This window comes from Rhizobium sp. LC145 (assembly GCF_001005825.1).
Taxonomy (GTDB): Bacteria; Pseudomonadota; Alphaproteobacteria; order Rhizobiales; family Rhizobiaceae; genus Neorhizobium.
Genome location: NZ_LBHV01000001.1, coordinates 667296 through 723951 on the forward strand (window position 1 = coordinate 667296; position 56656 = coordinate 723951).

Annotated in this window: 55 protein-coding genes (2 of these 55 only partly in view); 25 read left to right on the plus strand and 30 right to left on the minus strand. The window is 61.6% G+C overall.

Annotation, left to right across the window (positions count from 1 at the left end; all coding sequences use genetic code 11):
• Window positions 1-133: the 5' end (the start) of a penicillin-binding protein 1A gene (locus YH62_RS03440; protein ID WP_046792717.1), read on the minus strand. 2342 nt of this gene lie to the left of the window's left edge; the window shows 133 of its 2475 coding nt (coding positions 1-133); it begins with the start codon at window positions 131-133; the stop codon falls past the left edge of the window.
• A gap of 248 nt (window positions 134-381) precedes the next feature.
• Window positions 382-1578, minus strand: a complete 1197-nt coding sequence (locus YH62_RS03445) for an N-acetylmuramoyl-L-alanine amidase (protein ID WP_046793022.1) — start codon at window positions 1576-1578, stop codon at window positions 382-384.
• Between the two features lie 669 nt (window positions 1579-2247).
• On the opposite strand from YH62_RS03445, the gene YH62_RS03450 reads away from it, so the two are divergent.
• The 6 genes from YH62_RS03450 (at window position 2248) to aat (ending at window position 9199) form a co-directional block, all read left to right on the plus strand.
• Window positions 2248-5055: a ribonuclease E/G gene (locus YH62_RS03450; protein WP_046792718.1), complete on the plus strand. Its 2808-nt coding sequence runs from the start codon at window positions 2248-2250 to the stop codon at window positions 5053-5055.
• Between the two features lie 293 nt (window positions 5056-5348).
• The gene (locus tag YH62_RS03455; protein WP_046792719.1) at window positions 5349-6107 is read left to right on the plus strand and encodes a DsbA family protein; all 759 of its coding nucleotides are present in this window, start codon (window positions 5349-5351) and stop codon (window positions 6105-6107) included.
• Window positions 6108-6263: 156 nt separating this feature from the next.
• Window positions 6264-6701: a type II 3-dehydroquinate dehydratase gene (gene aroQ / locus YH62_RS03460; protein WP_046792720.1), complete on the plus strand. Its 438-nt coding sequence runs from the start codon at window positions 6264-6266 to the stop codon at window positions 6699-6701.
• A 31-nt stretch (window positions 6702-6732) separates the two neighbouring features.
• On the plus strand, window positions 6733-7203 hold the full coding sequence (accB, locus tag YH62_RS03465) for an acetyl-CoA carboxylase biotin carboxyl carrier protein (protein ID WP_046792721.1): 471 nt from the start codon (window positions 6733-6735) through the stop codon (window positions 7201-7203).
• Between the two features lie 10 nt (window positions 7204-7213).
• On the plus strand, window positions 7214-8560 hold the full coding sequence (gene accC, locus YH62_RS03470; RefSeq protein ID WP_046792722.1) for an acetyl-CoA carboxylase biotin carboxylase subunit: 1347 nt from the start codon (window positions 7214-7216) through the stop codon (window positions 8558-8560).
• Between the two features lie 21 nt (window positions 8561-8581).
• A complete protein-coding gene (gene aat, locus YH62_RS03475) occupies window positions 8582-9199 on the plus strand; it encodes a leucyl/phenylalanyl-tRNA--protein transferase (RefSeq protein WP_046792723.1) in 618 nt (205 codons plus the stop codon).
• A gap of 4 nt (window positions 9200-9203) precedes the next feature.
• On the opposite strand, the gene YH62_RS03480 is transcribed toward aat, so the two are convergent.
• From YH62_RS03480 to gatB, 5 genes are all read right to left on the minus strand, one after another.
• On the minus strand, window positions 9204-9632 hold the full coding sequence (locus tag YH62_RS03480; protein ID WP_046792724.1) for a DUF2155 domain-containing protein: 429 nt from the start codon (window positions 9630-9632) through the stop codon (window positions 9204-9206).
• Between the two features lie 73 nt (window positions 9633-9705).
• Window positions 9706-10104, minus strand: a complete 399-nt coding sequence (locus tag YH62_RS03485) for an NADH:ubiquinone oxidoreductase subunit NDUFA12 (RefSeq protein ID WP_046792725.1) — start codon at window positions 10102-10104, stop codon at window positions 9706-9708.
• Window positions 10105-10214: 110 nt separating this feature from the next.
• Entirely contained in the window at window positions 10215-10676 is a 462-nt protein-coding gene (locus YH62_RS03490) for a GNAT family N-acetyltransferase (RefSeq protein ID WP_046792726.1), read from the minus strand.
• Entirely contained in the window at window positions 10677-11183 is a 507-nt protein-coding gene (locus YH62_RS03495) for a GNAT family N-acetyltransferase (protein ID WP_046792727.1), read from the minus strand. It abuts the gene before it with no gap.
• A 35-nt stretch (window positions 11184-11218) separates the two neighbouring features.
• A complete protein-coding gene (gatB, locus tag YH62_RS03500; RefSeq protein ID WP_046792728.1) occupies window positions 11219-12721 on the minus strand; it encodes an Asp-tRNA(Asn)/Glu-tRNA(Gln) amidotransferase subunit GatB in 1503 nt (500 codons plus the stop codon).
• A 225-nt stretch (window positions 12722-12946) separates the two neighbouring features.
• On the opposite strand from gatB, the gene mprF reads away from it, so the two are divergent.
• The gene (gene mprF / locus YH62_RS03505; protein ID WP_046793023.1) at window positions 12947-15544 is read left to right on the plus strand and encodes a bifunctional lysylphosphatidylglycerol flippase/synthetase MprF; all 2598 of its coding nucleotides are present in this window, start codon (window positions 12947-12949) and stop codon (window positions 15542-15544) included.
• Window positions 15545-15576: 32 nt separating this feature from the next.
• Window positions 15577-16911: an AcvB/VirJ family lysyl-phosphatidylglycerol hydrolase gene (locus tag YH62_RS03510; RefSeq protein ID WP_280950037.1), complete on the plus strand. Its 1335-nt coding sequence runs from the start codon at window positions 15577-15579 to the stop codon at window positions 16909-16911.
• A 9-nt stretch (window positions 16912-16920) separates the two neighbouring features.
• Here the strand turns inward: YH62_RS03510 and YH62_RS03515 are convergent, their stop codons facing one another.
• Window positions 16921-17433, minus strand: a complete 513-nt coding sequence (locus tag YH62_RS03515) for a GNAT family N-acetyltransferase (RefSeq protein WP_046792729.1) — start codon at window positions 17431-17433, stop codon at window positions 16921-16923.
• A gap of 289 nt (window positions 17434-17722) precedes the next feature.
• Between YH62_RS03515 and YH62_RS03520 the strand changes: the two genes are divergently transcribed.
• Window positions 17723-17980 (plus strand): YjhX family toxin, encoded by a 258-nt coding sequence (locus YH62_RS03520; protein WP_046792730.1) that lies wholly within the window; start codon window positions 17723-17725, stop codon window positions 17978-17980.
• A 45-nt stretch (window positions 17981-18025) separates the two neighbouring features.
• On the opposite strand, the gene YH62_RS03525 is transcribed toward YH62_RS03520, so the two are convergent.
• The 5 genes from YH62_RS03525 to YH62_RS03545 all read right to left on the minus strand — a co-directional run bounded on the left by YH62_RS03525 (window position 18026) and on the right by YH62_RS03545 (window position 21547).
• Window positions 18026-18346 carry a hypothetical protein gene (locus YH62_RS03525; protein ID WP_137326895.1) on the minus strand — a complete coding sequence of 107 codons (321 nt, stop codon included), beginning with the start codon at window positions 18344-18346 and terminating at the stop codon, window positions 18026-18028.
• Window positions 18347-18446: 100 nt separating this feature from the next.
• Entirely contained in the window at window positions 18447-18914 is a 468-nt protein-coding gene (locus YH62_RS03530) for a GNAT family N-acetyltransferase (protein ID WP_046792732.1), read from the minus strand.
• 20 nt (window positions 18915-18934) lie between these two features.
• Window positions 18935-20416: an Asp-tRNA(Asn)/Glu-tRNA(Gln) amidotransferase subunit GatA gene (gene gatA, locus YH62_RS03535; RefSeq protein WP_046792733.1), complete on the minus strand. Its 1482-nt coding sequence runs from the start codon at window positions 20414-20416 to the stop codon at window positions 18935-18937.
• Window positions 20417-20477: 61 nt separating this feature from the next.
• Window positions 20478-20765 (minus strand): Asp-tRNA(Asn)/Glu-tRNA(Gln) amidotransferase subunit GatC, encoded by a 288-nt coding sequence (gene gatC / locus YH62_RS03540; protein WP_046792734.1) that lies wholly within the window; start codon window positions 20763-20765, stop codon window positions 20478-20480.
• 77 nt (window positions 20766-20842) lie between these two features.
• Window positions 20843-21547, minus strand: a complete 705-nt coding sequence (locus YH62_RS03545; RefSeq protein WP_046792735.1) for a metal-dependent hydrolase — start codon at window positions 21545-21547, stop codon at window positions 20843-20845.
• Between the two features lie 224 nt (window positions 21548-21771).
• Here YH62_RS03545 and YH62_RS03550 point away from each other — a divergent pair, with 224 nt between their 5' ends.
• Both YH62_RS03550 and ruvX read left to right on the plus strand, forming a co-directional pair.
• Window positions 21772-22077 carry an alkylphosphonate utilization protein gene (locus YH62_RS03550; RefSeq protein ID WP_046792736.1) on the plus strand — a complete coding sequence of 102 codons (306 nt, stop codon included), beginning with the start codon at window positions 21772-21774 and terminating at the stop codon, window positions 22075-22077.
• Window positions 22078-22100: 23 nt separating this feature from the next.
• Window positions 22101-22598, plus strand: coding sequence for a Holliday junction resolvase RuvX (ruvX, locus tag YH62_RS03555; protein WP_046792737.1), 498 nt, complete (start codon window positions 22101-22103; stop codon window positions 22596-22598).
• On the opposite strand, the gene YH62_RS03560 is transcribed toward ruvX, so the two are convergent.
• From YH62_RS03560 to YH62_RS03575, 4 genes are all read right to left on the minus strand, one after another.
• Window positions 22532-22867 (minus strand): DUF6105 family protein, encoded by a 336-nt coding sequence (locus YH62_RS03560; protein ID WP_046792738.1) that lies wholly within the window; start codon window positions 22865-22867, stop codon window positions 22532-22534. The two genes, ruvX and YH62_RS03560, sit on opposite strands and share 67 nt — an antisense overlap.
• Entirely contained in the window at window positions 22864-23034 is a 171-nt protein-coding gene (locus tag YH62_RS30425) for a hypothetical protein (RefSeq protein WP_046792739.1), read from the minus strand. The genes YH62_RS03560 and YH62_RS30425 overlap by 4 nt, the downstream gene beginning before the upstream one ends.
• Window positions 23035-23167: 133 nt before the next feature.
• Window positions 23168-23812 carry a TetR/AcrR family transcriptional regulator gene (locus tag YH62_RS03570; protein WP_046792740.1) on the minus strand — a complete coding sequence of 215 codons (645 nt, stop codon included), beginning with the start codon at window positions 23810-23812 and terminating at the stop codon, window positions 23168-23170.
• Between the two features lie 94 nt (window positions 23813-23906).
• A complete protein-coding gene (locus tag YH62_RS03575; RefSeq protein ID WP_046792741.1) occupies window positions 23907-25559 on the minus strand; it encodes an acyl-CoA dehydrogenase family protein in 1653 nt (550 codons plus the stop codon).
• Window positions 25560-25680: 121 nt separating this feature from the next.
• Here YH62_RS03575 and YH62_RS03580 point away from each other — a divergent pair, with 121 nt between their 5' ends.
• From YH62_RS03580 to YH62_RS03600, 5 genes are all read left to right on the plus strand, one after another.
• Complete coding sequence (locus YH62_RS03580) at window positions 25681-26622, plus strand: aspartate carbamoyltransferase catalytic subunit (protein ID WP_046792742.1); 942 nt, start codon at window positions 25681-25683, stop codon at window positions 26620-26622.
• Window positions 26619-27908: a dihydroorotase gene (locus YH62_RS03585; protein WP_046792743.1), complete on the plus strand. Its 1290-nt coding sequence runs from the start codon at window positions 26619-26621 to the stop codon at window positions 27906-27908. The genes YH62_RS03580 and YH62_RS03585 overlap by 4 nt, the downstream gene beginning before the upstream one ends.
• A 12-nt stretch (window positions 27909-27920) precedes the next feature.
• Window positions 27921-28538, plus strand: coding sequence for a glycerol-3-phosphate 1-O-acyltransferase PlsY (plsY, locus tag YH62_RS03590; protein ID WP_046792744.1), 618 nt, complete (start codon window positions 27921-27923; stop codon window positions 28536-28538).
• A gap of 3 nt (window positions 28539-28541) precedes the next feature.
• Window positions 28542-29690 (plus strand): DNA-processing protein DprA, encoded by a 1149-nt coding sequence (gene dprA, locus YH62_RS03595; RefSeq protein ID WP_046792745.1) that lies wholly within the window; start codon window positions 28542-28544, stop codon window positions 29688-29690.
• A 67-nt stretch (window positions 29691-29757) separates the two neighbouring features.
• Window positions 29758-30348 carry an SCO family protein gene (locus YH62_RS03600; protein ID WP_052760335.1) on the plus strand — a complete coding sequence of 197 codons (591 nt, stop codon included), beginning with the start codon at window positions 29758-29760 and terminating at the stop codon, window positions 30346-30348.
• Between the two features lie 48 nt (window positions 30349-30396).
• Here YH62_RS03600 and YH62_RS03605 read toward each other — a convergent pair whose 3' ends face one another.
• A complete protein-coding gene (locus YH62_RS03605) occupies window positions 30397-30627 on the minus strand; it encodes a hypothetical protein (RefSeq protein ID WP_046792746.1) in 231 nt (76 codons plus the stop codon).
• 244 nt (window positions 30628-30871) lie between these two features.
• Here YH62_RS03605 and topA point away from each other — a divergent pair, with 244 nt between their 5' ends.
• The 6 genes from topA to rpmG all read left to right on the plus strand — a co-directional run bounded on the left by topA (window position 30872) and on the right by rpmG (window position 38465).
• Window positions 30872-33523, plus strand: coding sequence for a type I DNA topoisomerase (gene topA / locus YH62_RS03610; protein ID WP_046792747.1), 2652 nt, complete (start codon window positions 30872-30874; stop codon window positions 33521-33523).
• 71 nt (window positions 33524-33594) lie between these two features.
• Window positions 33595-35868 carry a ribonuclease R gene (gene rnr / locus YH62_RS03615; RefSeq protein WP_245282044.1) on the plus strand — a complete coding sequence of 758 codons (2274 nt, stop codon included), beginning with the start codon at window positions 33595-33597 and terminating at the stop codon, window positions 35866-35868.
• 2 nt (window positions 35869-35870) lie between these two features.
• Window positions 35871-36320, plus strand: a complete 450-nt coding sequence (locus tag YH62_RS03620; RefSeq protein WP_046792749.1) for a DUF983 domain-containing protein — start codon at window positions 35871-35873, stop codon at window positions 36318-36320.
• Window positions 36317-37009: an NUDIX domain-containing protein gene (locus YH62_RS03625; RefSeq protein WP_082118220.1), complete on the plus strand. Its 693-nt coding sequence runs from the start codon at window positions 36317-36319 to the stop codon at window positions 37007-37009. The genes YH62_RS03620 and YH62_RS03625 overlap by 4 nt, the downstream gene beginning before the upstream one ends.
• A gap of 10 nt (window positions 37010-37019) precedes the next feature.
• Window positions 37020-38204, plus strand: a complete 1185-nt coding sequence (locus tag YH62_RS03630) for an MFS transporter (protein ID WP_046792750.1) — start codon at window positions 37020-37022, stop codon at window positions 38202-38204.
• Window positions 38205-38297: 93 nt separating this feature from the next.
• A complete protein-coding gene (gene rpmG / locus YH62_RS03635) occupies window positions 38298-38465 on the plus strand; it encodes a 50S ribosomal protein L33 (protein ID WP_046792751.1) in 168 nt (55 codons plus the stop codon).
• A 730-nt stretch (window positions 38466-39195) separates the two neighbouring features.
• Here the strand turns inward: rpmG and YH62_RS03640 are convergent.
• Together YH62_RS03640 and YH62_RS03645 are read right to left on the minus strand one after the other, a co-directional pair.
• Window positions 39196-40566 carry a PleD family two-component system response regulator gene (locus YH62_RS03640; protein ID WP_046792752.1) on the minus strand — a complete coding sequence of 457 codons (1371 nt, stop codon included), beginning with the start codon at window positions 40564-40566 and terminating at the stop codon, window positions 39196-39198.
• 16 nt (window positions 40567-40582) lie between these two features.
• Window positions 40583-40954 carry a response regulator gene (locus YH62_RS03645; RefSeq protein WP_046792753.1) on the minus strand — a complete coding sequence of 124 codons (372 nt, stop codon included), beginning with the start codon at window positions 40952-40954 and terminating at the stop codon, window positions 40583-40585.
• A gap of 133 nt (window positions 40955-41087) precedes the next feature.
• Between YH62_RS03645 and YH62_RS03650 the strand changes: the two genes are divergently transcribed.
• The 3 genes from YH62_RS03650 to YH62_RS03660 all read left to right on the plus strand — a co-directional run bounded on the left by YH62_RS03650 (window position 41088) and on the right by YH62_RS03660 (window position 44223).
• A complete protein-coding gene (locus tag YH62_RS03650) occupies window positions 41088-41396 on the plus strand; it encodes a DUF3572 domain-containing protein (protein ID WP_046792754.1) in 309 nt (102 codons plus the stop codon).
• A 126-nt stretch (window positions 41397-41522) separates the two neighbouring features.
• Entirely contained in the window at window positions 41523-42815 is a 1293-nt protein-coding gene (locus YH62_RS03655) for a DNA polymerase IV (RefSeq protein WP_046792755.1), read from the plus strand.
• Between the two features lie 109 nt (window positions 42816-42924).
• Window positions 42925-44223 carry a L,D-transpeptidase family protein gene (locus YH62_RS03660; protein ID WP_046793027.1) on the plus strand — a complete coding sequence of 433 codons (1299 nt, stop codon included), beginning with the start codon at window positions 42925-42927 and terminating at the stop codon, window positions 44221-44223.
• Window positions 44224-44296: 73 nt separating this feature from the next.
• On the opposite strand, the gene dnaE is transcribed toward YH62_RS03660, so the two are convergent.
• The 10 genes from dnaE to nuoN all read right to left on the minus strand — a co-directional run.
• Complete coding sequence (gene dnaE / locus YH62_RS03665) at window positions 44297-47794, minus strand: DNA polymerase III subunit alpha (RefSeq protein WP_046792756.1); 3498 nt, start codon at window positions 47792-47794, stop codon at window positions 44297-44299.
• 371 nt (window positions 47795-48165) lie between these two features.
• Window positions 48166-48846, minus strand: coding sequence for a phosphatase PAP2 family protein (locus tag YH62_RS03670; RefSeq protein WP_245282033.1), 681 nt, complete (start codon window positions 48844-48846; stop codon window positions 48166-48168).
• A gap of 206 nt (window positions 48847-49052) precedes the next feature.
• On the minus strand, window positions 49053-49736 hold the full coding sequence (locus YH62_RS03675; protein ID WP_046792758.1) for an ABC transporter ATP-binding protein: 684 nt from the start codon (window positions 49734-49736) through the stop codon (window positions 49053-49055).
• A gap of 9 nt (window positions 49737-49745) precedes the next feature.
• A complete protein-coding gene (locus YH62_RS03680) occupies window positions 49746-51053 on the minus strand; it encodes a lipoprotein-releasing ABC transporter permease subunit (protein ID WP_046792759.1) in 1308 nt (435 codons plus the stop codon).
• Between the two features lie 70 nt (window positions 51054-51123).
• Window positions 51124-52446, minus strand: coding sequence for a proline--tRNA ligase (proS, locus tag YH62_RS03685; protein WP_046792760.1), 1323 nt, complete (start codon window positions 52444-52446; stop codon window positions 51124-51126).
• A 497-nt stretch (window positions 52447-52943) separates the two neighbouring features.
• Window positions 52944-53213, minus strand: coding sequence for a DUF1467 family protein (locus YH62_RS03690; protein WP_046793028.1), 270 nt, complete (start codon window positions 53211-53213; stop codon window positions 52944-52946).
• A 156-nt stretch (window positions 53214-53369) separates the two neighbouring features.
• Window positions 53370-53774, minus strand: coding sequence for a methylmalonyl-CoA epimerase (mce, locus tag YH62_RS03695; RefSeq protein ID WP_046792761.1), 405 nt, complete (start codon window positions 53772-53774; stop codon window positions 53370-53372).
• Window positions 53775-53949: 175 nt separating this feature from the next.
• On the minus strand, window positions 53950-55617 hold the full coding sequence (locus YH62_RS03700; RefSeq protein WP_046792762.1) for a ribonuclease J: 1668 nt from the start codon (window positions 55615-55617) through the stop codon (window positions 53950-53952).
• Window positions 55618-55625: 8 nt separating this feature from the next.
• A complete protein-coding gene (locus tag YH62_RS03705; protein ID WP_046792763.1) occupies window positions 55626-56396 on the minus strand; it encodes a biotin--[acetyl-CoA-carboxylase] ligase in 771 nt (256 codons plus the stop codon).
• An 11-nt stretch (window positions 56397-56407) separates the two neighbouring features.
• A protein-coding gene (gene nuoN / locus YH62_RS03710) for an NADH-quinone oxidoreductase subunit NuoN (protein ID WP_046792764.1) crosses the window boundary here: on the minus strand, window positions 56408-56656 show its 3' end. Its footprint extends 1194 nt past the window's final position; the window shows 249 of its 1443 coding nt (coding positions 1195-1443); its start codon lies off the right edge, out of view — the gene reads right to left on this strand; its stop codon occupies window positions 56408-56410.

Below are 56656 nucleotides of genomic sequence, written 5' to 3' on the forward strand. Positions count from 1 at the left end.
GTTCATAGGCGCTCAGGACTTCATAATCCGGCAATTGCTTCGAGACGCCGCTCAGATAGAGCGCGACAGCCGCGGCCACGGCGAGAAAAAGCGCGCAACCCAATCCGAAAAAATAACCAATTAATCTGATCATCGATGCTACCGCTCAGCTTTTACTCGGCACCTAAAGACATACAATGCCATGGATTGAGGCGTTTTGCACGGTGCTTTGGAACATGCAAGCGCATCGCCGAGCGCCCCCGCGAGTCGCCTTGTCTCGTCGCGGACGAATAAACGTTCGAATGTGAGCAAAATAGGGCCCTGCCCAACGCATCCCCACCCTGCCCTCAAGGCGATCGATATTCCCGCGCGAATGTGGCGCGAAGGCCACGGAAAACAGTCTCAACCGCCATCTGCAAGCGCCTGGGTCCGATAGCGAACGACGGCGTTCGCGATGAGGTCGGCAACCCTGGCGCGCCATCCTTCGTCAAGCAGCAGTTTCTCGTCCTCGGGGTTGGAGAGAAAACCGAGTTCGAGGAGTACGGAAGGAATGTCGGGCGCCCGCAGCACCTGGAAACCCGCATGCCGGTGCGGATTGTTGATCAAGCCGATCTGCCCCTCGAAGGATTTGACGACCGTATTGGCCAATGTGATCGAAAAGGCCTGGGTCTCGCGGCGCGTGAGATCGAGCAGGATGTCGGCGACCTCCGGCGGCCCGCTCTGCAGGCTGAAGCCGGCCAGCTGGTCGGACAGGTTCTCGCGCATGGCCAGGTTTTCCGCCATCCGGTCGGAGGCCCTATCGGAAAGGGTATAGACCGTCGCGCCGCGGATGTCCTTCTGGGCGAGCGTGTCGGCATGCAGGGAAATGAAAAGATCGGCCCCGTGCTGGCGTGCGATCATCACGCGCTCGGAAAGCGAGAGGAAAGTGTCCTTGTCACGGGTGAGAAAGGCCTCGACGCCCTTCTGCTCGCTGAGCTTGGCGGCGAGCACCCGGGCAAAAGCGAGCGTGATCGTCTTTTCAGGCGTCTTCGACGCTGCACCCGTCGCGCCCGCATCGATGCCGCCATGACCGGCATCCACCGCGACCGTGAAAACGTCGTCCTTTGCCGCGGTCGTGATATCCTCCGGCTTGGCGGCTGCGGGGGTGGTCCAAGTCTGCTTCTTCACGAGGTCGGCGAAGATTTCCGCCGATACCATCTCAGCATCCAGGACGAGGCGGAAACCGCCCTGCTCGTTCGGCTGGACCTCGGCGAGAGCGAGCCGGACGGGCCGGATGGCCGTCAGCACGATGCGCGCGCTCGATTCGTCCATCGTGCCGTAGCGGATGTCGCTGAACAGCCCGCGCGCAGCCAGATCCGCCTCGGGAAAAGCGAAAGTCGTTGCCGGGAGATCGATGATCACCCGCTCCGGCGAGCCGATATAGTGAACGGAAAACTCGGGCTTCTCTTCGAAATCGATAACGATCCGCGTACGCGCATTGTCCCCTGCGATACGAGCGGCGAAGGCAAGAAGTGGCTTGGAATCGACGGCCGCGGCGAGCGTCGAGGACAGGCCCGAACAGAGCCCCAGGGACAGGAGCGCCACGCAAGTGATTCGCATCAGCCGCCGGACGGTGCTTTCGCCGAGCAGATGTCCGTTCAATTTTGCCCCTTCCCTCAAGCCGTCTTTCGCAGTCATTGTCTCATGGCCTCGCCGAAAGCCGCTGGCAAACGCCTTCTACCCCGGCGCGGGCGAATCGAGCCCTGCTGCAATCGCATTCATAAGGCCCGCAATTCCATCCGCAATATGGCAGGCCTCGCCCCTATCAGGCTTTTCCCTTGCTATTGTGACAGATAAACCATACAACGCGCATGAGGGTTAAAGTGTTGACGGGATAGTCTGTCGGCAGGCAGCCAGCCAACGAGGAACCTGGCGCCGTAAGCCGATATTCATCCGCCGTCGCTACACTTTTTCCTGATACTCGATCAAACCGGCGGTGGCCGGAACGGTACCGGGTGGCACGCCACCCACGCTCACACGGAGCACATTCATCGGACCCCTTGGGGGTCTAAGGTTCGTCGTTCTCGTTTGGACTTTTATGTTGCGGCAAAATTTGCAGAACCAGGACAGACTGAGGGAGCTTGAAGCCCCTTCGGCATTCCGGTTGCCGCAATTGTCGCGCCCGACGAGAACATCTTTATCCGGCGCAATGGCCACAATGCACGATAGGCCTGCCCTTGCGGCAGGCCTATGTGCATCCGTGCGGCTGCGCCGAGGAGCAGAATTTCTATGGCAGACAAAATGCTTATCGATGCGTCTCATGAAGAGGAGACGCGGGTAGTTGTCGTTCGTGGCAACCGGATCGAAGAGTTCGATTTCGAATCACAGCACAAGAAGCAGATACGCGGCAATATCTATCTGGCGAAAGTTACGCGGGTAGAGCCCTCCCTGCAGGCCGCTTTCGTCGATTACGGCGGCAATCGCCACGGCTTCCTGGCCTTTGCGGAAATCCACCCGGATTACTATCAGATCCCACTTGCCGACCGGCAGGCGCTGATGCAGCAGGAAGCCGAGGACCAGCGCAAGATCGCTGAGGCCGAGGCAGCCGATCCGGTGGTCGACCTCGCAAACGAGGAACAGCCGAATATCGACGTGGCGAGCGCGGGCGAGCCTGTCGAGGCCGAAACGGCCGAAGCCGCGTCCGTCGAGGCGGCCGAGAAGCCGAAGGCCAAGCCGAAGCGCAGCCGTTCCCGCAAGAAGGTCACTGAAGCCGCAGCCACGGAGACGACGGAGCCCGCTCCCGCTTCTGAGGGCGACGACGGTTCCACGCCCGGCGAAATGGCCGCCATGGTCGAAACCGACACCATCTCCGAGGACGTCACGAGCCGCCGCGGTCGCAACGACGATGCGGACGACGACGATGACGATCACCACGAGAAGGAAGAGATCGAATCGGTCGGCGCCGAAGACGCAATGGAAGAGGTGCCGGACCGCGTGGTGCGCAAGCCGCGCAAGCAGTACCGCATCCAGGAAGTCATCAAGCGCCGTCAGATCCTCCTGGTCCAGGTTGCCAAGGAAGAGCGCGGCAACAAGGGCGCTGCGCTGACGACCTACCTCTCGCTCGCCGGCCGCTATTCGGTGCTGATGCCGAACACGGCGCGCGGCGGCGGCATTTCCCGCAAGATCACCAGCCCGCAGGACCGCAAGCGCCTGAAGGAGATCGCCCGCGAACTCGACGTGCCGCAGGGCATGGGAGTGATCCTGCGCACGGCCGGGGCGAACCGCACCCGCGTCGAGGTCAAGCGCGATTTCGAATACCTGATGCGCCTGTGGGAAAACGTGCGCACGCTCACGCTGAACTCCACCGCACCCTGCCTCGTCTACGAGGAAGGCTCTCTCATCAAGCGCTCGATCCGCGACCTCTACAACAAGGATATCTCCGAGATCATCGTTGCGGGCGAGGAAGGCTATCGTGAAGCCAAGGACTTCATGAAGATGCTGATGCCGAGCCACGCGAAGGTGGTTCAGCCTTACCGCGACCTGCATCCGATCTTCTCGCGCTCGGGTATCGAGGCCCAGCTCGACCGCATGCTTCAGCCGCAGGTGACGCTGAAATCCGGCGGCTACCTCATCATCAACCAGACCGAAGCGCTGGTGGCGATCGACGTCAACTCCGGCCGCTCGACCCGCGAGCATTCGATCGAGGAAACGGCGCTGCAGACCAATCTGGAGGCTGCCGAGGAGGTAGCCCGCCAGCTTCGACTGCGCGACCTTGCCGGCCTCATCGTCATCGACTTCATCGACATGGAAGAGAAGCGCAACAACCGCGCCGTCGAGAAGAAGCTGAAGGATTGCTTGAAGAACGACCGCGCCCGCATCCAGGTCGGCCGCATCTCCCACTTCGGCCTGCTCGAAATGTCGCGTCAGCGCATCCGTGCCTCCGTGCTCGAATCGACGACGCAGATCTGCTCGCATTGCGGCGGCACCGGTCATGTGCGCTCGCAGTCTTCGATCGCACTGCACGTTCTGCGCGGCATCGAGGAATACCTGCTGAAGAACACGACGCACGACATCACCGTGCGCACCACGCCCGAAACCGCGCTCTACCTGCTCAATTACAAGCGCAACACGGTGGTCGATTACGAGAAGCGCTTCGGCGTCTCGATCTTCATCGAATCGGACGATGGAATAGGCTCCAGCCACTTTGCGATCGATCGCGGTGAGGCGGTGGAAAATCCGATCAAGATCGAAAGCCTGATGCAGTTTGCGGCCATCCCCGTCGAGGAAGATGACGATATCGTCATCGAGGAGGACGAAGAGGAAGAGGAAATCGTCGAAAGCAAAGCGGCGCCCGCTGCTTCCGGCAACGGAGAAGAGCAGAACGGCCGCAAGCGCAAGCGTCGCCGCCGCCGCCGCAACAAGGGCGAACGCGGAGCGGATGCCCAAGCCGAGCAAGCTGACCGCGATACGGTTTCCGATCAGGACGGCGACGATGAAGGCGACGAAGACGAGGGCGCGGAGGAAGATCAGGTTTCTCTCGGCACCGAGAGCGACGAAGAAAACCGCCGCAAGCGCCGCCGCCGCGGCAAGCGTGGTGGTCGTCGCAACCGCAACGGCGAAGAGCAGGAGCTGACGGCAGCCGAAGAAGCTGCTGAAGAGGCCGGCGAGGATACGGAAGAAGCCGTTTCGCCCGCGACAGCCGAAGAGCCGGTCGCGGCAGCTACGCCCGCCGAGCCTGCAGAGCCTGCGGAAAGCAAGCCGGCAAAACCGCGCCGGTCGCGGCGGGCCAAGGCCGAGGCCTCCCCTGCCGAGGAAACGGCAGCGGAAGCACCGGCTCCCGTCGAGGCGATTGCCGAGCAGGCAGATGCGGCGCTCGGCGAAGAGCCTGCGGAAAGCGCTGCCGAACCCGCCCCTGCAGCGGAGGAAGCCGGAGAGCAGGATGACGCCACAAAGCCAGCCCGCGCCAACCGCGCCTCGAACATATCCTCATCCGCCGAGCCGGTGGTGAAGAGCTCCGCCCCCGAAGCCGCGGAAGAAGGCGGCGAGCCGTCGAAACCGAAGAAGGCCGGCTGGTGGCAGCGGCGCGGTTTCTTCTGAGCTGCAGGCAAATCTTCGAAAACGGCCGCGCCAGACGCGGCCGTTTTTGTTTTTGGGCTCCGCCTCAGAGCTCCGAAACTGATTCAACGACTTGGCAGATTGAATCCGGAAAAGCCGCTAGGTTATTGAAAGCGGTGGATTTTCTTAGCCTTTCTACCGCCCATACGCAGTTGTGAAAGCCGGAAGCGCTCCCCTCGACGATTTTGCGGTTTCTTGAAAAGCGCAAGTGGCATAGTTTCGGCGCAAATCAGGACGATGTTGCGCCGACTCCGGCCCCAAAGACGAGGATATCAATGACCCGCCTGTTCAAGACCCTGGCTGCCGGTACGATAATGGCCGCTTCCGCTCTCACCGCCCCGGCATTTGCCTTGGACGAACAGCAGAAGAAGGAAATGGGCGAGTTCATCCGGGAATATCTCATCGAGAACCCGGAAATCATGATCGAAGTGCAGAACGCGCTCGAGGCGAAGCAGCAGGCGCAACGCACCGAAACGGCCAGCAAGGCCGTCGCGGAGAATACAAAAGCGATCTTCAACTCCGAGCACGACATCTCGCTCGGCAATCCGAACGGCGACGTCACCATCGTCGAGTTCTTCGACTACAATTGCGGCTATTGCAAACGCGCCATGGGGGACATGGACGAGATCATCGCCAAGGATCCGAACGTCCGCTTCATTCTCAAGGAGCTGCCGATACTCGGGCCTGATTCAATGGCCGCCCACAAGGTCTCCAATGCCGTTCGCCTGCTCGCGCCGGAAAAATATGCCGACTTCCACCGCCAGCTTCTCGGCAGCCAGTCCCACGCGTCGGAAGAAACGGCGATCGCAGTCGCCACCTCGCTGGGGCTCGATGAGGCGGCAATCCGCAAGTCGCTCGCGGAAAACCCGAACGATAACCTCGTTCGCGAAACCTATCAGCTCGCCTCCAATCTCGGCGTGACCGGAACTCCGACCTATGTGGTCGGCAACGAAGCCGTTTTCGGGGCAGTCGGGCTCGATACGCTCCAGGAGAAAATCGCGAATGTACGCGCCTGCGGCAAGGCCTCCTGCTGACCTGCCCGCGCCATCCAAGACCCGAAAAGCGAAATCCTGTGGCATGAGCGGTGGGAGAGCCCGACTAACCACGGCTTTCGCAAAGCCGGGGCTTTCCCTTGCTCTTCTAGCGGTCTATAGGTGGCCCTGAATTTTTTGTTGGAACATCAGGCACCGATGAACAAGACGATCTTCGTCCTCAATGGGCCCAACCTCAACATGCTGGGCAAGCGCGAGCCAGGCATCTATGGCGGCAAGACTCTCAAGGATATCGAGGCCGACTGCATCGCAGCCGGGCGCGACTACGGGTTTTCCGTGGATTTTCGCCAGAGCAACCATGAGGGCGTGCTGGTGGACTGGCTGCACGAGGCCGACGACAAGGCTATCGGCGTTGCCATCAACGCCGGCGCCTATACCCATACCTCGGTTGCACTCCACGACGCCATTCGCGCCATTTCGGTCCCCGTGATCGAGCTCCACATCTCGAACGTTCATGCGCGGGAAGAATTCCGCCATCATTCGAAGATTGCGGCGGCATGCAAGGGCGTCATCTGCGGCTTCGGTCCCGCAAGCTACGTCCTGGCACTGCATGCCTTGAAAACCATGACCGACTGACAAGAAGATAAACAGAACAATAGGGTTTGCCATGTCTGAGAAGAAAACCGGTATCGATAAGGGACTGATCCGCGATCTCGCGAATATCCTCAACGACACCGATCTCACCGAAATCGAAGTCGAGCAGGAAGACCTTCGCATCCGCGTCTCGCGCGCCGCACCGGCACAGTATGTCCAGGCGCCGATGGCGGCCGCGCCGGCACTTGCCGCCGCTCCGGCCGCAGCCGCACCGGTAACGGCTGCCGCTCCCGCCGCGGCTCAGGACAACAAGAATGCCGTTCCGGCACCGATGGTCGGTACTGCCTATCTCTCGCCGGCACCGGGCGCCCGCGCCTTCGTGGAAGTCGGCGCGATGGTCAAGGAAGGCCAGACGCTGCTCATCATCGAGGCCATGAAGACGATGAACCAGATTCCCGCTCCGCGCGCCGGCAAGGTCACGGAAATCCTGGTCAGCGATGCGCAGCCCGTCGAATACGGTCAGCCCCTCATCGTCATCGAATAAGGCCTGGCCGATGATTTCAAAGATTCTCATAGCCAATCGCGGCGAAATCGCGCTCCGGGTGCTTCGCGCCTGCAAGGAGCTCGGCATCGCCACCGTCGCCGTCCACTCGACGGCAGACAGTGACGCCATGCATGTGCGCCTCGCCGACGAGAGCGTCTGCATCGGCCCGCCGCCCTCGCGCGACAGCTATCTCAACATCCACCAGATTGTCGCTGCCTGCGAGATCACCGGCGCGGATGCCGTGCATCCGGGCTACGGCTTCCTGTCGGAGAACGCTAAGTTCGCGGATATCCTCGATGCCCACGGCATCACCTTCATCGGCCCGACGGCCGAGCATATCCGTCTCATGGGCGACAAGATCACCGCCAAGCAGACCGCTCAGGAGCTCGGCATTCCCGTGGTTCCGGGCTCCGACGGTGAAGTGAAGCCCGAAAACGCCCTTGAGATCGCCCGCGAGATCGGCTTCCCAGTCCTCATCAAGGCGACCGCCGGCGGCGGCGGACGCGGCATGAAGGTCGCCAAGACTGAAGCCGACCTCGAGGAAGCCGTCTCGACGGCCCGTTCCGAGGCGCTCGCCGCCTTCGGCAACGACGCCGTCTACATGGAAAAGTACCTCGGCAAGCCGCGCCATATCGAAATCCAGGTGGTCGGCGATGGCGAAGGCAATGCCATCCATCTCGGCGAACGCGACTGCTCGCTGCAGCGCCGCCACCAGAAGGTCTGGGAAGAAGCCAATTCGCCGGCTCTCAACGTCGAGCAGCGCATGAAGATCGGCCAGATCTGCGCCGATGCCATGATGAAGCTGAAATATCGCGGCGCCGGAACCATCGAGTTTCTCTACGAAAACGGCGAGTTCTATTTCATCGAGATGAACACCCGCCTGCAGGTGGAGCACCCGATCACCGAGGCGATCACCGGCATCGACCTGGTGCATGAGCAGATCCGCGTCGCTTCCGGCGGCGGGCTTTCGGTGAAGCAGGAAGACATAAGCTTCCAGGGCCATGCCATCGAATGCCGCATCAATGCCGAGGACCCGCGCACCTTCGTGCCCTCCCCCGGCACGATCACGCATTTCCATGCTCCAGGCGGACTTGGCGTGCGCGTCGATTCAGGGGTCTATGCGGGCTACCGCATTCCGCCTTATTATGACAGCCTGATCGGCAAGCTGATCGTCCATGGCCGCACGCGCGTCGAATGCATGATGCGGCTGCGCCGCGTGCTCGACGAATTCGTCGTCGATGGCGTCAAGACGACGTTGCCGCTCTTCCAGGACCTGGTCTCGAACCAGGATATCGCCAACGGCGATTACGATATCCATTGGCTTGAGAATTATCTGGCCGATAGCAAGGCGCACTGAAGACGCGCATCAAGGAGAGCCATGGGAGGGCGACGCGGCAGATATTATCCGGCAATTACCCCTGAGGTCCTGTTGCGCGCCTATTCCATTGGCCTCTTCCCGATGGCTGAATCAGCCGACGATCCGGAAATCTTCTGGGTCGAACCGGAAGTACGCGGCATCCTGCCGCTCGATGCCTTCCACATCTCCAAGAGCCTGGCAAAGGCGATCCGCAAGAAACCTTTCGACATACGCGTCGACACGGCCTTCGACCAGGTGATCGCCGCCTGCGCGGAGCCGGCGGAAGACCGTCCGAGCACCTGGATCAATTCCACGATCCGCAAGCTCTATTCCGAGCTGCACGGCATGGGTCATGCCCACAGCGTCGAGGCCTGGGAGGGCGAAAACCTGGTCGGCGGTCTTTACGGAGTGTCGCTCGGCTCCGTCTTCTTCGGCGAGAGCATGTTTTCCAGGCGCACCAATGCCTCCAAGGTCTGCCTCGTGCACCTGGTGGAACTGCTGAGGGCAAGGGGCTTCACCCTGCTCGATACGCAATTCACCACGGAGCATTTGAAGACCTTCGGCGCGATCGATATTCCCAAGGAGGAATATCTCAAGCTGCTGAAGGCGGCGGTCGATCCGCCGCATCTGAAGTTTTAGGCAATCAATTCGTGGGCGACGGCGCCGGCACTTCGGACTGCGGCTTGCAGCCGGTCAGCCATACGTCATAGATCGGATGCTCCACGGCGTTCAGGCCGGGGCTGTCGGCGAACATCCAGCCGGTGAAGATGCGGCGGATCTTGCGGTCGAGCGTGATCTCGTCCACTTCCACGAAGGCATCGATCTTCTGAGCCTCGGATTCGTCGCGCGAATAGCAGACCTTCGGCGTCACCTGGAGGGCGCCGTATTGCACCGTCTCATCTATATAGACATCGAAAGTGGTAATGCGGCCGGTGATCTTGTCGATGCCCGCGAAAACTGCAACCGGATTGTTGATGCGTTCCGCCGAAGCACTTCCCGCCGCCAGAGCCGAAGCCACGATCGCGAATACGGCTCCGGTCAGTTTGCGCGCAGAAACCTTCATAGATCTCATCATGTTTCCCGTTTCGACAATCCTGCGGATGCCGGCCTAGATTGCGATTGTGGCCAAAACAGGTGGCTTGCGATCAGTTGCCCGGGGTCCAGGCGTCGTAATCCCCGGTAACGCGAGCGCGCTCGCCGGTTGCGGCAAGCGAGCCCTTGGGACGATAGGCAAAAGGTGTGCCGGTGGCATTTTCGACGTGCGGCTTCTGCCACTCGCGCGGCTTGTAAGCCTCCGCCGAGGGCGGAACATCGGTGCGGTAATGCATCCAGCCGTGCCAGCCGGCCGGGATGGCGGAAGCTTCCGCATAACCCTTGTAGACGACCCAGCGCTTCGGCTTGCCCCAGGATGTCATAGGCCCTTCGTAATAGACATTGCCAAGCTCGTCTTCGCCAACCTTCTTGCCATGACGCCAGGTGAAGAAGCGGGTGCCGAGTGTCTGTCCGTTCCACCAGGTGAAAATCTGCAGCAGGAGATTTTTCATGTCTTTTCCGTCGACTTTGGGCATGATGACAGCGAAATTTCGAGATCGCCACGTAACCCGCTTATGCTACCTGACGTGCCCGATGTCCAGTGTTTCCGATGCCGCGGCGCCTATTTGAGCTTCATCTTGAAGCTGAAATGGCTCTTGGCGAAACCCAACCGCTCATAGAAGCGGTGAGCATCCACACGGGCCATATTGGAGGAAAGCTGCACCAGGCGGCAATCGCGACGCCTCGCCTCTTCGACCGCATGGCGAATCATCTGCGCGCCGATCCCTCTTCCGCGCATATCCTCACGCGTCTGCACCGCTTCGATGATCATGGAGAGCGATCCCCTGCCCGTCAGCGTGCGATTGAAAAGGATCTGGAAGGTGCCCACCACCTCGCCCGCCAGTTCGGCCACGAAGAGCTGTTCGTTTTGCGAGGCGTCGATGACATGAAAAGCGCGGAGATAGTCTTCGAATGCCTCAGGATCGGTGGTGTCGCCATGTCCGCCGACCGCATCGGCGGCGAAGATCGCAATCAGGGCGGGCAGATCGGCGTCCCGCGCCCTGCGGATCAAGAGATCAGCCATTCAGAGCCCCACCAGCCGTTTTTCCATGATGATCGCCGGCAGGCCGGAATTGGGCGCGCCCCACTCCTCCATGCGGTCCACCTCAGTGAAGCCTAGCCTCTCGTAAAAAGATTGCGCGCGGGTATTTTGAAGCGCCACCTCGACCCGCATGATTTCAGCACCCGGAAAGCAGGTCTCGAGTTCGGCAAAGATATCCCGCCCTATGCCTTCATTCTGGCAGGACGGCTTCACGTAGAGCTGGTGCAGCATCGCCGTCTTCGCCATCTTGGGATACATGGCGGCATAACCGATGCCGCCTATTTCCTTGCCATTATCGGCCACCAGAAACTCTCCATCCTTCTTGATAATTCGGGCGCGGATCGCGCTCGCCGAGTTCCAGCCGTCGATCATCCGCTGGACCTGCGGCGCCCCGTAAAACGGATCGTAGGCCGCATGGAAGGTCTCCGCCAGAAGGGCGCGGATTTTCTCCGCGTCCTCTTCGCCGGCGGTGCGAATGAAGTAGACCAAGGCTTTCTCCCTGCCACATCGACAATCGATGCGGGTTATTCCTCGATGCCCAGTTTCGCCTTGACGAGCGCCTGGACGGCTTGCGGATTGGCCTTGCCGCCGGTCGCCTTCATCACTTGGCCGACGAACCAGCCGGCAAGCGTCGGCTTTGCCTTCACCTTGGCGACCTGGTCCGGATTGGCGGCGATGATCTCGTCCACGGCCTTCTCGATGGCGCCGGTATCGGTCACCTGTTTCATGCCGCGCGTCTCGACGATTTCGGCAGGATCGCCGCCCTCGTTCCAGACGATCTCGAAAAGGTCCTTGGCGATCTTGCCGGAGATGGTCTCCGCCTTGATGAGGTCGATGATGCCGCCGAGCTGGGCCGGCGAAACTGGAGTCTCTTCAATGCCTTTGCCGGATTTGTTCAAGGCGCCCAGCAAGTCGTTGATGACCCAGTTGGCGGCAGTCTTGCCGTCGCGGCCGGCTGCCACGGCCTCGAAATAGTCAGCGATCGCCTTTTCCGAGACCAGCACCGAGGCGTCGTAGACCGAAAGTCCGAGGTCGCGAACGAGGCGCTCCTTCTTTTCATCCGGCAGTTCCGGCAGGTCCTTTTTCAGCTCCTCGACAAAGGCATCGTCGAACTCGAGCGGCAAGAGGTCCGGATCGGGGAAATAGCGGTAGTCGTGCGCCTCTTCCTTGGAGCGCATGGAGCGCGTCTCACCCTTGTTCGGGTCGAACAGCCGGGTTTCCTGATCGATCGTGCCGCCATCCTCCAGGATGGCGATTTGCCGGCGCGCCTCAAATTCGACGGCCTGGCCGATGAAGCGGATCGAGTTGACGTTCTTGATCTCGCATCGCGTGCCGAAGGCCTCGCCCGGACGGCGCACGGAAACGTTGACGTCGGCGCGCATGGAGCCCTCGTCCATGTTGCCGTCGCAGGTGCCGAGATAGCGCACGATCGAGCGCAGCTTGCTCATATAGGCCTTCGCCTCGTCCGCCGAACGCATGTCCGGCTTCGAGACGATTTCCATCAAAGCGACGCCGGAACGGTTGAGATCGACGAAGGACATGGTCGGATGCTGGTCGTGCATCGACTTGCCCGCATCCTGCTCCAGGTGCAGGCGCTCGATGCCAATCTCGATGTCCTCGAACTGGCCCTGACGGTCGGGGCCGAGCGAGATGGTGAGCTTGCCCTCGCCCACGATCGGGTCCTTGAACTGGGATATCTGGTATCCCTGCGGCAGGTCCGGATAGAAATAGTTCTTGCGGTCGAAGAGCGAACGCTTGTTGATCTGCGCCTTCAGGCCGAGACCGGTGCGCACGGCCTGCTTCACGCATTCCTCGTTGATGACGGGCAGCATGCCGGGCATGGCTGCGTCGACGAGCGAGACATTGGCGTTCGGAGCCTTGCCGAACTCGGTCGAAGCTCCGGAAAACAACTTGGAATTGGAGAGGACCTGCGCATGCACCTCCATGCCGATGATGACTTCCCAGTCGCCGGTGGCGCCGGGAATCAGGCGTTTGGGATCGGGCGTGCGGACGTCGACAATGGTCATCTTGTGCTCTTTGTGTGATGCAGCGTGTTTGCTGTTGAGGTAGAACAAATGAATGCGTGGCGCAAGCTTCGCCGCCGCCGTGCAACCACTGAAGCCCTGCCAAATCTACTCAAAATTGCCATTATTGCGGCGGCATGAACCAGCCGGTTCAATTCAACAACGAACAAATCCGTCAGCCACAGAATGTCCACGCAAGATCACTCCCCGGCACCGCCAATGGAATCGATGGATACCGCCCCCTCCCCGGACGAGCTTCCTCCCAGATCGTCGCTGGCGGCATTCTTTATGCGCTTTCGCGTTTACCTGACATCCGCCGCAGTCATAGCGATCTTCGTTCTCATGGCGGTCGCCATCTACAGGCTGACGGAAGAAGTGCGCTACGACGACGTGGTCGCCGCGCTCGCGGACACGAGCTGGACATCGATCGGGCTGGCGATCCTGTTTACCGCGCTCAGCTTCGCCGCGCTCACCTGTTACGACATCAACGCGCTGGACTATATCGGCAAGAAGCTGCCGCTCGCGACCGTGGCGATGACCGGCTTCAGCGCCTATGCCATCGGCAACACGGCCGGTTTCGGCGCGCTGAGCGGTGGCGCGATCCGCCTGCGGGCCTATTCGCGACTGGGGCTCTCGCCGGGCGATATCAGCCGGGTCATCGCCTTCGTCACGCTATCCTTCGGGCTTGGCCTGCTTGCCGTTGCGAGCCTCTCCACGCTCGTCGTCGCGCCGCGTCTCGCCTCTATCCTGGCGATCGATGCCGATTGGCTGCGCGCCGGCGCGTTGGCCGTGGTGGCTCTGCTCGCCCTGCTGCTCGTTTTCGGACGCGACGGCCGCGCCGTCACGCTCGGCCGCCTCAGCCTGCGCCTTCCCGATACGCGCACCTCGTCGCGGCAATTTCTGGTTTCCGCCTTCGACATCGCGGCCTCGGCCTCCGTGCTCTACGTTCTGCTGCCGGAAACGCATGTCGGCTGGCCGACCTTCTTCGCAATCTATGCCGCCGCCGTCGGTCTCGGTGTGCTCAGCCACGTTCCGGCGGGGCTCGGGGTCTTCGAGACGGTCATCATCGCTGGTCTTGGCAATACAATCAGCATCGACGTCCTGCTCGGAAGTCTGGTCCTCTATCGCCTCGTCTATCACGTCCTGCCGCTGATCCTGGCGATCGGACTGGTCCTCGTTTCGGAAGTCCGGCAGCTCGCCTCCCATCCGATGGTGGCAGGCATGGGCCAGATCGGCGTCCGCCTGGCGCCGCCTCTGCTCTCGACGCTCTGCCTCATCCTCGGCGCGATGCTGATCTTTTCCAGCGTGACGCCGACGCCCGACACGAACCTGGATTTCCTCTCCGACCTCCTGCCCCTGCCGATCGTCGAGGGCGCTCACTTCCTCGCCAGCCTGCTGGGACTGGTGCTCGTCATCTCGTCGAGAGGCATTGCCCAGCGTCTCGACGGCGCCTGGTGGGTCTCGGTCGTCGGTGCCGCCGCCGCGCTGGTGCTCTCGCTTATCAAGGCCGTTGCGGTCTTCGAGGCGTTGCTGCTTGCGCTCTTCATCGGCGCCATGCTGTTGAACGGCAAACTCTTCACGCGGCATGCCTCCCTGCTCAGGCAGGCACTGAGCCCTTCCTGGCTGGCGGCCACGGCAGTGATTGCCGTCGGCGCCGTCGCGATCCTCCTGTTCGTCTACCGCGATACGCAATACAGCCATGATCTCTGGTGGCAGTTTGAGTTCATGGAGGACGCGCCGCGAAGCCTGCGCGCCACCCTCGGCGTCGTGGTCGCATCCACGGCCGTCGCCATTTTCAGCCTGCTTCGGCCAGTGGCATATCGGCCGGATACCCCGATCGCGGACGAACTTTCTCGGGCCACCGACATCGTCCGGCAACAGGACGTCGCCGATGCCAATCTCGTCCGCATGGGTGACAAGCGCCTGATGTTTTCGGAAAGCGGCAACACCTTCATCATGTACGGCATTCAGGGCCGTTCCTGGATCGCGTTTGCCGATCCGATTGGGCTGGAGGAAGAGATGGGCGAACTGGTCTGGCAATTCGTCGAAACGGCGCGCGGCGCCGGCGGACGCGCCGCCTTCTACCAGATCTCGCCCGCCATGCTTTCCTATTGCGCCGATGCCGGTTTGCGTGCGTTCAAGCTCGGCGAACTCGCCATCGTCGATCTCACGCGTTTCGAACTCAAGGGCGGAAAGCTCGCCAGCCTGCGCCAGTCCATCAGCCGCGGCGCGAGGGATGGCCTCGTGTTTTCCGTGGTGGAGATTCCCGACGTGCCGGCGATCTTGCCGGAACTGCAGGCGGTTTCCGACGCCTGGCTCGCGCATCACAATACACGCGAAAAGACGTTCTCGCTGGGCGCCTTCCGGGAGGACTACATCCTCTCGCAACCGGTCGCCGTGCTGCGCCAGGAAGAGCGCATCATCGCCTTCGCGACATTGATGGTTACCGAGACGAGGAAGGAAGCGACCGTGGATCTGATGCGCTTCCTGCCCGAAGCGCCGCGCGGCGCGATGGATTTTCTGTTCGTCAGCATCATGCAGCACATGCGCGAGACCGGCTACGAGACCTTCAATCTCGGCATGGCGCCGCTCTCGGGCATGTCGAAGCGGGAGATAGCACCCGTGTGGGACCGCATCGGCAGCACTATTTATGAGCACGGGGAACGGTTCTACAACTTCAAGGGACTCAGAGCTTTCAAATCGAAGTTCCACCCGAGCTGGCAGCCGCGCTATTTCGCCGTGTCCGGCGGCACCGGCGCCCTGATGGCGCTGATGGACGTCACGCTGCTGATCGGCGGCGGCATCAGAGGAGTTGTCGGAAAATGAGACTTCGCCACGTCATGATGATGGTTAGCCTTATGGGCGCCACGGGCCTCGCCGGCACCCTTCACGCGCAGGAGCCGCCGAAATTCGATACCGGCATGATACCCTCGCAGCACATCTTCCTGCCGGATGGCGAGGCCGATGCCAGCGTCTTCCTGATATCCGATACCGCTGGCTGGAGTAACACCGACGAGCAGGAGGCCAAGGCTCTCGTCGAGAAGGGCGCTGCCGTGGTCGGCATCGATTTTCCCTCTTACCTCGCCGCGCTACGCAAGGACGATGGCGACTGCATCTACATGATTTCCGATGTGGAGGCACTCGCTCAGCAGATCCAGCGCGCCACCGGCAACAGCAGCTACCGGCCGCCTATCATCGCCGGAATTGGTGAAGGCGGAGCCTTGGCGCTCGCCATGATCGCCCAGAGCCCCGTGGCGACGATCGGCGAAGCGGTGGCGGTCGATCCGGCTGCCGGCATTCCGCTGACGAAACAGCTCTGCACTCCGGCCTCGAAGGAGCAGCGGGGCGACCGGATGGTCTACGGCCTGACCGATGGCGAACTGCCCGCGGGCGTCACGGTTCTGTTTTCCAAGAGCGCCGATCAGGACGGCCGGGACCATGTCGCGGCGCTGACGGCCGCGCACCCGGATATCGAGGTGCAGGATATCGACGACGCGCCCGCGGATGCGCTTTTGCAGACGCTGAGCGATCGGGGCGAAGCATCGGGAGACGCCGACAACCCGCTCGGGCTTCCGCTGACCGTTCTCGAAACCGCGCCGAAATTCGACACCATGGCGGTGGTCTATTCCGGCGACGGCGGCTGGCGCGACATCGACAAGGAGATCGGCGGCGCGCTGCAATCCTCCGGCATCCCGACCGTGGGGGTGGATTCGCTTCGCTATTTCTGGTCGGAGCGCAAGCCCCAGGATGTAGCCGACGACCTGACCCGGATCATCGATACCTACCGCCATCAGTGGCATGTGAAGCACGTTCTCCTTGTCGGCTATTCCTTCGGCGCGGATGTTCTGCCCGCGACCTACAACCTACTTACCGACAAGGAAAAGCAGCATATCGCGCAGATTTCGCTGCTCGCCGTCTCGCACGAGGTCGACTACGAGGTCTCCGTGTCCGGCTGGCTCGGCGTAGCCGGCGACGGGTCGGCGGGCGACCCGGCCAGCGATATCCGCAAGATCGATCCCGCGCTCGTCCAATGCTTTTACGGCACCGATGATGACGACGACGACGCCTGCCCCACGCTCAAGGACACACCCGTCGAGATCATTCCGGTCGATGGCGGGCACCATTTCGACGGGGACTACGAAGCTCTCGCCAAACGCATCACGGACGGATTGACGAAACGCCTGGGCCGATAGAGCATCCCTCTAAAATCCGGCCCCGTAGGCATCTTCCTCCGCCTCGACGACAAGCTGCTTCAAAAGGCCGACCGACTGAACATCATTGTCGATCTTCGGAGAGTAGGCGACCGAAAGCCAGTTCACCGTATAACCGTTCTTCTGAAAAAAGCCGATCGCCTCGGCATTCCGGGCATGGGTCGCGACGCGGGCGACTTCGAACCCCTGCTGCACGATCTGGCGCTCGATCTCCTGCAAGAGGGTTCTTCCGATCCCCCGTCCCTTGAGGGCCGGCTCGATCCAGAAATCGCTGATCAATTCATCCAGGCCTTCGCGCGCCGCCCAGCCGGCGAGGCTTCCGCCCTGCTCGACGACGGTGATGGTCAGCCAGGAGGAACGGGTGAAATTCCGGAAGGCGGCGCGGGCGTTTTCCCGCATCGCATCCGTTCCGCCGATCGGAGACATGGCCTTTTCCCAGGCCCTCAACCCGATCGTCGCCAATATCTCCGCTTCATCCCCGCGCGCGTTGCGAATGGTGATCATGACCGCCCCTACTCGCGCCCAGTACACCATCGAGTTCAAGCTTTTGCCAGCCCCGAATTCCGCGCTCCCGGAAGGGCTCGGCTTGACGATTGTCGAAAACCGCCTTAGTTGCAAGCCCGTACTCATGGAGTTTTGATGTTCTCTCTCGCTGAGACCCGGTAAGGGGCCAGCCCGCAGATTTCCTGCCGCTGGCCCAGGCAAAAACGGCAAACCCCGACGTCATGCGACGCCGGCGACGTTTTTGTATGCCCTTCCGCAAGCCGGAAGAGCTTATCCGGACATCGAAACAATGGATATTTCCCGCGCCGAACAGCGCATCCTTCACCTGCTCGCTCAGGGCGGCAGGATCGAACTTACCCGAGACGACAACAGGAAGATCGAGAAGATCCAGCTCCTCACCCGCGAAGGCTGGGCCTTCAATGGTCTCGACCTGACAACCTTCCGCAAGCTCAAGCAGAAGCGGGCGATCAAATCCTCGGGCGGCAAGCCCTACCGTATCACCGAACGGGGCCTGCAACTGGTGAGATCGCAACTGGACAACAGATGATACGAACGGCGGCGCTCGCGAGGGCGCCGCCTTTTTCCTCCGGCGCTATCTCCTGAGGTATTCCGCCGTCATTGCAAGCTCCTTGCGAAGCAGCTCGGCCGCCGAATCGTCGAACTGAACGTCTTCGCAAAGGCGAATGATCAGCTCCCTGTATTCCGGATATTTCCGCAATTCGTAGGCCGCGGCCATTTTGGAGGCTGTGGAATTGCCTTCCATTCCCAGGTGCTCGGTGATCTGGAAGAACCGTTCATAGCGCTCGTGCACGTTCCTGCTTCTGAGAGCTACAACATAAGCTGCCGCGGACCAGGCCAGGACACAGAACGGAAGCGCCAGGCCAAGATAGGCAATCCATTCCATAAAGGTCAAAGGCATCTCGTCACCACTGTTTCGCGTCGCAATCCATGGTCGTTTCAACGACCATGCGGTTCATAGCACGTGAAAGTGGGCCTTCGAAGAGGAAAGCAACCTAGCGGGACAACACCTTCTCGAGGTGTACTTTTTCGAGCTCGATGCCCATGCTTTTGGAATATTCGCGACCGCGCCAGGCGATATCGAAGCCGCAGCGTTCGTAAAGCCGAATACCACCAGCGTTACGCGCTTGCGTATCCAGCCTTGCGGTCTGGTATCCTTCAGCACGAATGTCATCGCAGAGGCTCAGCAAGAGCGCCTTGCCAATTCCTCTGCCCTGCAGGCTCGGGAGAACCCATAGATCGGAAATGTAGTTCGGCGCGCCATCGCGCGCACCCCAGCCGACCACAGCTCCATCCAGTTCGCCCACATGAACCAGCGCATTCGTTTGGCTGGCAAAGATCTCAAAAGCGTGCCGCGTGCGCTCGACCACGTCGAGAGCCAATTCGCAGCCTTTGAACGCGTCGCTGGATTTCCAGGCGGTAAAGCCAACCTCGCCGACCACATGGTGATCGGCGACGGTCATTTTCCTGATTATGAGCCCGCTTACCACCACTTGGCCGGGGTGAAGCGGCCGGCGGCCTGTTCGATGACATGGGCGGTGCGGAACAGCGTCTCCTCATCGAAGGGCTTGCCGATGAGTTGCAGGCCGAGCGGCAGCCCCTTGTGGTCGAGGCCGGCAGGAACCGCGATGCCGGGCAGGCCGGCCATGTTCACAGTCACCGTGAAGATGTCGTTCAGATACATCTTCACGGGATCGGAAGCGAGGTCCTCATCGGCGACGCCGAAGGCGGAGGACGGCGTGGCGGGCGTCAGGATTGCATCGACGCCGGCGTCGAAGACCTGCTCGAAATCGCGCTTGATGAGCGTGCGAACCTTCTGCGCCTGCAAGTAATAGGCATCGTAGTAACCGGCCGACAGCACATAGGTGCCGATCATGATACGGCGCTTGACCTCCTTGCCGAAGCCGGCAGCACGGGTCTTCTCGTACATGTCGATGATGTCCTTGCCGTCGACGCGCAGGCCGTAACGAACGCCGTCGTAACGGGCAAGGTTGGAGGAGGCTTCCGCCGGGGCCACGATGTAATAGGCCGGCAGGGCGTATTTCGTGTGCGGCAGGGAAATATCGACGATCTCGGCGCCTGCATCCTTGAGGAAGGCGATGCCCTGTTGCCAGAGCGCCTCGATTTCCTCCGGCATGCCGTCGACGCGGTATTCTTTCGGGATGCCGATCTTCATGCCCTTGACCGACTGGCCGAGGGCGGCTTCGTAATCCGGAACCGGCAGATCGACGGAGGTCGTGTCCTTGGCGTCCACGCTTGCCATGGATTTCAAGAGGATCGCGGCATCGCGCACATCGCGCGCGATCGGGCCGGCCTGATCCAGCGACGAGGCGAAGGCGACCGTGCCCCAGCGCGAGCAGCGGCCATAGGTCGGCTTGATGCCGACCGTGCCGGTGAAGGCGGCCGGCTGACGGATGGAGCCGCCGGTGTCGGTAGCGGTGGCGCCGGCGCACAGATGGGCGGCAACGGCTGCGGCCGATCCGCCGGAGGAGCCTCCCGGCACGAGCTGCTGATTGGAGCCCTTGGCCCGCCACGGATTGATGACCGCGCCGTAATGAGAGGTCTCATTGGAGGAGCCCATGGCGAACTCATCCATGTTGAGCTTGCCGAGCATCACCGCGCCGTCATCCCAGAGGTTCTGGGTAACGGTCGATTCGTATTTCGGCTTGAACCCGTCGAGGATATGCGAGCAGGCTTGGGTATGGATGTCCTGCGTGGCAAAGAGATCCTTGATGCCAAGCGGAATGCCTTCCAGCGCGCCAGCCTTGCCGGACGCGAGCCGCGCGTCGGAAGCCTTGGCCATTTCCAGCGCCTTTTCAGATGTCACCGCGATATAGGCGTTCAGCGCTCCGTTCGCCGCATCGATCGCCTTGAGATAGGCGTCCGTCAGTTCGACGGCGGAAAATTCCTTGGCCTTCAGCTTTTCGCGGGCTTCGGCAATGGTCAGGCTGGTCAATTCGGTCATGATATCGTTCTTCGAAAGAGCTTGAGGACGTGGCGGAAGGTCAGCGGCAGCCCGGAGGCGCTCACTCGACCACTTTCGGCACGAGGAAGAAATTCCGGTCGCTATTCGGCGCATTGGCGATCACGTCGTCGGCCTTGTCGCCATCGGTCACCGCATCGTGGCGCCGGCGCATCGCCATGGGCATTACGGAAGTCATCGGCTCCACGCCGGTGACGTCGACTTCGGAAAGTTGCTCGACGAAGCCGAGGATACCATTCAGTTCGCCCACCATGCGATTGGCCTCATCCTCGGAAACCGCGATGCGGGCGAGATGAGCGACGCGCTTGACGGTGGCGAGATCGACGGACATGGCATGAACTCCGGGCAAGAAATTTCCTACCGCTATAATGGCCATGTCCGCCCTTCGCAACGGGGGATGCGGTAATATCAGAAGGTGAGCGCCGCGCCAGGCGCGGGCGCTTCGACCCGCGTGCGCGTTCCTTCCATGCCCTTGACGAATTTTTCCGGCGTCTGATCGATGATCGGGAAGGAGCCGTAATGGCAGGGAATGGCGTGCTTGAAATCGAAGAAGCGCTGGCAGGCGAGCGCCGCCACGGCACCGCCCATGGTGAAACGGTCGCCGATCGGCACGAGGCCGATATCGGGTTGGTGCAATTCGTTGATGAGGCCCATGTCGGTGAAGATGTCGGTATCGCCCATGTGCAGGAGCGACGGCTCGTCATCGATATGCAGCATCAGGCCGTTGGCGCTGCCGAGCGAATGGGAAACGCCGTCCTCGGTGACCTGAGCCGAGGAATGCAGCGCCTGCGTGAACGTGACGGTGAAGCCGTCGAAGGCGACCGTGCCACCGGTATTGCCCATGTCGAGCTTTTCGACGCCCTTCGTGCCGAGCCAGGCGGCGAGATCGGCATTGCCGAAGACCACCGCGCCGGTTTCCCTGGCGAGTGCGACAGTATCGCCCACATGATCGCCATGGCCGTGCGTGAGCAGGATATGGGTAATCCCCTCGGCGGCTTCCTTGCGGTCAAGACCGGAAAAACCGGGATTGCCGGTGAAAAACGGATCAATGAGGATTTTTGCCCTTGCCGTCTCGATGCGGAAGGCGGCGTGGCCGAGCCAGGTGATCTTCATGGATAACTCCTTGGATATAAGGGTGGAAGTATAAGGGAGGCCGACGCGGTGGCAACATAGCAGGGCGACTTCCATCTCATTACATGGCCAATGCGGCAGACCTGCGGTGGAGCGGTCGAGACCAGCAGTTGCAAGCTATCATCGCCTAGGCTAAGCGACCGGAAGGGGCCGCGCGCTCAATAGAATGCGCGAAAACTTCATCCTGCTCACCCAAGGAAACCAACATGGCCGGCAATGGTGACGAATACGTCTACGACGAGGTGACGGGTGAATGGCTGCCCGCCTCCGAGATGGCCGCCAAAGCTGCGGAAGAGAATGCCGTACGCGACGCGACCGGCAACGTGCTGGCCGATGGCGACGCAGTCACGCTCATTAAGGACCTCAAGGTCAAGGGCGCCGGCCAGACTCTGAAACAGGGGACCGTTATCCGCTCGATACGTCTTACCGACAATCCCGAAGAAATCGATTGCCGCCACGATACGATCAAGGGTCTTGTACTCAGGACGGAATTCGTCCGCAAAAAGAACTGAGACCGCAACAGGGATGCTATGCCATGGCAACGCTGACCATCGAGGAACTCGCAGGTCACCTCGCCCCGAACCAGCCGATCGCCGGCCTTGACCTCGGCACCAAGACGATCGGTCTTGCCGTTTCGGATCTCGGGCGGCGTTTTGCGACACCTCGCCCCGTCATCAAGCGTGTGAAATTCACCAAGGACGCGGAGGTGCTGCTCGCCTTTGCTGAAAAGGAAAAGATCGGCGGCTTCGTCATCGGCTTGCCGATGAACATGGACGGCTCCTCAGGGCCCCGGGTGCAGGCCACCCGCGCCTTCGTGCGCACCATGGGCGAGAAGACTGCCCTGCCCTTCGTCTTCTGGGACGAACGGCTCTCGACAGTCGCGGCCGAGCGCGCGCTTCTGGAAATGGACGTGTCGCGGGCGAAGCGCGCGGAGCGGATCGATTCGGCTGCCGCGAGCTTCATCCTTCAGGGAGCGCTCGACAGGCTCTCCTCGCTTGCCAGGGCCTCGCGAGATCCGGACCGCGCAGACTGACGCCTCCGCCACCAGGCGGCGATCTGCTTGCGCTTGCGGAAAGCGATGATCGCGAAGACGATCAGGCTGTCGACGACGATGGCGCGGGCAACGAGCGGCGGGATGGTTTCGGGCGGAATGCCCAGAACCTGACCGTAGATCTGGAACACAAGATCATGGGTCTGCCTGGTCAGCATAAAGAAGCCGAAGCTCATGTCGTAGTAGGATAGCCCGTACCAGCTCGTCAGCAGCAGGACGGGACCCGCCCACAGGATCAGGAACCACTTCATGTGGTCACCCCCTTCGGTTGAGCCGGATCGAACTCCAGCAACACGATCCACCTGGCCAGAGCCATGATGCTCAGCACCATCGCAGGCACCGCGATATTGAGCGCCAGCACCGCGAAGAACATCGTCATGATGCCCAGCAATGCTCCGTTCTGGAGTGTCGTTCCCATGACCGGTGCCCGACGAAGGATCGTGGTTAATGATATGTTAACGACACACTAGCCGCGGAGGCGGCCGGCGCAATGCAAAGTCATGCCTATGGTTAACGGGCGGCCGCCGGCCTGTGGACAAACAGGAACCGGCTCAGCCGTAGATGGCGCGCACCAGGCGGCGGACCGATACGGCGACCTTCTCCCAATCTTTTTCCGTACGAAGCGGCAGGCCTGCGAACTGGCCGGTAGCGGAGGCAGAGATCACCAGATGCTGGATGGAGGCGAAGAGCAACGCATTCACGGTCGGGGCATCCACGCCCTTCGGCGGAACAAGCGAGCCGCGCATCCGGTCGAGCCATCTGGCGAGCGCCTTGGCGCGAGCTTCGGAAAGCTTGCGAACCTGCGGGGTATCCTTGGATACCTCCCAGGCGACAATCTTGCAGACCAGCGGATCGTCTCGCAGCGCTTCCATGAAGAGAAGCGCCAGCCGCTCCATAAGATCGCCATAAGTGAGCACGAACGCGCCGCCCGTATCTTCCGGAATGCGATCCTTGACCCAGTTACCCAGATCGGCGCCGATCGCCTCGATCAATCCGTCGAGCCCGCCATAGTAGCGATAGATGAGCTGCTTGTCGCAGCCCGCGCGCCTGGCGATGGCGTTGATGCCGAAGCCCTGAAACCCCTTCTCTGCAAGCAGATCGCGCGCCGCGGCGAGGATCGCCTGTTCGGTGCCCGCACGGTTTTTCACCCGTTTTTCCGGCACCGATGATCCTGTGAGTTCCTGGATTTGCAGCATGTTCCAACTTCCGGTGTTTTCAGGCGCATAGTGTGCCGCGCGACGACCGGCAAGCGGTTTCGGACAACATGCACAGGATTGGAGGTAATGCGCGTCAGCTCGCGGGCGGGTAGAGCAGGTCCACGATATAGCCGGCATCGAAGCGCGAATCGAGCATCCCGTAAGTCGAGCGCCAACCTCCGGCAAGCCGGGTTTCCAGGAAGGCGTCGGCGATCTTGCCGGCACCGAGCCGGACGAGTTCGCATGCTGCAGCCGCCAACGCGAGCTGCTCCACCAGCAGGCGGGCCGCCCCCTCGTCGCTCTCGCAGAGCGCCATGGCCGCCCGCAGCACTTCCACCGTCTTCTTGCCGGATGCGCCGAGATCCCGCTCGAACCCTTGCAGCACCGTATCGAAGAGATCCTTGCCGCGCGAAAGCACGCGCAGCACATCGAGCGCCATCACATTGCCCGAGCCTTCCCAGATCGCATTGACCGGAGCTTCCCGGTAGTGCCGCGCGATCGGGCGTTCTTCGATGTAGCCATTGCCGCCGAGGCATTCCATCGCCTCGTAGATCAGCGAAGGCGCGATCTTGCAGTTCCAATATTTGATGACCGGCGTCATGACGCGCGCGAAGGCGGCATCGGCCGGATTGCCGGCCGCACGGTCGAAGGCATCCGCCAACCGGAAGGCCAGCGCCGTCGCAGCGGCAACGTCGAGCGCCATGTCGGCAAGCACGCGGGTCATCAGCGGCTGGTCGATCAACATCTTGCCGAAGACGCTACGGCCGCGGCAATGATGCACGGCTTCCGCAAGCGAGGCGCGCATGATACCCGCCGATGCCAGGGCGCAATCGAGCCGTGTCAGCGTCACCATGTCGAGAATGGTGCGGATACCGCCGCCCGGCTGCCCGAGGAGATAGCCGAACGCAGCGGTGAACTCCACCTCGGTCGATGCGTTGGAACGGTTGCCGAGCTTGTCCTTCAGGCGCTGGAACTGCAGGCCGTTCGCCGATCCGTCCTCCAAAAGGCGCGGCACCAGGAAGCAGCCGACGCCCTCCCCCGTTTTCGCCAGCATGACGAAACCGTCGCTCATCGGCGCCGACATGAACCATTTATGGCCGGAAAGCCGATAGACGCCGTCGCTCACGCGCTCCGCCGTGGAGCGGTTGGCGCGTACGTCCGTTCCGCCCTGCTTTTCGGTCATGCCCATGCCGAGCGTGATCGCGTTCTTCTGCAACGCGGGCCGGTTGGACGAATCATATTTGCGCGAGAGTATCTTCGGCGCCCATTCCTTCTGCACCCGAGGCGAAGCCATGAGCGCGGCGATCGAGGCGCTTGTCATGGTGAGCGGGCAGAGATGTCCGCATTCGAGCTGCGCCGTCAGGTAGAAGCGCATGGCGCGCGCCATGTGCTCATGGCCCTTGGCTTCCGGGATGTTTTCCCAGATCGAGGAATGCAGCCCGGTCTGCATCGAGCGGCGCATCAGCGCATGCCAGGCGGGGTGGAACTCCACCTGATCGAGACGTTCGCCGCGCGGCCCGTGCGTCTTCAGCTTCGGCGGGTTCTCGTTCGCCATGCGCGCCAGTTCCTGCGCCTCCGGCGAGGTGACGTAACGGCCGAGGGCATCGTATTCCTCGCGAAGCGTGCGATGCAATCCGGAGGTCAGGTCCACCACGAGCGGATCGGAACGATAGGCATTGATACCGGACCAGGGATGAGGCTGGTTCAGTTCGGCAAATTTTTCTTCGGCACGCGATATCTGGTTCATGATTGGGTTCTAGCGGGTTTCTTTGGAAATTGCAGCGGGATGCGGGAAATTTCCCGTGCATTCGCTTGCCCCCCATTTCGCGAGACCTTATAGACCGCCGAACGCAAGCGGAGACGTGTCCATGGTCTTCTTCCCTCACCGCCACCTTCTCGGCATCAAGGGTCTCACCGAACAGGATATCACCTTCCTTCTCGATAAAGCCGACGAAGCGGTCAAGATCAGCCGCCAGCGCGAGAAGAAAACCTCCACCCTTCGGGGCCTCACGCAGATCAATCTGTTCTTCGAAGCCTCGACTCGCACCCAATCCTCGTTCGAGCTCGCTGGAAAACGCCTCGGCGCCGATGTGATGAACATGTCGGTCGGCAATTCCTCGGTGAAGAAGGGCGAGACGCTGATCGACACGGCGATGACGCTGAACGCCATGCGGCCGGACGTGCTGGTACTGCGCCACTCCTCGGCCGGCGCGGCCGCCCTGCTCGCGCAGAAGGTTACCTGCTCGGTGGTGAACGCCGGTGACGGCCAGCACGAGCATCCGACCCAGGCGCTGCTCGATGCGCTGACGATCCGCCGCGCCAAGGGCAAGCTCTCGCGCATCATCGTGGCGATCTGCGGCGACGTGCTGCATTCGCGCGTCGCGCGCTCCAACATCCTGCTTCTCAACGCCATGGGCGCGCGGGTCCGCGTCGTGGCGCCCGCGACGCTGCTGCCTTCCGGCATCGCGCAGATGGGCGTCGAAGTCTTCCATTCGATGGAGGAAGGCCTGAAGGACGCCGACGTGGTGATGATGCTGCGCCTGCAGCGCGAGCGCATGTCGGGCGCCTTCGTGCCTTCGGTGCGCGAGTATTTCCACTTCTACGGCCTGGATGCCGAGAAGCTGAAGGTTGCCAAAGACGATGCCCTGGTCATGCATCCCGGTCCTATGAACCGGGGTGTCGAGATCGCCTCGGACGTCGCGGACGGCCCGCAGAGCGTGATTGCCGAACAGGTGGAAATGGGGGTCGCGGTGCGCATGGCGGTGATGGAAACCCTGCTTCTCTCCCACAACCAGGGAGAACGCGCATGACCGGTCCGACAGTCCTCAAGAACCTTAGGATCATCGATCCCTCCCGCAATCTCGACGAGACCGGCACGATCGTCATCGGCGCCGACGGGCGCATTCTCGCAGCCGGCAGGCAAGCGCAGAACCAGGGTGCTCCGGAAGGGGCGACGGTGAAGGACTGCAGAGGCCTCCTCGCCGTTCCCGGCCTTGTCGATGCGCGCGTCTATGTCGGAGAACCGGGCGCCGAACATCGCGAAACGATCGAATCGGCAAGCCGCGCGGCGGCGGCCGGCGGCGTCACCTCCTTCATCATGATGCCGGATACCGATCCGGTGCTCGACGACATCGCGCTGGTGGAGTTCGTGCAGAACACCGCGCGCAACAAGGCGCTCGTCAACGTCCACCCCGCAGCGGCGCTCACCAAGGGGCTTGCCGGCGAGGAGATGACGGAGATCGGCCTGCTGCAGGAAGCCGGAGCAGTCGCCTTCACCAATGGACGAAGCGGCCTTTCCGATACGCTGATCCTACGCCGCGCGATGACCTATGCGCGCGAATTCGACACCGTCATCTCGCTGGAGCTGCGCGAAAAATACCTCGGCAACGGTGTGATGAACGAAGGCCTGTTCGCGAGCTGGCTCGGCTTGTCCGGCGTCCCCAGGGAGGCCGAGGTCATCCCGCTCGAAAGGGACCTGCGCATTGCCGGGCTGACGCGCGGCAAGTATCACGCAGCGAAGATCTCGGTGCCGGAATCGGCGGAAGCCATGCGCGTTGCCCGTTCGCGTGGCGCCAACGTCACCTGCGGCATCTCGATCAACCACCTGTCGCTCAACGAGAACGACATTGGCGAATACCGCACCTTCTTCAAGCTCTCGCCGCCGCTGCGCACCGAAGACGACCGCGTGGCCATGGTCGATGCGCTTGCCGATGGCACGATCGACATCATCGTCTCCTCGCACGATCCCCAGGACGTCGACACCAAGCGGCTCCCCTTCGCGGATGCCGCCGACGGAGCGATCGGGCTGGAGACCATGCTGGCGGCCGCCCTTCGCCTGCATCACAGCGGACAGGTGCCGCTCATGCGGCTGATCGATGCCATGTCGACACGTCCCGCACAGATATTCGGGCTTGACGCCGGCACGCTGAAACCCGGCGCGAAGGCGGATATCACGCTGATCGATCTGGACGAGCCTTGGATCGTTTCGAAGGATATGCTTCTGTCGCGCTCGAAGAACACGCCCTTCGAGGATGCTCGTTTTTCGGGCCGCGCGGTGGCGACCTACGTGGCCGGCAGGTGCGTCTACTCTGTTTAAGAGGGAAAAAGCGTGAGTGAGCTTTTCAACTGGCAGATCACCCTGCCTATCGCACTTGCAGCGCTCGTGCTGGGCTACTTGCTGGGCTCCATTCCCTTCGGCCTGATCCTCACCCGCATGGCGGGCCTCGGCGATATCCGCTCGATCGGCTCGGGCAATATCGGCGCCACCAATGTGCTTCGAACCGGCAACAGGAAGCTCGCCGCGGCGACCTTGCTGCTCGACGCCCTGAAGGCGACCGCCGCGGCGCTCATCGGTACCTACATCTGGGGCCCCGAGGGCGGATTGCTCGCCGGCTTCGCCGCCTTCCTCGGCCATCTCTTCCCCGTCTGGCTCGCTTTCAAGGGCGGAAAGGGTGTCGCCACCTATATCGGCATGCTTCTAGGCGTCGCACCGCTGATGGTCCTCGTCTTCGCCGCCGTGTGGTTGGCGGTTGCCAAGATCAGCAAGTATTCGTCGTTATCCGCCCTGGTTGCGACACTTGTCATTCCGGTTGCATTGTGGTTTGTAGACGACCATAAGGTTGCGCTCGTCATGGCAGTCATGACCGCAATCTCCTGGTGGAAACACGAAGCCAACATCAAGCGGCTGATCGCCGGCACGGAAAGCAAGATCGGCCAAAAAGGATAGGCAATGCCGGACGGCGGCGCGAGGCGGGCGGGAATTGCGCTGACGGAAAGGCAAAGGATCGCCTGGCTCAGGCTGATCCGCTCCGACAATGTCGGCCCGGTCACTTTCAGGGAACTCATCAATCACTGCGGCTCGGCCGAGAATGCCCTTGCCATGCTGCCGGAGCTATCCGCACGCGGCGGCGCATCGCGCGCCATCCGCATCGCAACGGTCGAGGAGGCCGAGCGCGAGCTGGAGAGGGCTGCCCGGCACGGCGCGCGCTTCATCGGCATCGGAGAACCGGATTATCCGCCGGCGCTCCGCCAGATCGAAGGTGCGCCGCCGCTGATTGCCGCGAAAGGCGATCTAGGCATCGCGACAAGGCCTTCGGTCGGCATCGTCGGTTCCCGCAATGCATCGATCAGCGGTTCGAAATTCGCGGCCATGATCGCGCGAGACGCAGGCCGCGCGGGCTATACGGTGACGTCAGGGCTGGCCCGAGGCATCGACACCGCGGCCCATCGCGCCAGCCTGGAGACCGGCACCATCGCGGTTCTTGCCGGCGGGCTCGACCAGCCCTACCCGCCCGAGAACGTTCCTCTTCTCGAGGAGATCACGTCAGGCGCAGGCCTCGCCGTCAGCGAAATGCCCTTCGGCTGGGAACCACGCGCCCGCGATTTCCCGCGCCGCAACCGGCTGATCGCCGGCATTTCACTAGGCGTTGTGGTCGTCGAAGCCGCCGATCGATCCGGCTCTCTCATCACGGCGCGCCTGGCAGGCGATTTCGGCCGCCTCGTCTTCGCCGTGCCGGGATCGCCACTCGATCCACGCTGCCAGGGTACCAACGGACTTTTGAAGAACGGAGCGATCGTCACCACAGGTTCGGCGGATGTGCTCGAAGCGCTGGCGCCGCTTGCTCAAATCGATCTCTTTTTCGATCCCGCCGTCGAGGAACCGCTGGGTGAAGGAGGCAGCGACATGTTGCCGCCGCCCGACGATGATGTGCGGGCGCTCATCGCTTCCGCGCTCGGTCCGACACCGGTCGAAATCGACGATATCATCCGCCATACCGGGCTTCCGGCCGCTTCCGTCTATCTGGTTCTGCTGGAATTGGACCTTGCGGGACGGCTGCACCGCCACCCCGGCGGTATGGTCTCGCTGGCGATGGGTTGAATTGCCGCATTGAGCAGCTTCCAGTCACTCGCTTAGTTGATGGTGGTCAATTCAGCGAGGAAAAACGATGTTCGCCAACCGACTTGCAACCGCTGCCACGATCGCCGCCGCGACTGTCGTTTTCGCACTTTCGGCGCTCATGATGTGGATCTATGCGAGCGAACCTCGCACCGGCAGTTTCAGCGCAAAGTTTCATCTGACCGATCATCTTGGCCGTCCGGCAGACCAGGGTCTTTTCAAGGGCCAACCTTCTCTCGTCTATTTCGGCTATACCCATTGCCCGGTCGCATGCCCCACCACGCTCTATGAAATGGCAGGATTCTTCGAAAAACTCGGCGACGAAGGAAAGAACCTCAAGGGCTATTTCTTCACCATCGACCCCGAGCGCGACAGCCAGGAGGTGGTGAATGGCTATGTAACCGCTTTCACCGATCGCATCACCGGGTTCACCGGCGAGCCCGAGGAAATGCGCAAGGTCGTCGACGGCTGGCGGGTTCACGCGGAGAAAGTGCCGGACGGCAGCGGCGGTTACAGTATGGATCATACGCTTACGCTTTTCCTCGTCGGCGCGGACGGGAGATTGAAGGGCGTCCTTCCCTATGGAACCGATCAGGACGGAGCCCTCGATAAAATTCGCACGACGCTCCTGAAGTCCTGACACCAGCCAGATGCCAGGGCGCTCCTCCTCACCGGAGCGAATTGCGGTTCATCCGGAATGGAAGCGCCCACCCGCGTGCAGATCTCCAGCTTCGACATATGCCATCTCGATGAGATAGCACAGCATGTCTTCTCCCTCTGCGAGATTCCGAAGCTGTCTCAGCATATCGCGGATATAGGTGATGTTTTCCCGCGTCCGCTCCTTACTTTCGCCTCCGTCTTCCTTATTTTCCCGCGTCTGCTCCTGGCGATAGCCCTTTTTCTTCGCGTCGGGAATCATGCCTCACTCCTCTCGGACATTGCGCGGCCGGACTCGTTACCGCTCGAGTGCGTCACAACGAGAATATTCCATTTATCCTAGATTGCAATAATCTAAAAATACACTAATAAGATGCAACTCGTTGCATCTTATAATTTGGCAAGGCCTCTTGACCGCGACGAAAACGCCCTCCATGTCGGGAGGTCAGATTTTTGCTCGGGCGCACAAGCACTTCGGGCGAGGCCTCTTTATGCAGAGAAGCAGAATGAAAGTTGTCGTCGTAGAATCCCCCGGGAAAATTAAGAGCATCAACAAGTATCTCGGCTCGGGCTACAAGGTTCTCGCCTCCTTTGGTCACGTCCGCGATCTGCCAGCCAAGGACGGCTCGGTTCTGCCCGACCAGGATTTCGAAATGTTTTGGGAGGTGGACAGCGCGTCGCAGAAGCGCATCAAGGACATTGCCGACGCAGTGAAAAGCTCAGACGGCCTTATCCTCGCAACCGACCCGGATCGCGAAGGTGAAGCTATTTCCTGGCACGTGCTCGACGTTCTCAAGAAGAAGCGCGTGCTGGGCGACAAGCCGGTGGAGCGCGTCGTCTTCAATGCCATCACCAAGAAGGCTGTGCTCGATGCGATAGCGAGCCCGCGCGATATCGACGTGCCGCTGGTCGATGCCTATCTGGCACGCCGAGCGCTGGATTATCTTGTCGGCTTCAATCTGTCGCCGGTCCTCTGGCGCAAGCTGCCGGGAGCCCGCTCCGCCGGCCGGGTGCAGTCGGTCGCGCTCAGGCTCGTCTGCGACCGCGAGTCGGAAATCGAGCGGTTCGTTTCGGAGGAATACTGGAACCTTTCCGCGCTCCTGCGCACGCCCCGCGGCGACGATTTCGAGGCCCGCCTCGTCTCGGCCGACGGCAAGCGGCTGCAGAGCCGTTCGATCAAGAACGGCGATGAAGCCAACCGCCTGAAGGCGCTGCTCGAGGGAGCCGCCTATATGGTGGAATCGGTCGAGGCGAAGCCGGTCAAGCGTAATCCCGGCCCGCCCTTCACCACATCGACCCTGCAGCAGGCGGCCTCATCCAATCTCGGCTTCAATGCCTCGCGCACCATGCAGGTGGCGCAGAAGCTCTATGAGGGCGTCGATATCGGCGGAGAGACGGTTGGTCTCATCACCTATATGCGTACCGACGGCGTGCAGATGGCGCCGGAGGCGATCGACGGCGCCCGCCATGCAATCGGCGAGCAGTTCGGCAATCGCTACCTGCCGGAAAAGGCACGCTTCTATTCCACCAAGGCGAAGAATGCCCAGGAAGCCCACGAGGCAATCCGGCCGACCGATTTCAACCGCTCGCCGGATAAGGTGCGTCGCCATCTCGACGCCGATCAGGCGCGGCTCTACGAACTCATCTGGAAGCGTGGCATCGCGAGCCAGATGGCGTCTGCCGAAATGGAGCGCACCACGGTCGAAATCCTCGCCGATAACGCCGGCCAGACGGCCGGCTTGCGGGCCGTGGGTTCGGTCATCCGCTTCGACGGTTTCCTTGCCGCCTATGTCGACAGCCGCGATGATGCCGACAAGAACGAAGACGACGAGGAAGATGGCCGCCTTCCCGAGATTAACACGCGCGAAAAACTCGACAAGCAGAAGGTCGATGCGAGCCAGCATTTCACAGAGCCGCCGCCACGCTACTCGGAAGCCTCGCTGATCAAGAAGATGGAAGAGCTCGGCATCGGCCGTCCCTCCACCTATGCCGCCACGCTGAAGACACTCAGCGACCGCGAATACGTGACGATGGAGAAGCGCAAGCTGATCCCGGAGGCGAAGGGACGGCTGGTCACGGCTTTCCTCGAAAGCTTCTTCACCAAATATGTCGAATACGACTTCACGGCCGATCTCGAGGAGAAGCTGGACAAGATTTCCGCGGGCGAGCTGGACTGGAAGCAGGTGCTTCGCGAATTCTGGCAGGATTTCTTCGCTCAGATCGAGGATACCAAGGAGCTGCGCGTCACCAACGTGCTCGATGCGCTCAACGAAGCACTGGCGCCGCTGGTTTTCCCGAAGCGCGAGGACGGCAGCGACCCGCGCATCTGCCAGGTCTGCGGCACCGGCAACCTGTCGCTCAAGCTCGGCAAGTACGGCGCCTTCGTCGGCTGCTCGAACTATCCGGAATGCAACTATACCCGCCAGCTTTCTTCGGAGGGCGGCGCGGAGGCGGAAGCAAACGGGCTCAACGAGCCGAAAGCGCTCGGCGCCGACCCGCATACGGGCGAGCAGCTTACCCTGCGCTCCGGGCGCTTCGGCCCCTATATCCAGCGCGGCGAAGGCAAGGATGCCAAGCGCTCGTCGCTGCCCAAGGGCTGGAAGCCGGAAGATATCGACCACGAGAAGGCGTTGGCGTTGATCAACCTGCCGCGCGACGTCGGCAAGCATCCGGAAAGCGGCAAGATGATCTCTGCCGGGCTGGGCCGGTATGGCCCGTTCCTGCTGCATGACGGCACCTATGCCAATCTCGAAAGCATCGAAGACGTCTTTTCCATCGGCCTCAACCGTGCCGTGACCGTGCTTGCCGAAAAGCTGAGCAAAGGTCCGGGTGGCCGTACACGCGGAACGCCGGCCGCGCTCAAGGAGTTGGGCGACCATCCGGACGGCGGCACCATCACCGTTCGAGACGGGCGATACGGCCCCTATGTCAACTGGGGCAAGGTCAACGCCACGCTGCCGAAAGGCATGGACCCGCAATCGGTGACGATGGAGCAGGCGCTTGCCCTGATTGTCGAAAAGGGCGGCAAGGCCTCCTCCGGTAAGGCCAAGCCGAAGAAGGCGGCCGCGAAGGCCGGTAGCGACACCAAGAAAGCCGCGGCCAAGCCCAAGACCGCAGCGAAGAAAACCACGGCCAAGGCAAAGAAGACAGGAACGTGAGAGAACCGCGCGAGAGAACAAAACCGACAGACAGGCGCGGGAAGAACGCTCCTCCCGCAGAAAAGCCCGTCATCATCCATGGCGCCGTTCCACCGCGTGAAGTCCTCCTCGAGTTCATCGCCGACAATCCGGATCGGGCTTCCAAGCGCGAGATCGCCAAGGCCTTCGGCCTGAAAGGTGAAGCGCGCGTGGAGCTGAAAGATCTCCTACGTACGCTGGAAGGTGAAGGACTTCTCACCAAAAGCCGCAAATCGCTCGCCCGGCCGGGCGCCCTTCCCCCTGTGGCCGTGCTCGACATCACCACCCGCGACAAGGATGGCGAACTGATCGGGCGGCCGGCGGAATGGCCGGAAGATCAGGGTGCGGCACCGGCCGTCCTTATCCGCCAATCCTCGGAGAACCGGGGCAAGGGCAAGACGCCTGCCGCCGGTCTCAACGACCGGATCCTTGCGAAGATATTCACGAACAAGGACCGGACAGGCCCCGCCTATACAGCGCGGGTCATCAAGATCATCGATCGCCGCCGCGGCGCTTCGCTGGGCGTGGTGCGCAAGCTCGAACACGAAATCCGGCTGCTTCCCATCGATCGCCGTGGCGAGGAGATGGTAATCGAAGCGGATGGACTGGGCGAAGCCAAGGACGGCGATCTCGTCGAGGCGGAAACCATCCGCTCCAGCCGTTACGGCCTGCAGCGCGCACGCGTACTTTCGGTTATCGGCTCGGTCGCCTCGGAGAAGGCGATCTCGATGATCGCGATCTACGCCCACGGCATTCCGCATGTCTTCCCGAAGGCGGTGCTCGACGAGGCGGAGGCAGCAAAGCCGGCCAGCATGTCCAAGCGCGAGGACTGGCGCGACCTGCCGCTCATCACCATCGATCCGGCGGATGCCAAGGATCATGACGACGCGGTCTATGCGGAGCTCGACCCCTCGCCCGACAATCCGGACGGTGTGATCGTCACGGTCGCCATTGCCGATGTCTCCTGGTATATCCGGCCCGGAGCCCCCCTCGACCGCGAGGCGCTGAAGCGCGGCAATTCCGTCTATTTCCCCGATCGCGTCGTGCCGATGCTGCCGGAGCGCATATCGAACGACCTCTGCTCGCTGCGCGAAGGCGAGGACCGCCCGGCGCTCGCCGTGCGCATGGTCTTCTCGAAGGACGGGCGCAAGGCCGGCCACACTTTCCATCGCGTGATGATGAAGAGCGCGGCCAAGCTTTCCTATCAACAGGCCCAGGCGGCGATCGACGGCAAGCCGGACGACAAGGCGGGGCCTCTGCTCGAGCCTATCCTGAAGCCGCTATGGCACGCCTATTCCGTTCTCAAGCGCGGCCGCGACCGACGCCAGCCGCTCGAACTCGACATGCCGGAGCGCAAGATCATCCTGAAGCCGGACGGCACGGTCGACCGGGTCCACATTCCGGAGCGGCTCGACGCCCACAAGCTCATCGAAGAGATGATGATCCAGGCGAACGTGGCGGCCGCCGAGACGCTGGAGAAGAAGCGCCAGCCACTGGTCTACCGCGTGCATGACGCGCCGGCGCTTTCCAAGCAGGAAACGCTGCGCGAATTCCTCGCCACCATCGGAATTCCCATGGTGAAGGGCGGACAGCTTCGCGCCAATTCCTTCAACGGGATTCTTGCCAAGGCGCTCGATACGCCGCACCAGACCATGGTCAACGAGATGGTGCTCCGCTCCCAGAGCCAGGCGATCTACAGTCCCGAGAATATCGGGCATTTCGGCCTCAACCTGATGAAGTACGCGCACTTCACTTCGCCCATTCGCCGTTATGCCGACCTGATCGTGCACCGCGCGCTCGTCGGTTCGCTCGGTCTCGGCGAAGGCGGCATCACGCCGGACGAGGAAGCGGCGCTCGACGACATAGCGGCGGAAATCTCCACCTTCGAGCGCAGGGCCATGGCCGCCGAGCGGGACACCATCAACCGGCTGATCGCCCATCATCTTTCCGAACGGATCGGGGAAGAGTTCGAGGGCCGCGTGTCGGGTGTCACGAAGGCCGGCCTTTTTGTCACATTGCCGGTCTATGGTGCCGATGGCTTCGTGCCCATCTCCACGCTCGGACAGGATTATTTCATTTATGACGAAGCCCATCAGGCTCTATCCGGCGAAAAAACCGGCCTGGGCTACCAGCTCGGAGACAGCGTCGATGTCAGGCTGGCGGAGGCCGTGCCGCTTGCCGGCGCGCTGCGCTTCGAAATGCTGAGCGAGGGCCGCAAGATGCCGACGGCGACGCGCTCCTTCCACAAGTCCGGCAGGCGCGACCGTTCCAGGGGCCGGCCGTCGCAACCCGGCACGCGGCCGCCACGCCGCGGCCGCGGGAGATAGGAATGCAGGGACAGCGCCAGCAGCCGATACGCTATGGCGGAACGCAGGCAAGCGATCGGCCTCTCGGACGCTCGATCAAGCGGGGCCTGCTGAACACCTGTCCGAATTGCGGGACAGGCAAGCTTTTCCGCGCCTTCCTCAAGCCCGTGGACCGTTGCGCGGCATGCGGAGAAGAACTCCACCATCAGCGCGCCGACGACCTGCCGCCCTATCTGGTCATCTTCGTCGTCGGCCATGTGCTGCTCGGCGGCTACATGATGACCGACCTCATATTCCCTCTCTCCATGTGGCTTCACCTCGCCATATGGGCACCGCTTTCCGTGCTTGCCGCGCTCGCCACCATCCAGCCGATCAAGGGTGGCGTCATCGGTCTGCAATGGGCACTCCGGATGCACGGCTTCGGCGGTGAGGACGACAGCGCCGATCCCGGCCGCGGCGGACCGATTGCATGAAGACTTCGCAGGAGGAAGCCACGGTTTTCGCAGCGACGCGGAAAGAAAGCGCGCATGTTGCCGGGGTTCGTCCGCGTGACGCGGCATCGATTCTTCTGATCGACCGCTCATCCAATACGCCGAAAGTGCTGATGGGACGGCGCGGCAGGGGCCATGTCTTCATGCCCGATCTCTACGTCTTTCCCGGCGGGCGGCGCGATCCGCGCGACCATGCCCTGCCCTATCGCCGCGACCTGCATCCGCTGGTCATCGAAAAGCTGATGGCCGGCAGCCGCAGCGGCATGGGCGTCAAAGGCGCAAGGGCTCTGGCGCTCGCCGCTATCCGCGAACTTTGCGAGGAGACGGGTGCCGCGATCATCGATGCGCCGGCGGCTGACCTTTCCACGCTTCGCTATGTCGCCCGCGCGATCACACCGCCCGGAAACGTGCGGCGTTTCGATACCCGCTTTTTTCTCGGCTTTTGCGACGAGATGTCCCTCGATCTTTCCAATCTGGGGGCTTCCAGCGAACTCGTGGACCTGCGCTGGCTTGACATGACCGATCTTTCCAGCCTGAACATGCCGCTGATCACGCGCACGGTGCTAAGCGAGGTGAAGGAATTGATGGCGGCAAATCCCTCACCATCGTTTGGCAGCCCAGTGCCCTTCTATTCCGCGCGGCATGGGCAACTCGTCCGCACCCGATTGTAAGGATTTCTGAATGTCCCAGCCGACGACCGACGCCAACGGCCATGTCGAGGAAATCCATTGGCCTTCGCTGATCGCCGCGATTTCGGCCATCAGCGCCGTCGGTATAGCGATCGGCCTGGGCCTGCCCCTTCTCAGCATCATTCTCGAAAAGCGCGGCATACCCTCGACCTTGATCGGCCTGAACGCCGCGATGGCCGGCGTAGCTTCAATGGTGGCGGCGCCGATCACGACCAAGCTCGCGCATGACCACGGCGTCGCCAAGATCATGATGCTCGCCGTTGTTCTGGCGGCGTTGAGCGCGCTCGGCTTCTATTACGCCGAAGCCTTCTGGATGTGGTTTCCGCTGCGTTTCGCATTCCACGGCGCAACGACCACCCTTTTCATCTTGTCGGAGTTCTGGATCAACGACGCCGCGCCACCGCGGCGCAGGGGCCTGGTGCTCGGCATCTATGCCACGGTGCTCGCCATCGGCTTTGCGGTCGGGCCCCTCCTCTTCTCACTCCTCGGCAGCGAGGGCATTCTTCCCTTCCTGGTGGGTGCCGGCGTCATCTTGCTCGCCATCATTCCGATCTTCATCGCCAGGCACGAAAGCCCGGTGCTGAACACGAAACCCGAACGGCATTTCCTACACTACATATTCCTCGTTCCGACGGCGACGGCCGCTGTTTTCGCCTTCGGAGCCGTTTCTGCGGGCGGTCTCTCCCTGTTTCCGATCTATGCCCTGCGTTCGGCGCTCAGCGAATCGCATGCAGCGCTGCTGCTGACCGTCATGGGTGTCGGGAACATGGCCTTTCAGATCCCGCTCGGCATGTATTCCGACCGGCTGCGCGACCGCCGACCGCTTCTGACCGCCATGGCGGCGCTGGGGCTGGTCGGTTCGCTTGCCCTGCCCTTCCTGATCGAGAACTGGCTTTTGATGGCGGTGGTCCTGTTCTTCTGGGGCGGCTGCGTCTCCGGGCTCTATACGGTCGGGCTTGCCCATCTCGGATCGAGACTCACCGGCCCGGACCTGGTGGCGGCGAACGCAGCCTTCATCTTCTGCTATGCGGTGGGCACGGTCGCCGGTCCGCAGGCCATCGGGGCGGCGATCGATGTCACCGGAAAAGACGGTTTTGCCTGGACATTGGCCGCTTTCTTCGGCTTCTATGTGCTTGTTTCCGTTGGCCGGGCGATTTTAAGGCCAAAACGGAGTTGACTTTTCGGGCGCGATTTGTAATTTCGCGCCAGATTTTGCCGTGGACACCATCCGGCCGTCCGCGGCTTCATTTTTCTTAAAGGCAGAACGACCATGGCGAAAGCTACGACCATCAAGATCAAGCTGCTGTCGACGGCCGATACAGGTTTCTTCTACGTCACGACGAAGAACAGCCGTACGATGACGGACAAGATGACGAAGACCAAGTACGACCCGATCGTCAAGAAGCACGTCGAGTTCAAGGAAACCAAGATCAAGTAATCATTGATCTTGGGCATACCTCGGGCGCAGGCTGCAAGGCCGGGCGCCCTTTCTTTTGCCGTCAGGGCGGAGCCTTCGGGCGACAGTCTTCTGCAGGAAGTCCCTCAAAAGAAAAGCGCCGCTCCTTGAGGAAGCGGCGCTTTGATCGGGGGTCGACCGGCATGCAATCACGGCACGAGGAACCGCTTTTATTATGCCTGCCAGTCGACCGACCCCACGACCCAGGAGATGCGGCGGACCTGAGCATCATGGGGTATGGCTGACCCTGTTTGGGTACCATTTTTGCGTTGCGGCCAAAATTGCTCAGAAATGGAAGAAAATCAACACATTCTTAATGCGGAGGGCGATTTGCCTCCAGAGTTGGTTAAAATTGGGGCTAATGACTAGCCGCATTTCCATCTTGCTTTGCCGGAAGACCTAAGTAGCTTTGGCGATAGTGTAGTTTTACTACGATAGAATTTTCCAGCCCAATTCCAATTCGAAAGAAAATTCGGAAAAAATATTCAGCTTAAGGCTACTATCGACAGAAAAAGCGAGGAATCCAGAATATATCTGCAGTTAAAATTTGTATTTATTTCGTATTTACTGAGAAATTCTTAGAAAAATTGTCAATTATAGAAATCTCGAACGACAATCGGAATAAAACATCGCGCTTTTATTCGTTATCACAATCGTTACCAAATTCGTACGATCGCACCGCAACATGCCTTATCCACAGGCTTGCCGAAAGTCAGGCGGCGGCGGCAACGACTCTATTGCGGCCGCTGGTCTTCGCCTCGTACAGCGCGCGGTCGGCCTGCTTCAGCAGCCACTCCGGCGTCTCGGCGCCCGATGTGTTGCATGCCACCCCGACGGAAGCGGTAATGTTCAGCACCGCGCCGGAGCTGCGCAGAACGAAGGGCTCGTTCTCGATGATATGACGCAGACGCTCGGCGATGATCGCCGCAGCGGCAGCGTCGGTATCCGGCATCACGACAACGAATTCCTCGCCGCCGTAGCGGCAGGCCAGGTCAGCGCCGCGCACGGTCGAGCGCAGGCGTGAAGCGAATTCCCTCAGCACCTCGTCGCCCGCATCGTGGCCGAAGGTGTCATTGACGTGCTTGAACCGGTCTATATCGGTGATGCACACCGAAAGCGGCCTCGCCCGCGCCACGGCCCGGTTGAACACGACCTTCAGATGATTATCGAGATAGCGGCGGTTGGCGAGGCCCGTCAGCCCGTCGGTGACGGCGAGTTCTATGGTCTGGCGCACGCTCTGGCGCAGGCGGTCGTTGTAACGCTTGCGCCTGATCTGCGTGACGGTGCGCGCCAGGAGCTCGTTCGGATCGACCGGCCGAACGATATAGTCGTTGACGCCGAGATCGAGCGCGCGGGCAATCATATCCTCGGCGCCGAGATCGGTGACCAGCAGGACGGGAAGGAAGCGCGTGCGCTCGAGTAAGCGGAGCTGAGAGCAAAGCCGCAGCGGATCGTAGTCTTCGAAATTGGCGTTGACGATGACCAGATCGACCGGGTTCTCTGCAGCCTCGAACAACGCGGCCTGGGGATCGGACATGGCCATGACGTTCGCCACCGGCTTCAACGCCTTGATGATGCGCTCCTGGGAACTGGCGCGGCCATCCACCAACAGTACCTGGCCGGGCTCGTCCCGCCCGTCGCCTGCTTTCAGCATCTCTTCCATGCCCATGTTCTGCGCCGTTTCGGCGCGAACACGCAGCTCGTCGCTGAGCGTCTTGAGGCGCACCAGGCTCTTCACGCGGGAGACAAGCTGAAGATCGTTGACCGGTTTGGTCAGGAAGTCGTCGGCGCCTGCCTTCAGTCCTCGAACGCGATCCGAGGGCTGGTCGAGCGCAGTCACCATCACGACCGGAATGTGTGCGGTGCGGGCATTGTTCTTCAGCCGTTCGCAGACCTCGAAACCGCTGATGCCCGGCATCATGATATCCAAGAGGACGAGATCGACATGGGTATTCTCGCAGATATCGAGCGCCTTCTGTCCATCGGCCGCAGTCAGCACATCGAAATATTCAGCGAGCAGCCGGGCTTCCAGAAGCTTCACGTTTGCGGGAACATCATCGACCACCAATATTCGCGCCGTCATGCCCTACGCCCCGATCTCACGCGTCGCCCAGATAGGTTTTGATAGTCTCGATGAATTTCGGCACCGAAATCGGCTTGGAGACATAGGCTTCACAGCCCCCCTGCCGAATGCGTTCCTCATCGCCCTTCATGGCGAAGGCGGTGACCGCGATCACCGGAATGAGGTGAAGCTCGTCGTCTTCCTTGAGCCACTTGGTCACCTCCAGGCCCGAGACCTCGGGGAGCTGGATATCCATGAGGATAAGATCCGGACGATGCTTGCGCGCAAGGTCGAGCGCTTCCATGCCGTTGCGGGTCTGGATCGTGTCGTATCCCGACGCTTCGATCAGATCGCGGAAGAGCTTCATGTTCAGCTCGTTGTCCTCGACAATCATGACCCGTTTGGGCATGGCGATCCGTTCCTTAAATCCAGCCTTGCACGCCTGCATTCAGCATATATGGTCGCGCGAGGCCGATTCCATATGTCCTGTCGCGGACAGATTAACGCCATTTGGTTGAAAAAGAGGTAATTCGATCAAGGCAATGCAAAGCGATTCCGGAAACACCCGAAGCAATGCGGCCGGCGCGGAGGCAACGGCGGCGGCGATACTTGGCTGGCTCGCCGGCGAACCGGAGATGCTCGGGCGCTTCCTTGCGCTTTCCGGCCTGCTGGCGACGCAATTGCGCACCGCGGTGAACGATCCCGGTTTTCTCAGCGGCTTGATCGACTTCGTGATGAGCCACGAGCCGACGCTGCTTGCGTTCTGCGAGGCGACCGGCACCAAGCCCGAGGCGGTCGCCGCCGCCTGGCGGCATTATTCGCGACCGGGGCTCGATTCGGGAGAATATTGAGATTTCGACGACCGCCGATTTCGGCCTGCCCATTAGCAAGTGATATCCCCAGCACATGGCTGCCGCCGCCCTTGAGACTTGCGGGCTTTGGGCGTAACGTGCCGACGTTCAACCTTTGTTCCCCGTATGACGAGCGCGCCCGACAAGACACCCGGCTTCTGTCGCGACTGCCTTGCCGAGCAGAAGGCGGAGGCGCGCCGCTGCCGCACATGCGGCAGCCCTCGCCTCGTCTATCATCGCGAACTCTACGAGCTCAGCCTCGCCCATATCGATTGCGATGCCTTCTATGCGACGATCGAAAAACGCGACGATCCGACGCTTGCCGACCAACCGGTGATTATCGGCGGCGGAAAGCGTGGGGTGGTTTCCACGGCATGCTATATCGCACGCATCAACGGCGTGCGATCGGCCATGCCGATGTTCAAGGCGCTGGAGCTGTGCCCGGACGCTGTCGTCATCCGGCCCAATATGGAAAAATACGTGAAAGTCGGGCGCGAGGTGCGCGCGATGATGCAGGACCTGACCCCGCTCGTACAGCCGCTTTCGATCGATGAAGCCTTTCTGGATCTTTCCGGCACCGAACGCTTTCACCACGATCCGCCGGCGCGCATTCTCGCGAAGTTCGCAAAGCGTGTGGAAAACGAAGTGGGAATCACCATTTCGGCGGGGCTCTCCTACTGCAAGTTCCTGGCGAAAGTCGCTTCCGACCTCATGAAACCGCGCGGTTTTTCCGTCGTCGGCAAGGCCGAGGCGCTCGAATTTCTCGCGCCACGCCCGGTGACCACCATCTGGGGCGTCGGCCGCGCCTTCAACGCGACGCTCGAAGCGGACGGCATCCGTACCATCGGGCAGTTGCAGACGATGGAAGAGAGTGACCTCATGCGCCGCTACGGCTCCATGGGCCAGCGCCTCTTCCGCCTCTCCCGCGGAATCGATGATCGCGACGTGCATCCCAACGAGGCCGCGAAAAGCGTTTCGGCCGAGACGACCTTTTTCGAGGACATCTCCCGCTATGACGACCTCGTGCCCATTCTGCGCGGCCTTTCGGAAAAAGTCTCGACGCGGCTGAAGAAGCACTCGATCGCCGGCCAGACGGTCGTGCTGAAGCTCAAGAGCGCCGATTTCAAGTCTCGCACGCGCAACCGCCGCCTCGAAGATCCCACTCAGCTCGCAGACCGGATATTCCGCACGGGGCTCGCCCTTCTGGAACGGGAGACCGATGGCACGAAGTTCCGACTGATCGGCATCGGCGTCACCGATCTCGGCGACCCTGTCCGCGCCGATCCTCCGGACCTCGTGGATCGGCAGGCAGGACGTCGGGCCGCTGCGGAAGCCGCCATGGACAAGCTGCGCGACAAATTCGGGAAGGCGGCGGTGGAGACCGGATACACATTCGGCAAGCATCGGCGCGATCAATGAAATGTGATGGGAAACCTCACCACCCGCTGATTTTGATCACCTGTCGGAAAACATTCCTTTAACCAGATCAGCTAATATACACGCAAAAGTTTTGATCTGGGTGTGGGACATGTTGCGTCAAATCGCCTTCGGGATAGGCCTCCTTTCGGCGGCCATGTTGCCACATGCGGCGTGGGCGGAAGGCGCCCGCACGCTGCAGATCATCATTTCCAAGAACACGCAGTCGATGACCGTCTATGACGGGGACATGGTCGTGGCGACGTCACGCGTTTCCACCGGAAAGAACGGACATGAGACGCCCGGCGGCATCTTCTCCATTCTCGAGAAGCGCAAATATCACGAATCCAACATCTATTCGAACGCCCCGATGCCCTTCATGCAGAGGCTGACCTGGTCCGGAATCGCACTACACGAATCCGACTCGGTCCCCTCCTACCCCGCCTCGCATGGCTGCATCCGCATGCCGGGCATGTTCGCCAAGTCGCTTTACAAAATGACTCGGCGCGGCGTGCATGTCATCGTTTCCGATGCCCCGGTTACGCCAGCCCGCATCGATCATCCGGCACTCTTTGCGCCGCGCAAGCCGCTGCCGGATGGCGCGCTTGTTTCCGATCTCGAATTGCGGCCAACGAGGATCGACGATCCATCCAGGCCGGTAGAGGTCGCGATGCACGTCATGCCGCCCTCTCCCAGCAAGCAAGCAAAGCAGGCTGAAACCAAGGGGGAAAACGCTCCGTTGCGCATCCTCATTCATCGCCGTGGCGAAAAGGAAATCCTGCGCGACGCGCAAGCTCTGCTGACGGAACTCGGTTTCGATGCGGGCATACCGGACGGCGTTGCCGGGCCTAAAACGCGTTCCGCGATTGCGGGTTTCAAGCGCTGGAAGGAACTGCCGCAAAAGGATCCGCTTCTGTCGCCGGTATTCCTGGCGGCCCTCTATCGATCCGCAGGCAAGGCCGAGCCACCTTCGGGACAGCTCATGGTGCGGCAGAATTTCAAGCCGCTCTTCGAGGCTCCGATCGGCATTCGGCAGCCGGAACGTGCGCTCGGCACGCATTTCCTCATCGCCGACAAAGTGGACCGCGAAACGGAAAGCGCCGAATGGCGGGCGGTTACACTGGCCAATAGCATGGCGCCGCGGACGATGAAGCGGCTCGGCGTCACCGCCGAAGCCGATCCATATGATCCGAATGCGGCAGCCCGCGCGCTCGACCGGATCGATATCCCCGAGGACGTACGCGAGCGGATCGATGCGCTTTTGAGCGACGGCACCTCGCTGACGATCACCGACGACGGCTATAGCCCCGAGACCGGTAAGGGGACGGATTTCATCACCATAACCCAGCCTGCGACCACGGCGACGACCGATCCAAAACCCGTCAAACAAAGCGGAAAACGGAAAGGCTGAGGGCTGCGGCCAAGCACCGCTCTCAAAAAGATTCACCGAACGCGGCCAAGCGCTTGTTGCACCTGGTGTTTTCCTAAACCAGCTCTACGTCCAAAACGCCGGGCGCTGCTCGCAGAGCGGCGGCGATCTCCGGCGAGATGCGATACTTCTCGGTCAGTTCAACCTCGATCTCGCGCCGCCCGTCATCCTTGATGACCACGAAAGAGACGAGCCCATCCCCCTTCGCATTCAGATGCCGCGCAACCGTCTTGAGAGGGCCTGAATCCCGGACATAGACGCGCAGCGCCTTCTGCATGCGGACCGATTGCTCTTCCAGCGATTGCGCCGTTTGAATCCGAAGCCCGATGCCCTCCGGGCGTTCATCCGCCTGCACGGTGATGACCAGCGACTTGCCCGGCTCCAGGAGATCGCGATACTGCGCGAGCGCCTCGGAAAACAGCACCGCCTCGAACTGGCCCGACGCGTCGGAAAACGTCACGATGCCCATCTTGTTGCCGGTGCGCGTCTTGCGCTCCTGGCGCCCGGTAACGGTCCCCGCGAGGCGGCCCACGGTCGCGCCCTGCTTTACCGCCGCCGAGAAATCCGCAAAATTCTGAACCCGCATCTTGGCAAGCACTTCCGCATAGGAATCCAGCGGATGGGCTGAAAGGTAGAAGCCGAGGACCTGATACTCGCGCATCAGCATTTCGGATGGCATCCACGGCATGAACGGGGGCAGGATCAGCTTTTCAGGACCGGTGGCAGCCGACGAGCCGAAGAAATCCGACTGGCCGCTGACCTTCTCCTCCTGGGCGCGCTGGGCATAACCGATGACGCGGTCGAGACCGCCGATCAGCTCCGCCCTGTCCTTACCGAAACAATCGAAGGCCCCGGCGGAAATGAGGCTTTCCAGAACCCGCCGGTTGACCTGCTTCGGATCGATCCGCAGGCAGAAATCCTCAAGGCTCGCGAACGGGCGATCCCCCCTCACCTCGACGATGTGATCGGCAGCCGATTCGCCGACGCCCTTGATCGCGGCCAATGCGTAATAGATCCGGTTCTCGCCCGTCTCGAAACGTCGGAACGAGGTCTGCACCGAAGGCGGGATCACCGAAATGCCGAGCCGGCCGGCATCCTGCCGGAAGTCGTTCAGCTTTTCGCTGTTCGCCATATCGTAAGTCATCGAGGCGGCGAGGAATTCGACCGGATAGTGCGCCTTCATATAGGCGGTCTGGTAGGAGACGATCGCGTAAGCCGCTGCGTGGGACTTGTTGAAGCCGTAGTTCGCGAACTTGGCGAGCAGTTCGAAAATGTTTTTCGCCTGCGGCTTGGAGACGCCGTTCTTGACGGCGCCGTCGACGAAGCGCTCGCTCTGCTTGTCCATCTCCTCCTTGATCTTCTTGCCCATGGCGCGGCGCAAAAGATCGGCTTCACCAAGGGAGTAACCGGACAGGACCTGGGCGATCTGCATCACCTGCTCCTGGTAGACGATGACGCCCTGCGTTTCCTTCAATAGGTAATCGATGGACGGATGAACCGACTCGATCTCCTCCTCGCCGTGCTTGCGGGCGTTGTAGGTCGGAATGTTCTCCATCGGTCCGGGACGATAGAGCGCCACGAGCGCGATAATGTCCTCGATACAGTCCGGCCGCATGCCGATCAGCGCCTTGCGCATGCCGGCACTTTCCACCTGGAACACGCCGACCGTCTCGCCGCGCGAGAGCATCTCGTAGGTCTTGGTGTCGTCCAGCGGGATCTTGGAGAGATCGATCTCGATGCCGCGCTTTCGGCAGAAATCGACGGCGGTCTTCAGCACCGTCAGCGTCTTCAGGCCGAGGAAGTCGAACTTCACCAGGCCCGCCTGCTCCACCCATTTCATGTTGAACTGGGTGACCGGCATGTCCGAGCGCGGGTCGCGATACATCGGCACGAGCTTCGACAGCGGACGGTCGCCGATGACGATGCCGGCGGCGTGGGTCGAGGCGTGGCGGTAGAGGCCTTCGATCTTCTGGGCTATATCGAGAAGGCGGGCGACGACCGGTTCCTTGTCGGCCTCCTCCTGGAATTTCGGATCCTCCTCGATGGCCTTCGAAAGCGGTGTTGGATTGGCCGGGTTGTTCGGCACGAGCTTGCAGATGCGGTCCACCTGGCCATAGGGCATTTCGAGCACGCGACCGACGTCGCGCAGCGCCGCGCGGGCCTGCAGCGAACCGAAGGTGATGATCTGCGCCACCTGTTCGCGGCCGTATTTCTGCTGCACGTAGCGGATCACCTCTTCGCGGCGATCCTGGCAGAAGTCGATATCGAAGTCGGGCATCGAGACGCGATCCGGGTTGAGGAAGCGTTCGAAGAGCAGCGAAAAACGCAGCGGATCGACGTCGGTGATCGTCAGCGCATAGGCAACCAGCGAGCCCGCACCGGAACCGCGGCCGGGGCCAACCGGGATATTCTGCTGCTTCGCCCATTTGATGAAGTCCGCAACGATCAGGAAGTATCCCGGGAACTTCATCTTCTCGATAACGCTGAGCTCGAAGTCCAGCCGCTCACGGTAATCCTGTTCGGTATAGCCCCGCGTCAAGCCGAGCGTGGCGATGCGGTGCTCCAACCCCTCGATCGACTGGCGGCGAAGCTCCGCCGCTTCCGCCCGCTCGGCTTCTTCCGCATCGTCGGTCGCGCCGGTGAAGCGCGGCAGGATCGGATTGCGCGTCTTGAGGATGAAGGAACAGCGCCGCGCGATCTCGACCGTGTTTTCCAGCGCCTCCGGCAGATCGGCGAAAAGCTCCGCCATCTCCGCCCGGCTTTTCAGGTAATGATCGGGGGTCAGTCGGAACCGGTTGTCGTCCGAGACGATGGCGTTATGAGCGACGGCCATCAGCGCGTCGTGGGCATCGTAATCGCTCTTGGAAGGGAAAAAGGCTTCGTTGGTGGCCACCAGCGGCAGGTCGTGATCATAGGCAAGCGCGATCACCTTCTGCTCATGGCGACGGTCGTAGGAGCCGTGACGCTGCAGTTCCACATAGAGCCTGTCGCCAAAAACTTGCCTGAGCTTCAGGAGGCGCGACTCGGCTTGCGCCGCATTGCCCTCTTTCAGAGCGATGTCGACCGGGCCGCCGCCGGCCCCCGTCAGCGCGAGCAATCCTTCTGTACCGCCCTCCTCCAGCCAGGAGCGGCGGACATGCACCGCCTGGTGTCCCTCACCGCCGAGATAGGCCCGGCTGATAAGATCGACGAGCCGCTCATAGCCGACGGCATTGGCTGCGAGAACGACGATGGCAGGCAGCTTGGCAAGCTGGTGGTGATTGCCGCGCCGCTCTTCCGTCTGATCTTCCATATCGATCGAAAGCTGGCAGCCGATGATCGGCTGTATCCCCTCGCCGATCGCCTTCTGAGCAAACTCCAGCGCCACGAAAAGGTTGTTCGTATCGGTGATGGCGATCGCCGGCTGGTTGTCGGCCCCAGCCTTCGACAGGATCTTCTTGAGCGGCAGGGCGCCCTCAAGAAGCGAATAGGCGGAATGGACGCGCAAATGCACGAATTGGGGTGATGCCCCCGGCATGTCCGCTCCCGTCCTGGTTTCCGTCTGATCAGCCATCTTCCGCGCTATCCACCAAATGAATCAGGTGATTTTCCGGCGCGGCGCGACGAGAGTCCAGCCGAGAGTCTCTTCCTCAACGGAATTCCGGATGCCGGGAGCGGAAATCACATAGCCATCATGAACATCGAGAGGCTTGCCACGAAGGTGGCGATGGAAGCGAATGCTGCAACGTCGCGAAGCATGTCAGTCATTGTCATCTCCTGTCCTGTTATGTTTTTATTTTGTTCCAATTTTGTTCACGAGTCAACAAGAGAACAAAACAAGAAACAGATAGAGGAGATTATGGTTAAGATAAACTGGCCGTAGCCACGCCGAGATCACCGCGGCGCCTCCGGGCCCGCGCACCAAGCGCTTGAATTCCGCGCCCTTCAGCCCGCTGCGGGGGAGAGGAAACGTCGCGCGATCATCCAGCAGCCGAGAGCCCAGGTGGCGCCTGCGCACCAGCCCCCGAGAACATCGGTCGGGAAATGCACACCGAGATAGATACGGCTCAGCCCCACGATGAAGGTGAGGAAGATCGCCGCCGCGATGAGGAATATCCGCGTCGAGCGATATTGCTGCGCACGGGAGAGGAGCGCGCCGAGCGTCAGATAGGTCACCGCCGAGAGCATGGCGTGCCCGCTCGGGAAACTGAGATCGCTTACTTGGACGAGATGCGGCACGATATCCGGCCGCGGGCGCGCCACGCCGAGTTTCAGCGCGGCGCTGATGATCCAGCCGCCGGCGATGCACAGGAACATGAACAGCGCAATCGCCCTCTGCCGCGCCAAGAGGAGATAGATCGTTGCGAGCACCGTCATCAGCGACAGCACGGTGGTTCCTCCAAGCGCGGTGATGTCATCCACGGCATGGGTCAACCAATACGGGCCGATGGGCAGGGAAAGGTCGCCCGGCTCGCGCAGGCTGAGCAGTATCCGCTCGTCAAAGGCGTGCGTATCGCCGTCGATCACCCCACCCGTGAGGCTCAGGAAGAGAAACAGGCCGCCGGCCAGAGAGGCGAACATCATCAGGCCGATCGGCTCGAAGGTCATGAATTTCTCGACGACCATCTGTCTCATCCGGTGGTGAAAGACCATACTTCCCTTCTCGCGCTTGCAATTGTGGAACACGTCGAGCCTGGCCGCAGGCTCGATGAAACGGCGCCTGCCGTTTTTTGTTCCAGCACACGCCCGCCCACTAGATGGGAGAGGCCGGCCCGGCAATCAATGCTGGCAGCGAGCCGCCGGAGCCTATGTAACGCGACCGAAAGCCGCGCTCACATCGCCACGATCTTGCCGCCCTCGATCGTCACGCGGCGATCCATGCGCCCGGCAAGCTCGTGATTATGGGTCGCGATCAGCGCCGCGAGACCCGATTGCCGCACCAGCGCCTCGAGCGCATCGAACACGTAGGATGCCGTCTTCGGATCGAGATTTCCGGTCGGCTCGTCCGCCAGCAAAACCCGCGGAGCGTTGGCGACCGCGCGGGCGATCGCGACACGCTGCTGCTCCCCGCCGGAAAGCTCCGCCGGCCGGTGATCGGCCCGGTGGCCAATGCGCATGTAATCCAAAAGCTGGGCTGCCCGCTCCCGCGCCTCGGCATGTGGCAGCCCGGCGATGAGCTGCGGCATCATGATGTTTTCGAGCGCGGAGAATTCCGGCAGGAGATGGTGGAACTGGTAGACGAAGCCGATATCGCTGCGACGGATCGACGTGCGGCGCTCATCCGAGAGACCGTTGCAGGCTTCCCCGCCGATGAAGACCTCGCCTGCATCGGGATGTTCGAGCAGGCCGGCAAGATGAAGCAGGGTCGACTTGCCGGTGCCGGAAGGCGCCACCAGAGCGACGATCTCGCCGCTCTTCAGATCGAAATCGGCACCTTTCAGGATCGAGAGAACGGTTTCGCCCTGACCGTAATGGCGTTCGACGCCCGAGAGCTGCAAAACGGTTTTGCGTACCATGAAGGAGGCCTATTCGTATCGGAGGGCCTGGACCGGATCGAGCTTCGAGGCCCGCCAGGCCGGGAAGATCGTCGCCAGGAAGGAGAGCGCCAGCGCCATGATGACCACGGAAAGGGTCTCGCTGAAGCTCATTTCAGCGGGCAATTGGCTGAGGAAGTAAAGCTCCGGATCGAAAAGCACCGTGCCTGAAAGCCAGGAGAAGAACTGCCGGATCGACTCGATATTGAGGCAGACGATGACCCCGAGGACAACGCCCGCGAGAGTGCCGACGATGCCGATCGCCGCTCCGGTCATGAAGAAGATGCGCATGATCGAGCCGGCGCTCGCGCCCATGGTGCGCAGGATCGCGATATCGCTGCCCTTGTCCTTCACCAGCATGATGAGGCCGGAAATGATGTTGAGCGCCGCCACGAGCACGATCAGCGTCAGGATCATGAACATCACGTTGCGCTCCACCTGGAGAGCCGAGAAGAAGGTCTGGTTGCGTTGACGCCAGTCGGTGATGTGAACCTGCCGGCCGGCCGCGGCTTCCACCAGGGGCCGTATGCCGTCGACGGCGTCCGGATTGTCGACGAAGAGTTCGATCGATTGAACAAGGCCGTCGGCATTGAAGTAGAGCTGGGCCTCCTCCAGCGGCATATAGATGATCGTCGCATCATATTCCGACATGCCGATCTCGAAGACACCGGAGACCGGATAGGATTTGACGCGAGGATTGACGCCCATCGGCGTCACGTCGCCTTCCGGGGAAACCAGCGTTATGTCGTCTCCGGCGGTGATACCGAGCGTGGAGGCCAGCCGCGAACCGACAAGCACGCCCTCGCCCGAGGCGAAGCCGACCATGTCGCCGAACTTGACGTTGGAGGAGACCTCCGTCAGCTTCTCGAGATCTTCCGGACGAATGCCGCGCACCAGCGCGCCCGAGCCCGCGCCGGCGCGGCCGGATGCGAGCGTCTGCCCCTCGACGAGCGGCAGGGCCATGCGCACGCCCGGCACCGCAGCAAACTTCTGCGTGAGGTCCGCGTAATCCGTGAAAGGACCATCGATCGGCTGAACGATCATATGGCCGTTAATGCCGAGAATGCGGGAAATCAGCTCGGTGCGGAAGCCGTTCATCACCGCCATGACGATGATGAGGGTCGCAACCCCCAGCATGATGCCGATGAAAGAAAACCCGGCGATGACGGAAATGAAGGCTTCCCTGCGGCGCGAGCGCAGATAGCGCCAGGCCACCATACGCTCGAAAGCCGAGAACGGGCCGGCTGCCGGAGCCTTGGCCGTCTTTTCCGCTTCACGATCTGCCGCAACGCTTGCCATTCCCTTCCCTTCACCTGCCGCTTCGCGGCCAATCCCGCTTGCGCGCCTATCTTGCCGGATGCGCTGTGGCTCAGCCGGCAAACCTGTTCATGACCGCCTCGACCGTCAGCACTTCACGCGCACCGGTCTTGCGGTCCTTGACCTCAACTTCGCCGCTTGCGGCGGAGCGGGGCCCGACGATCACCTGAACCGGCACGCCGATCAGATCGGCGGTGGCGAACTTGGTGCCGGCGCGCTCGTCCGTGTCGTCGTAGAGCACGTCCCTGCCCGCCTTTCCGAGACCGGCATAGAGATTGTCGCAGATGCGATCACAGGCCTCGTCGCCCGGCTTCATGTTGATGAGCACCACGTCGAAGGGAGCGACCGAAGCCGGCCAGATGATTCCGTTCTCGTCATGCGATGCTTCGATGATGGCGGGAACAAGGCGGGTCGGGCCGATACCATAAGAACCCATGTGGACAAGGTGTTCCTTGCCATCCGGCCCCTGAACCTTGGCTCCCATCGGCTCGGAATATTTCGTGCCGAAATAGAAGATATGGCCTACCTCGATGCCGCGCGCAGACAGGCGGTCGGCTTCCGGGATCGCATCGAAGGCCGCTTCGTCGTGCATTTCCGAGGTCGCGGCATAGACGGAGGTCCATTTGTCGAAAATGGCCTTGAGACCCGCCACGTCGTCGAAATCGGTATCTTCAGCCGGAATTTCGAAATTCACGAAATCCTTGTGAGAAAAGACTTCGGATTCCCCGGTATCCGCCAGGATGATGAATTCGTGGGAGAGATTGCCGCCGATCGGGCCCGTATCGGCGCGCATCGGAATGGCCCGCAGCCCCAGCCGCGAGAAGGTTCTGAGATAGGCAGCGAACATCTTCCGGTAGGAATGCTCGGCGTCTTCCTTGGTCAGGTCGAAGGAATAGGCATCCTTCATCAGGAATTCGCGCGAGCGCATGGTGCCGAAACGCGGACGGATCTCGTCACGGAACTTGAGCTGGATGTGATAGAGATTGAGCGGCAGGCTCTTGTAGGACCTGACATAGCCCCGGAAGATATCCGTGACCATTTCCTCATTGGTGGGGCCGTAGAGCATCGGCCGATCCTGCCGATCCTTGATGCGCAGCATCTCCTTGCCATAGGCATCGTAGCGGCCGCTCTCCTGCCATAGCTCGGCGGACTGCAGCGTCGGCATGAGAAGTTCGATGGCGCCAGAGCGGTTCTGCTCCTCGCGGATAATGGCGTTGACCTTGTCGAGAATCCGCTTGCCGAGTGGCAGCCAGGAATAGATCCCCTGGCTCTGCTGGCGGATCATGCCCGCACGCAGCATCAGCCGGTGCGAGACGATCTCCGCTTCCTTGGGATTTTCCTTCAGGATCGGCATGAAATAGCGGGACAGGCGCATTGAGGTTTCCGAGGGTTCTGCCGGCCCGTCCCAGACTATGGGAATCGGCCGTTTCAAGATGACGATTGCGAGCGTTCATAGCCCTTCTGCCGCATGAAGGAAACCCGTTTCGGGAGCGGCGGCAAAACGGGAAACATCCCCGTGGCCAGCAGGAACATATCAGGAAAAAGGCAGGATTTTGCAGGCCGGGTGCGACATTTTTGTCAACAGAAAAAAATTGGCTCACTGTAACAAAAATGCAAAAATTTGAGATGACAAAGCTCATCCTTTGAGCTAGGGTCAGCTCATAAAAGAGGCAAGGAGTTCAAATTCTTGCCATTTCGCGGTCAAGTCTTGGGAGGATCAGATCTTAGGCGCGCTTGTTCGCTGCCCCGGCAACGGTTAAGGATCACGCGAAACTAAAAAACAAGGCTTAACTGCCTTGTTTTTTTTTGCTTTCTTGCGCCTTACTTTCTATGCCCCAAAAATATGACAAGGGGATGACGGTGCATTTGTCCTCAGTCGAAGCTCGGCACGATGCGTGGCAAGGTCGCCATGCTGAAGCCGAAATAAGTCGAAGCGACATACCAGGCTCCATAGACGATCGCCGAGATCAGCGTGGTCAGCAGCACCACTCGACCGCCGCGAAAACGGGCCGGCGCGCTCTCCACCGTGCCGAGCGTCACCTCCCCCTCTTCATGCTGTGACCGCATGCCGAGAGGCAGGACCGTGAAGAGCACGATCCACCAGATGACGAAGTAAACGGCGAAGGCCGAAAGAAACTGCATGGTTGCAACCCGCTTCAGATCGAATGGCTTATAGTTCGAAAGCTGCAGCGGTTCAAACAAAAGGCGGGGGCGGAGTGTCACACCTTCTCAGGAAGATTTAAGCTGACGCCGGCAAGCCCCTGTTTTTGAATTCCTTCCCCACAGCCGCTACGCCGGTCACACCTGCTCGAGTTCGACCAGCGTGCCGTTGAAATCCTTGGGATGCAGGAAAAGCACCGGCTTCCCATGGGCCCCGATACGCGGCTCGCCGTCTCCCAGCACCCGCGCGCCGCCGGCTTTCAGCCTGTCCCGCGCCGCGATGATATCGTCCACCTCGTAGCAGATATGGTGCATGCCGCCCAAGGGACTCTTTGCAAGGAAGGCGGCTATCGGCGAGTTTTCGCCAAGCGGCTCCAGCAGTTCGACCTTGGTGTTGGGAAGCTCCACGAAAACCACGGTGACGCCATGCTCTGGCAAAGCCTGCGCCTGTGAAACTCTGGCGCCTAGCGTGTCACGATAGATCGCGGTGGCAGCAGCAAGGTCCGGCACGGCGATCGCTATGTGGTTTACCCGTCCGAGCATGTTTGACCTCCCATATCCTCTTTCGCGGGGAATCGCATGTGGATTTGCCCCTCACCCTAACCCTCTCCCCGCACGCGGGGAGAGGGAACTGGGAGTTCGCGGCATGCGTCCTTCTCCCCGTCAGAACGGGGAGAAGGTGCCCGGTAGGGCGGATGAGGGGCAGTTCCGAATGCGTTTAGAGCCTGGTCACGAACACCGTTACGATCGGCTTCTTGCCCCATGCCTCGTTCGCCGCGGCCCGCACTGCGCGGCGCACCGCCTCACGCAGCATGTCGAGGTCCTTGCGGCGCGCGCGCGGAATGCTTTCGATCGCGCCGAGCACGGCATCATAGAGCGAATCCTCCATATCCTCGCCCTCGTCGTCGAACTGCGGCAGGCCGAAGGAAACGACGTCCGGATCGGTCACGAAATCGTACCGGTTGTCCAGCAGCACATTGACCGAGACATGGCCGACATAGGCGAGCTTGCGCCGTTCGCCGATGCCCATCTCGTCGAAATCGCCGATCAGCTTGCCGTCCTTGAAGATGCGGCCGTGCGGCGCTTCGTCGATGACTTCGGCGGGGCCCGGCGCGAGACGGAGGACATCCCCGTTGCGGACGCGCGGAATGCTCTTGATGCCGGCGGATGCGCCGAGCTCGGCCTGGGCCGTCAGGTGCGCGGCTTCGCCGTGGACGGGCACGAGGATCTGCGGGCGGGTCCACTCATACATCTGCACCAGTTCGCTGCGGCGCGGGTGGCCGGAAACGTGGACGAGCGCGTCACTGTCGGTGACGATCTTGATGCCCTGCTCTATCAGGCCGTTCTTGATCTCAAGGATCGCCTTCTCGTTGCCGGGAATCGTGCGGGAGGAAAAGACGACCGTATCTCCGGCCGAAAGCGCCACATTGCGCATCTCGTCGCGTGAGATCTTGGCAAGTGCTGCGCGCGGTTCGCCCTGGCTGCCGGTCAGGATGACCACGACCTTGTCGCGGGGAATGTAGCCGTATTCGTCCTCGGCGATGAAAGGCTTCAACCCTTCCATGATCCCGATGTCGCGCGCGACATCGACCACGCGCTTCAACGAACTGCCGAGCAGCAGCACTTCGCGACCCGCGGCCTCCGCGGCCTGGGCGATCGAGCGGATGCGGCCGACATTGGAGGAGAAGGTGGTGATGGCCACCCTGCCCTCGGCCGCCTCGATGATCTTGCGCAGGCCTTCCGAGACTTCTTCCTCGGAAGGCGAAACGCCATCGCGCATGGCATTGGTGCTGTCGCACATGACAGCCAGAACGCCCTCGTCGCCGAGCGCGCGGAAACGTGCTTCGTCCGTCAGAGGCCCAAGCGACGGCGCGTGATCGATCTTCCAGTCACCGGTATGGATGACGTTGCCGAGCGGCGTGCGGATGACCAGCGACATCGGCTCGGGAATGGAGTGGTTGACGCCGACGGCCTCGATCTCGAAGGGGCCGACATTGATCCGGTCGCCGGCCTTGAAGATCGTCACCGGGATGTCGGCGCGCGACCCTTCGTAGTCGCGCTTGGCCTCCAGCATTCCGGCGGTGAACGGCGAGGCATAGACGGGTACGTTGAGGCCCGGCCAGAGCTCATTCAGCGCGCCGTAGTGATCCTCATGCGCATGGGTGATGATGATGCCCTTGAGATTTTGGCGTTCAGCGGCGAGATAGCGGATATCCGGCAGGACGAGATCGACGCCCGGCAGCTCCGGCCCCGGAAAGGTGACGCCGCAATCCACCATGATCCACTGGCGTTTTCCCGGCGTACCAAAGCCGTAGAGAGCGAGGTTCATCCCGATCTCGCCCACGCCGCCAAGCGGCAGAAATACCAGTTCGTCCTGTTTTGCCATTATTTCTCTTAGTCCATTCTCGCAAAAAATACATCACCGGCAGCTATCGGCATAATCCTGCCAAATCCGGTATCGAGCAGCAGCAGACCTCCTTCATCGATACCCGCGAAAGTTCCCTCAAGCGAGCGGTCCGGAAGATTTACCGTGATTTTTTCACCGATGCCGCAGGCGACCTCGCGCCAGCGCCGGCTGATCTCCGCAATGCCGCGCCCTTCGTCCCATGATTCCAGAACCTCCGCCATCGTTCTGAAAAGATGGGCGAAAAGCTCCTCGGGAGAGACGTTCGCGCCATGGTCGGCAAGGCGCGTCACGCCGTAAGGCGCGCTGTCGGGTTTATGGCGGATATTGATGCCGATGCCGATCACCAGCGCCCGGCGGCCGTCGGCAAGCCCCTCGCCCTCAAGAAGGATGCCGCAGGTTTTCTTGCGCCCGATCAGGATGTCGTTCGGCCATTTCACCTCCAGCGGCTCGCCACCGGTCGGCAGGACGGCGCGGATGGCCGAATGAACCGCGACGGCAATCGCCAGGGGAAGCGACCCCATCAACTGCGGCTCGGCCGGATCGATCAATAGGAGGGATGCGTAAAGATTGCCCGGCTCGGAAGTCCAGGCGCGACCCCGCCGGCCTCTGCCGGAAGTCTGGCGCGCGGCGGTGATCCAGAGCTTTCCGGGATCGCCCGCCCGCGCACGGGCGAGGCATTCGCTGTTGGTGGAGCCGATTTCACTCAGCGCTTCGTGACGAAAGTCATCGAGTGAAAAACGGCTCCCCGGGGCTGCCATCTACGCCGGTCTCAGAAGAACGACTTGGCCGCTGCATTCGCAGCCGAGCCAACCGGTCCACCGAACAGCACATAAGCCGTGACGAAGAGACCGGAGAGGCCGAAGACCAGCCGCAGTTCTCCGGAAATGCGTGCGAATTCGCCCTTGGCTTCATCGAACCACATCAGCTTGACGATGCGCAGGTAATAATAGGCGCCGACGACCGAGGACAGAACGCCGATGATCGCCAGCGCATAGAGCTTGGCTTCGATCGCCGCCAC

What these genes read in the sequence shown, in the direction of transcription:
- YH62_RS03445 (WP_046793022.1), bottom strand. Translation starts at nt 1,578, where the DNA reads ATGCGAATCACTTGCGTGGCGCTCCTGTCCCTGGGGCTCTGTTCGGGC.
- YH62_RS03450 (WP_046792718.1), top strand. Translation starts at nt 2,248, where the DNA reads ATGGCAGACAAAATGCTTATCGATGCGTCTCATGAAGAGGAGACGCGG.
- YH62_RS03455 (WP_046792719.1), top strand. Translation starts at nt 5,349, where the DNA reads ATGACCCGCCTGTTCAAGACCCTGGCTGCCGGTACGATAATGGCCGCT.
- aroQ (WP_046792720.1), top strand. Translation starts at nt 6,264, where the DNA reads ATGAACAAGACGATCTTCGTCCTCAATGGGCCCAACCTCAACATGCTG.
- accB (WP_046792721.1), top strand. Translation starts at nt 6,733, where the DNA reads ATGTCTGAGAAGAAAACCGGTATCGATAAGGGACTGATCCGCGATCTC.
- accC (WP_046792722.1), top strand. Translation starts at nt 7,214, where the DNA reads ATGATTTCAAAGATTCTCATAGCCAATCGCGGCGAAATCGCGCTCCGG.
- aat (WP_046792723.1), top strand. Translation starts at nt 8,582, where the DNA reads ATGGGAGGGCGACGCGGCAGATATTATCCGGCAATTACCCCTGAGGTC.
- YH62_RS03480 (WP_046792724.1), bottom strand. Translation starts at nt 9,632, where the DNA reads ATGAGATCTATGAAGGTTTCTGCGCGCAAACTGACCGGAGCCGTATTC.
- YH62_RS03485 (WP_046792725.1), bottom strand. Translation starts at nt 10,104, where the DNA reads ATGAAAAATCTCCTGCTGCAGATTTTCACCTGGTGGAACGGACAGACA.
- YH62_RS03490 (WP_046792726.1), bottom strand. Translation starts at nt 10,676, where the DNA reads ATGGCTGATCTCTTGATCCGCAGGGCGCGGGACGCCGATCTGCCCGCC.
- gatB (WP_046792728.1), bottom strand. Translation starts at nt 12,721, where the DNA reads ATGACCATTGTCGACGTCCGCACGCCCGATCCCAAACGCCTGATTCCC.
- mprF (WP_046793023.1), top strand. Translation starts at nt 12,947, where the DNA reads ATGGATACCGCCCCCTCCCCGGACGAGCTTCCTCCCAGATCGTCGCTG.
- YH62_RS03510 (WP_280950037.1), top strand. Translation starts at nt 15,577, where the DNA reads ATGGGCGCCACGGGCCTCGCCGGCACCCTTCACGCGCAGGAGCCGCCG.
- YH62_RS03515 (WP_046792729.1), bottom strand. Translation starts at nt 17,433, where the DNA reads ATGATCACCATTCGCAACGCGCGCGGGGATGAAGCGGAGATATTGGCG.
- YH62_RS03520 (WP_046792730.1), top strand. Translation starts at nt 17,723, where the DNA reads ATGGATATTTCCCGCGCCGAACAGCGCATCCTTCACCTGCTCGCTCAG.
- YH62_RS03530 (WP_046792732.1), bottom strand. Translation starts at nt 18,914, where the DNA reads ATGACCGTCGCCGATCACCATGTGGTCGGCGAGGTTGGCTTTACCGCC.
- gatA (WP_046792733.1), bottom strand. Translation starts at nt 20,416, where the DNA reads ATGACCGAATTGACCAGCCTGACCATTGCCGAAGCCCGCGAAAAGCTG.
- gatC (WP_046792734.1), bottom strand. Translation starts at nt 20,765, where the DNA reads ATGTCCGTCGATCTCGCCACCGTCAAGCGCGTCGCTCATCTCGCCCGC.
- YH62_RS03545 (WP_046792735.1), bottom strand. Translation starts at nt 21,547, where the DNA reads ATGAAGATCACCTGGCTCGGCCACGCCGCCTTCCGCATCGAGACGGCA.
- YH62_RS03550 (WP_046792736.1), top strand. Translation starts at nt 21,772, where the DNA reads ATGGCCGGCAATGGTGACGAATACGTCTACGACGAGGTGACGGGTGAA.
- ruvX (WP_046792737.1), top strand. Translation starts at nt 22,101, where the DNA reads ATGGCAACGCTGACCATCGAGGAACTCGCAGGTCACCTCGCCCCGAAC.
- YH62_RS03560 (WP_046792738.1), bottom strand. Translation starts at nt 22,867, where the DNA reads ATGAAGTGGTTCCTGATCCTGTGGGCGGGTCCCGTCCTGCTGCTGACG.
- YH62_RS30425 (WP_046792739.1), bottom strand. Translation starts at nt 23,034, where the DNA reads ATGGGAACGACACTCCAGAACGGAGCATTGCTGGGCATCATGACGATG.
- YH62_RS03570 (WP_046792740.1), bottom strand. Translation starts at nt 23,812, where the DNA reads ATGCTGCAAATCCAGGAACTCACAGGATCATCGGTGCCGGAAAAACGG.
- YH62_RS03575 (WP_046792741.1), bottom strand. Translation starts at nt 25,559, where the DNA reads ATGAACCAGATATCGCGTGCCGAAGAAAAATTTGCCGAACTGAACCAG.
- YH62_RS03580 (WP_046792742.1), top strand. Translation starts at nt 25,681, where the DNA reads ATGGTCTTCTTCCCTCACCGCCACCTTCTCGGCATCAAGGGTCTCACC.
- YH62_RS03585 (WP_046792743.1), top strand. Translation starts at nt 26,619, where the DNA reads ATGACCGGTCCGACAGTCCTCAAGAACCTTAGGATCATCGATCCCTCC.
- dprA (WP_046792745.1), top strand. Translation starts at nt 28,542, where the DNA reads ATGCCGGACGGCGGCGCGAGGCGGGCGGGAATTGCGCTGACGGAAAGG.
- YH62_RS03600 (WP_052760335.1), top strand. Translation starts at nt 29,758, where the DNA reads ATGTTCGCCAACCGACTTGCAACCGCTGCCACGATCGCCGCCGCGACT.
- YH62_RS03605 (WP_046792746.1), bottom strand. Translation starts at nt 30,627, where the DNA reads ATGATTCCCGACGCGAAGAAAAAGGGCTATCGCCAGGAGCAGACGCGG.
- topA (WP_046792747.1), top strand. Translation starts at nt 30,872, where the DNA reads ATGAAAGTTGTCGTCGTAGAATCCCCCGGGAAAATTAAGAGCATCAAC.
- YH62_RS03620 (WP_046792749.1), top strand. Translation starts at nt 35,871, where the DNA reads ATGCAGGGACAGCGCCAGCAGCCGATACGCTATGGCGGAACGCAGGCA.
- YH62_RS03625 (WP_082118220.1), top strand. Translation starts at nt 36,317, where the DNA reads ATGAAGACTTCGCAGGAGGAAGCCACGGTTTTCGCAGCGACGCGGAAA.
- YH62_RS03630 (WP_046792750.1), top strand. Translation starts at nt 37,020, where the DNA reads ATGTCCCAGCCGACGACCGACGCCAACGGCCATGTCGAGGAAATCCAT.
- rpmG (WP_046792751.1), top strand. Translation starts at nt 38,298, where the DNA reads ATGGCGAAAGCTACGACCATCAAGATCAAGCTGCTGTCGACGGCCGAT.
- YH62_RS03640 (WP_046792752.1), bottom strand. Translation starts at nt 40,566, where the DNA reads ATGACGGCGCGAATATTGGTGGTCGATGATGTTCCCGCAAACGTGAAG.
- YH62_RS03645 (WP_046792753.1), bottom strand. Translation starts at nt 40,954, where the DNA reads ATGCCCAAACGGGTCATGATTGTCGAGGACAACGAGCTGAACATGAAG.
- YH62_RS03650 (WP_046792754.1), top strand. Translation starts at nt 41,088, where the DNA reads ATGCAAAGCGATTCCGGAAACACCCGAAGCAATGCGGCCGGCGCGGAG.
- YH62_RS03655 (WP_046792755.1), top strand. Translation starts at nt 41,523, where the DNA reads ATGACGAGCGCGCCCGACAAGACACCCGGCTTCTGTCGCGACTGCCTT.
- YH62_RS03660 (WP_046793027.1), top strand. Translation starts at nt 42,925, where the DNA reads ATGTTGCGTCAAATCGCCTTCGGGATAGGCCTCCTTTCGGCGGCCATG.
- dnaE (WP_046792756.1), bottom strand. Translation starts at nt 47,794, where the DNA reads ATGGCTGATCAGACGGAAACCAGGACGGGAGCGGACATGCCGGGGGCA.
- YH62_RS03670 (WP_245282033.1), bottom strand. Translation starts at nt 48,846, where the DNA reads ATGGTCGTCGAGAAATTCATGACCTTCGAGCCGATCGGCCTGATGATG.
- YH62_RS03675 (WP_046792758.1), bottom strand. Translation starts at nt 49,736, where the DNA reads ATGGTACGCAAAACCGTTTTGCAGCTCTCGGGCGTCGAACGCCATTAC.
- YH62_RS03680 (WP_046792759.1), bottom strand. Translation starts at nt 51,053, where the DNA reads ATGGCAAGCGTTGCGGCAGATCGTGAAGCGGAAAAGACGGCCAAGGCT.
- proS (WP_046792760.1), bottom strand. Translation starts at nt 52,446, where the DNA reads ATGCGCCTGTCCCGCTATTTCATGCCGATCCTGAAGGAAAATCCCAAG.
- YH62_RS03690 (WP_046793028.1), bottom strand. Translation starts at nt 53,213, where the DNA reads ATGCAGTTTCTTTCGGCCTTCGCCGTTTACTTCGTCATCTGGTGGATC.
- mce (WP_046792761.1), bottom strand. Translation starts at nt 53,774, where the DNA reads ATGCTCGGACGGGTAAACCACATAGCGATCGCCGTGCCGGACCTTGCT.
- YH62_RS03700 (WP_046792762.1), bottom strand. Translation starts at nt 55,617, where the DNA reads ATGGCAAAACAGGACGAACTGGTATTTCTGCCGCTTGGCGGCGTGGGC.
- YH62_RS03705 (WP_046792763.1), bottom strand. Translation starts at nt 56,396, where the DNA reads ATGGCAGCCCCGGGGAGCCGTTTTTCACTCGATGACTTTCGTCACGAA.